We start from the raw sequence: 51,986 nt of genomic DNA on the forward strand, positions 1-51,986 counted from the left end.
TAAACCCAGAATGCAACAAAACCAGTTACTATTTCAACTAGAAGCGGAATAAAAAAACTAACTGGCAAGAGGCGAATTTGAGCCAACCAAACTTCTTTTGTCATTAGCTCTAAAGGAAGTAATATGAATAACCAGCTAATAAAGCGAGAGAGCAAAAATGCTGCAACCCATCTAACTTCCTGCACAGGTTTTCGGTTTCCACAAAAGAGTAATACTCCTCCAATTACAGCCAAAGTGTTCAAAATAGATGAGTAGGATGAATTGCTCTGAGTTTGTACTCTTAGATAGAGTATACATACAGTATTAAAAATGCTTGCTAAAATCAGAACAATACCTACCTGTCTGAAAATTACACGATTATTTTTCATTAGATATCTCTAGAAAAGAGGGAATAGGTCATTTCAGTTATCAGTTATCAGTTATCAGTTATCAGTTATCAGTTGTGATAATGAATAATAATTTATTTCATCTAATTTCGGAAAAATGGTCGTAAATTTCAGGAATATCTAATTTTTTGTAGTATTTCCTGCTCGAATATAAAATTCCAAACCTTTGTCGGTTTTGAGGAATGCCTTTTTGAACGCTCTTTTAACATCAACAATACAAATTTCCTTTGTTTCTAATTTTTCAAAACGAATTTTGATGTATTTGTTGATGAAATTAGAACCTATATACTGAGAAATTAGATTAATTAATGTTTGTTGAAATTTGTCTAAAGTTTTCTTGGATAGTAAAGAAATATCTTTTTCTAAACCGAAGATATTACCATTATCTTCAACTCCTATTAATAATGTTCCTCCTTGGGAGTTGAGAAAAGCAACTATTGTTTTTAAAGCAGCAAATTTTAACTTTTCATCCTTACAATTTCCTTTAACACTCCATTGTAAAGTGCTTTTAAATTCTAAAGTATCGCTTTCCCCTTGTTTAATCAATTCATCTACAGGTTTGAACTCGCCTATTTTACGAATAGTGGTTAAAAATCTTCTTAATTTTCGTTCCTCAATTTTTTGATTAAGTTCTTCTTCTGTATCTGCTGCTTCTATAACTGTTTGGTTAATAACTGCAATATATTCTCCCCAATATTGCTCTTCTAAGTATTCTTTATTTTCTTCAATCCATTGGTCATTTTTAACATTACCCCAACGGTTAAAATAAGTCATTGCCTCTTTAATAGACTCATCTAAAATTTCAAAAACATTGCCTTTCATATTCTTGGAAATATAATCCCAAGCTCCTTTTTTAAAAGCTGTACGACAGTCAGTAACGGTATCATTTGCTGTTAAGATAATCACAATAGAAGATTGAGCTTGGTCTAGGACAGCAAAACCACTATCATGTGTTTCCATCCGCATATCAGCAATAATAACATCAAAAGGATTTAAAGGATTTTGTAGTTTTTCTGTTGCTTCTTTAGCATTAATTGCTGTTTCAATATTTTGATAACCAAACTCTTCTTTTAACCACTCTATTAATTCTTCGAGATAATTCGTATTATCCTCAACTAATAGTAAATGAACATTCTTTATTTCCATAGTTAATCTTGTGATATTTTGATTTAATTTTGACTAGCGATCGCTATAAGGAATATACATTTGAAATCTTACACCATTTTCTCCTGTTTCTTGAATATGACCATCCATTTCAGTTAGGGTTCTACGAATAATATATAATCCTAAACCACTGCCTTGACCTTTTTTGGAAGTAGTAGTTAAGGGTTGAAATATCCATTCTTTTCTATCTTCACGAATACCTTTTCCATTGTCAGAAAATTCGATTAATAAATACTTTTTTTCTCCTGGCATTGTGAAACCTCTAATACCTTCAGGATTAGTAACATCTTGAGATTTCATTTTGATAATTAAATGTTGTTGGTATGAATTATGTTTCAGAGAATTTTCGACCATTTCATTTAAAGCACTTTTTATCTTTTCCTCATCTCCATAAAATTCTGAATCTCTGTTAGTAATTTCTAATTGAATTTCTGCATTTTCAATTTTATTATTATCTTCCCACTTTTCAAAGATTGTTTGAACTGGAAAGTGTTTATATTTAATATTTATCCCTTCGTTTATTGCCTTCAAATCGTTCAGAGCATCTTGAGTTAATTCTAATTGAGTTAAAAGTTTTTCAAACTGGGAATAACTTTTAGATTCACTGTCAACTTTACGCATTGCCCGACGAGTTTTTGACTCAATAAGTGCTAATTCATTATTTACAAAGTCAGAAATATCATGGGCAGTTTGAGAAATAACAGATAAAATTTCTCGGTAGTTATCTTCGGGAATTTGGTCTACTTTATCTTGTTGTATTTCTCGGCGATCGGCAATTTTTCAACTAAGTTTTCCAGCTTTTCAATAATGTTATTTAAAATCGAATTTTCGTCTTGATAGTTTCTTAAAATGCGATAGGCAATACTTTTGAGAATGCCAATTTCGTTATCAATTTTATGATACATTGCTCTGTTGAGCATTTGAGTATCTTTTAACTTAGTTTCGGAGTTATTTCTCTTAAAGTATTCTTCTGAGTCTAAGTTAAGATTTAATATTTTTAAAGCATCAGCATAATGAGGCGAGTCTTGAGCAATTTCGTCTAGCTTTTCTATAGCTTTTTTGTGATAAGGATTATTAGCTAAAATACTTCTAGCAGTGTAGAGTAAAGTTTTGTCTTGTTCATCAGAATTATCAATGGCTTCGTCAAAATATTGATGACCTATTTTTGGTTGTTTAATGGAGTAATATAATCTTCCTAGTATTAGTCGAATTACATTTGCACGGTATTGTAATAAATCATTTAAATTAATTTTTTCTAGTTGTTCAATTGCTTGTTGATATTGACCTAATTCTTCTAGTGCTGTTGCATATTTGTATCGTACATAGTTATCATCTTTTAGCTTTAATGATTTCTCAAAAAACTGACAAGATTCGTCAAACTTGCCTAGTACCATTAAAGCAATAGCATAGCTAGTAAGAGTTTTCACATTATCAGCTTCCAATTTTAGAGCTTTTTCAAAATAAGGTAAGGATTCTTCTGTTTTCTCTAATTTCACTAAAGCACTAGCGTAGTAATTAATAGTTATAATATCATCAGGTTCTAGCTCTAGAGATTTTTCAAAATAAGGTAAAGAATCTTCTACTCTTTCTAACTTCATTAAAGCACTAGCGTAACTACCAACATTTATAACATCATTAGGTTTCAGTTTTAGAGCTTTTTCAAACCAGGGTAGAGAATCTTCCACTCTTTCTAATTTTATTAAAGCATTAGCATAGCTGCCAATAGTTATAACATCATTAGGTTCTAGTTGTAGAGATTTTTCAAAATGAGATAAAGAATCTTCTGTTTTTTCTAATCTGATTAAAGCATTAGCGTAATTATTAACAGTTTTAGTATTATCAGGTTCTAGTTGTAGAGCTTTTTCAAATAAAGGTAAAGAATCTTCAACTTTACCTGATTTTACTAACGCATTTGCATACTTGCTAAGAAAATCAACATTATTAGGCTTAAGTTTTAGAGCTTGTTCAAAAAAAAGTAATGACTCTTCGATTTTTCCCAATTTAAACTTGATTAGAGCATTAATATAGCTAATAGTAAAATTAACATCATTAGGTCTAACTTTTATATCTTTTTCAATCAGAGATAGGAATTCTTCTGTTTTCCCTACCTCTATAAAAGCATTTGCATAGTTAGTTATGAAATCAAGATTGTTAGGCTTAAGTTGTAAAGCTTGTTCTACATACAGCAAAGATTCTTCTATTTTTTCTACTTTTATCAAGGCATCCGCATACCTGCTTATAAAATTGACATTATTAGGCTTAAGCTGTAAAGCTTTTTTAAATAAGGTAAAGACTCTTCGATTTTTCTGACTTTATTAACGCATTTGCATAGTTAAAAATAGCATCAATATTATCAGGATCTAGTTTTAGAGCTTGTTCAAACCAAAGTAAGGATTCTTGGGTTTTTCCTGATTTTATCAAATAATTGGCATAGCCAATAATCCCTTGTAGAGATATTCTGAAAAAAGGAAAAGATTCTACAGTTTTACCTGATTTCATTAAGGCATTAGCATAACTACTAATAGTTATAACATTATCAGGTTCGAGTTTTAGAGATTTTTCAAATAAGGGTAAAGATGCTTCTACTCTTTCTAATTTCATTAAAGCACTAGCGTAGTAATTAATAGTTAAAACATTATCAGGTTCCAGTTGTAGAGATTTTTCAAATAAAGGTAAAGATGCTTCTACTTTTTCTAATTTCATTAAAGCATTAGCATAATTATTAACAGTTATAACATTATTAGGTTTTAGTCGTAGAGCTTGTTCAAACAAAGGTAAAGAATCTTCAATTTTACCTGATTTTGTCAACGTATTTGCATAATTAATAATGAAGTCAATATTATTAGATTTAAGTTGTAAAGCTTGTTTTAAATAAGATAAAGACTCTTCAATTTTGCCTGATTTTACTAACGCATTTGCATACCTATTAATCAAATCAGTATTATTAGGTTTCAGTCGTAGAGCTTTTTCAAATAAAGGTAAAGAATCTTCAACTTTACCTGATTTTACTAACGCATTTGCATACTTGCTAAGAAAATCAACATTATTAGGCTTAAGCTTTAGAGCTTGTTCAAAAAAAAGTAATGACTCTTCGATTTTTCCCAATTTAAACTTGATTAGAGCATTAATATAGCTAATAGTAAAATTAACATCATTAGGTCTAACTTTTATATCTTTTTCAATCAGAGATAGGAATTCTTCTGTTTTCCCTACCTCTATAAAAGCATTTGCATAGTTAGTTATGAAATCAAGATTGTTAGGCTTAAGTTGTAAAGCTTGTTCTACATACAGCAAAGATTCTTCTATTTTTTCTACTTTTATCAAGGCATCCGCATACCTGCTTATAAAATTGACATTATTAGGCTTAAGCTGTAAAGCTTTTTTAAATAAGGTAAAGACTCTTCGATTTTTTCTAACTTTATTAACGCATTTGCATAGTTAAAAATAGCATCAATATTATCAGGATCTAGTTTTAGAGCTTGTTCAAACCAAAGTAATGATTCTTGGGTTTTTCCTGATTTTATCAAATAATTGGCATAGCCAATAATCCCTTGTAGAGATATTATGAAAAAAGGAAAAGATTCTACAGTTTTACCTGATTTCATTAAAGCATTAGCATAATTACTAATAGTTATAACATTATCAGGTTCGAGTTTTAGAGATTTTTCCAATAAAGGTAAAGATTCTTTTACTCTTTCTAACTTAATTAAAGCACTAGCGTAGTAATTAATAGTTAGAACATTATCAGCTTCCAGTTGTATAACTTTATCAAAAAAGGGAAAGACTCTTCCAATCTATCTAATTTAATTAAAGCATTAGCATAGCTAGTAATAGCTTTAACATTATTAGGCTCAATTTCTAGAGTTTTTTCAAATAAAGGTAAGGATTTTTCTATCTTACCTGACTTTATTAAAGCATTAGCATATTTATTGATAGCTTTAACATTATTCGGTTTTAATTGCGTTGCTTTTTCAAACCAAGGTAAAGAATCTTCGACTTTACCCAACTTCACTAAAGCATTACCATAGCAAATAATAGCTACAACATTATCAGATTCAAATGCTAGAACATTTTTAGCAAAAGGTAATGCTTCTTCCGCCCTATTTAATTTCGTTAAAGCATTAGCATAACCACAAATATTGTTAATAAAATTAGATTTAAGCCCTACAATTTTTTCCCAACTACCCAAAGAAACATCAACTTTACCCACTGCCAGAAAACCAATACCACAACCAACAAAACTCATCACAATATCAAACTCAAACTCCAAAATTTCTTCCCATAAATCCAATGCTTCTTCAAACTTATCCTCCTCCATTAAAGCATCAGCATCCCTACTCATTAGCTCCAAACTATTCAGAATATTTCCTTCAGTAATTAAACTGTTAATTTTATCCCTAGACATAATCAAATATCTCCTTAAAAAACAATATCAGACTTTTTCCAAACCATTTTTAAATGCCACCCGATCGCTGCTAACTAATAACCACCTCAAGACAACTCCCTTCCCTTAATCTTTGACAAAACTCAGAAAGAGAAAATAATTATTTGATTTTAACTGTTTAACTTCCGACGTTTAATACCACCTTTGCGTTGAACTTCAAAACCATATCTATAAATATCAGGCATATTAATTCGCCGATCTAAGCGACGAATTTCCACAATGCCTAATTCTTCTAAGTATTTTAAAATTTCTTGAGGTTTCCTAGAAGGAGGTTCTTGATGCCATTTTGTATTTTCTAGTATCTTCAGAAAATTTTCTTCCTCAGTTAGAAGATTGAGATTTTTAAGACCTATTTTAAGAGCTTCTAACCAGGGATATTCTTCCAGCGTAAGTTCTTCTATTCGATCTTTAGAAGTACCCATTAAAGCTACTTGTAAATCAGAAGGTTCTAATAAGCGATTTTCTGGTAAATCCTTTTCCTCAAATTTTTTCAATCTACGTTCTGCTGCTAAAGAGAATAACTTTAAAAAAGAACGAGGAACAATTCTCCTTTTAGCATCTTGAAGGTGATTAGGAATCCATTTATAAGTGTAACTTTCTTGAGCATTATCTCCCATCCATTCCCCAACTATTTTTTCCATTAATAATTCAAAACAAGACTCATCTAATGCTGGCAATATACCCAATATTTCATCCTTTTTTGAAATTAAACCAGGAACTATTTGTAAATAATCATTCATTTCTTCTCCAGAGTTAGCCAAACGCTTCACAAATACCTGATATAACCATGAAGTTTCCCACTCTAAACTAACTTGATATCCTCTGAATTTAGAAGCATCTGGAAATCCTAAAAAATCTTGTCGAAATAAATCTGTGCGTAGAAATATTTTGGGTCTAATTCGTTCCCAACGACGCCATCTATCTAGCCAAAATGCTAATAGTTCAGCGATAGGAGCGGCAAGTTCTAAATAAGAAAGAACAATTCGATCTAGCTCATCATAAGTGATAAATAACCAGCGAACGCTTGCCAATAATTCCTCATCTAATTTATCCAAAGCATAGTTGATACTTTCAAAGTTCTCCTGAACATCTGGAAACCAGTCGGAAAGGAATAATAAATTGTTATTTAAACTATTACGAGCTTCCTCTGGTATTTCCTCAACCCAACTATGACTTGATAATTCTTTTTCTTCCTGAAATATTACTCTTAATATCAATCCGATCCAAAAAATCCGCCAATCAATTCTATCCCTATATTTCATGTACTTTTCTGCGATATATGGTGCAGGAAATTTTCTTTCTCCAGTCTTACTACGACCAGATCCAGCAATCCATATTGTTGTTTCTAAAGGGGGTAAACCTCTAACATTTAAATTTTTTACTAAAGCTTGGCGACCAGAATAATTTGCTAATAAACGAAAAAATTCTGTTTTACCAGCACCTCTGTCACCTAATATTAAAAGTGTGTCAACTTCCAAAGCCATTCGGTAGCTAGGTAAGGGTAAAAAATTTTTGAGGAATATATTTTCATCATTACTTTCATGTTCCGCTACACCTCTTCCTGCTGCAACATTAGCCATAATTTCTAATAGCTTTTTTTATTAAAATTAGTCATTTTTATACCTAATTTTCTTTATTCAATTTACGCTGAAAAATACTGCAAAGTCTTTCTGCAAGTTGTTGATAAGGTTTACCTGTTAAAACATCAATAAGATATGACAAACGACTATCTTCCTCCGGAGTAGAATCTCGCTTAAATAAACTTATTTCTCTACGCAACTCACTTTGCCAATCTATAATTATTGGATAAAAACTAGCTTCTCGATCATCCGATTTAGGAACATCTTCCCTATAGTAATGCTCTTTAAAAACAATGTAAGCTTTCTCTCGAAAAGCTCCAAGTTCCTGTTCTGACCATTTTACATCTAATCCCGGAGCTAAAGCATGGATGAGTAATACTGGCAGCGGTTTAGAAGCTAAAGGTTTTGCTAGACGACGAATAACATGAGTTAAACCGTTCCAACTTTGACGAGATTGAGTGCCAAAAATGACTGCTGCATGGGATAAGTCAGCGATCGCCAACCCACCAATATCGTGAAATCCTGTTCTAGTATCCAGCAAAATAAAGTCTAGTTTTCTTGCTGCTGCATTCAGTTCTTTAAACATATCATGCCATGTTTTTAACAGTGGGTTATTGAAATCGAGTAAATTCTGGCAATCAAGTCTTGCCAACTTTTCCAGATAGTTATTATCTACATTTCCTGCAGTCAGTATAGGCAAACTTTTTTCTACATCTCCTAACAATATTGGATCGTTAACTAATTGCAAATGAGTGCTGAGTTTCCAATTTTTACCTTGGATATTTTTCTCTAACAAATAATCGATCGCCCCTGGAAAACTCTCCTCTGTATCTGGAAAAAAAATAGTTGATATACCAGGAGATTCTAAATCTAAATCAACTATAGCTACTCGATAACCGTGACGAGCTAATGTCAGAGCAGTTGCTACTAATGTTGTGGTGCGACCAACTCCACCTTTGAAGGAAAAAAATGAAACTATTGCTGGTTTATAACCTTTATCTACTACTTCCTGAGACCAAGGAAGCTCAACTTCTTTTTGATTTGTCCATGCTTGTTTAGCAACATGACGCTCTAACACATACCAACAAGGTTGACTTTCATCATCCCATTCTGCGATAACTCTTTCTTCCCGGATGACATCTATCAATTTTTTATAACCATCTTTTTCCCCTTGTGGTAACCAAATATCTTTACCGTAGTAGGGACCGAGTTTGCGATCGAGAGATTTTTCCAGATCGTCTAGGATATCCTTTTCCAGATTGCTATTTTCCAGAGGTTCCAAGAAAAGCCGAATTTTTCCCTTAACATCCCGAATGATAGTTATTGATTCTAGTTCGTCTTTTATGGAAGATTCCTCAAAACATTCTTGTACTTTGTCAAATGTTTCACCGAAAGTTATATCAATCATTTAAAGTTCCTTGCTATAGCATTTCCCAACCTCGTGAGGTACAGTTATGGAGATCCCCCCTAACCCCCCTTGAGAAGGGGGGAACTGGAAGTCCCCCTTTTTAAGGGGGATTTAGGGGGATCATAAATGCACTTCATAACTGTGGGAATTGCTTATAGATATCCTACCATCCAAAATTAGTCTGGGAATAATTTCGTTATAGATTTCCGCTGCTCGTTCAACTGCTTCTGTTGCCTGCTTTTCATTCCACAAACCAGACCTAAAATAACGTCGCTGTGGATGATAGTCAGTTAAAACAGTTCCGTTTGTCCGGGAAATTGACAGTTGAGAATCAAGAATAGGATAAATTATCCGCAACCTTTCAATACTTTGACCTTCAAGTTCTGTTAAATTGTGACCGAATTTTTGACAATCTTTATTGTCAATACATTGCTCTACTAGAACTTTGAAAGTACATTCTACCACATAACCCGCCAAATAAACTGCATTATCCCAACGATGTCGAGCGAGCAAAACTTCCGCATCATGTAAATGTCTTCCCGCAGCTTGGATAAATCAGGACTTACGCAGACACTCTACATATAGTGAGGGCGAATACCATTCGCCCCTACAGATGGTGTTTTAAATGTCAATTTGCGTAAGTCCTGTAAATGATTCTTCCATGTTTTAATCAGTTAAATTTCTGCCTTTAATCTCTGACAAAACATTCTCATCCGGCACCTCTCCATCTGTATAATAACCCGCCGCTTTCTTCGCCGCAATTTCCACCTGCGCATCTTCCGGCACCAAATCATCAGGAATAGGTACTCGCTCCACTATCTCAATACCAGAATTAACAATAGCGTTATACTTCATATCGCTCATCGACACCAAACGGTCAATCTTACTCACACCCAACCAATGCAAAACATCTGGCATCAATTCCTGAAACCGCATATCTTGTACCCCCGCTACACATTCAGTCCGAGCAAAATAAGCATCTGCGCGATCGCCTCCTTCCTGTCTTTTCCGAGCATTGTAAACCAAAAACTTAGTCACCTCTCCCAACGCTCTTCCCTCTTTACGAAAATAAACTATCACACCCACTCCACCCTCCTGCGCTGTCTGAATACAAACTTCAATACCATGCACCAAATAGGGGCGACAAGTACAAATATCAGAACCGAAAACATCCGAACCATTACACTCATCGTGAACCCTGACTGCCAATTTTTTTGTGGGGTCAGCAACATCAGCAACATTTCCCACTATATATACTGTCGTACCACCAATAGGAGGCAAAAACAAATGTAAATCTGGGCGCGTTACCAACTCCGGAAACATTCCACCCATTTGTTGAAACAACACCCGACGCAAGTCACTTTCTTCCACATTCAGTCGTTTAGAAATTCCTGGCAAATGCCAAACTGGGTCGATCGCTGCTTTCGTTACCAATAAATTACCATTATCTTTAACAATATTGCCATCAACTTTCAATACACCCTTAGCAACAGCATCCTGTAATTCTGGCATATTAATATTTGCCTTCGTGATTGCAATAGTAGGTAGGATGTTATATCCCTGTTCATAGTAAGACGCAAATACCTCTTCCACCACCGCCCCCCAAGGATCGAGACAGACAATTTTATCGGGGTCATACCAGCTCGGATGAGGGCCAATATGTGCTACCGGAGAAGTATTTGTTAAATCAGCACGGTGATTTGATTGTAGTTTACCAGAAGCGATCGCCAAAGCACGATAAACAGCATAAGAACCGGAATGAGTACCAATGACATTACGATGGTTAGGATTACTCAAAGACCCGATCGCAGGTCCCCGCTCTATGGGGTCTTGAGCGCCCCACTGCACGGGAATTGGTTTTTTGTCGGCAGGACCAGGATGAGAGGTTAATACAATATGCTTATGCTTTGCCATTTTTCTTAACTTTGAGATAATAATTATATTATTTGTTTTGATGAAAATAAGCATAGCATAATTCAACAAAATATAACTTCAAGCAGGTTTAACCTTCTGAAAAGAATGTGAAAATGTATTACATAATTATCGCCAATATAGTATAATATCCTATAACTCAAATGAACATTTATATAGTCATATAATGTGACTTTTTAGATTAGTATTCAAATGAATATTAGTTCTAAGTATTCAGCCGTCAGTTATCAACAAATGATAACTGATAACTGATAATTGAAAAAACTGTCAGCGTAAGCATTTCCTGCGGAATGCTGCGCAAACAGCTATTAGCTGTCAGCTAGCCTCCTCCGGAGGAACTGCGGACTTCAGCAACAAAATTTTCTCCTTAAGGACAGTGTTTAAATTAACAACTGACTTTAAGGGCAAGGGAATTCATTAATTGATAATTGATAATGGATAATTGATAATTACCTCGGGTTTTAACCGTTACGGAATTGAATATAAGGAAATATTATTTCTTCTCTTGGTTGATTGGATATGGCGAGGTTCCCTCGCCATCCCTCAACCGCTTATTTCCCCGATCAAGGGGAGGCTTCAAGGCGCGAATTATTTAATTATTAATTATTAATTATTCGGTAACTTTTGTAGTAAGATAATTAAATATTGCTTTGATCCTAAACTAAAAGCAATAGCTGATAGCTGAAGTCCGCAGTTCCGACCATAGGAGGCTGGCTGACTGCTGAATGCTTACCTGTCAGCTATCAACTAATGATAACTGATAACTGTTAACTGATAACTGATAACTGAAAAAGATGAATTATATTAATCGTCGTCAATTTATTCAGTATAGTAGCCTCGCTATTAGTACCAGCATATTAACAAGTTGTGCTACTCCTGATAACTCCAATTCTACTGCTAAAAATAACAAAAATCTTGACAAAGTAACCTATGGAACTAATTGGTATGCTCAAGGCGAACATGGAGGCTTTTATCAAGCAATTGCTACAGGTATTTATGAAGATTATGGATTAGATGTTACTATTAAAATGGGCAATGCTCAAGTGAATGGAACTCAGCTATTAGTAGGGGGAGTAATTGACTTTTATATGGGGGTTAGTATAGAGGCAATTAATTCTGTAGAAGCTGGAATTCCTACCATTACAGTTGCAGCTATTTTCCAAAAAGACCCTCAAGTATTAATTGCTCATCCAGGAGTCGGAAATGACTCTTTAGAACAACTAAAAGGCAAGCCGATTTTAGTATCCCCTTTATCCGAAAAAGGTTACTGGTCGTTTCTTAGAGCTAAGTTTGGTTATACAGACGACCAAAGACGTCCTTACAATTTTAGTGTAGCTCCATTTTTACTAGATAAAAACTCAATTCAACAAGGTTATCTAACCTCCGAACCTTTTACAATTGAGCAAAAAGGAGGCTTTAAACCTGTAGTTATGTTATTAGCAGATGCCGGTTATAAACCTTACGCTACTACTATAGCAACAACAACAAAAATGGTAGAAGAAAATCCTGATTTAGTGCAGAGATTTGTCGATGCTTCAATTAAAGGTTGGTATAGTTATTTAGAAAATCCTGAACCAGCTAATCAATTAATCAAAAAAGATAATCCAGAAATGACAGATGAGTTATTAGCTTATAGCTTAGAAAAAATGAAAGAATATGGCATTATTACTTCTGGAGATGCTGCCACAAAAGGTATTGGTGCGATGACCGATGAACGATGGAAATCATTCTTTGATGCTGTTGTAGAGGCTGGAATAGTCAAGCCAGATACTAACTATAAAGAAGGTTATACTTTACAATTTGTTAATCAGGAAGCAGGAAATATAATTAATAATTAATAATTAATAATTAATAATTAATAATGTAAGCATTCAGCTATTAGCTGTCAGCTGTTAGCTCTCATGAAGGGGTAATAGACTGTTTCAGCCAGCTTTTGCTTTTATAGCAAGTATAAATTATGCCTCAAAAAGTAATAGCTGATAGCTGACTGCTGTTTGCGCAGCATTCCGAAGGAAATGCTTACTTAATAATTACCTTTTCTTTATAAGAAGAGGTAATTCTGAATTCTAAATTCTAAATTTTTGAAGATTCCTGTATAATAAAAATTAGCCAACAAAATTACGCAAGAAGAAAATTATGTCTATTAATCTAAGCAAAGGTGAAAGAGTAAATCTTTCCAAAGAATCTCCTAATTTGAAACAAGCAGGTATTGGCTTGGGATGGGATGTAAATACTACAGATACAGGAGCAGACTTTGACTTAGATGCCTCTATATTTATGTTAGGAGCTAATGGAAAAATTCCGGCAGAAAAATACTTTGTTTTCTACAATAATCTCATATCACCAGATAGTTCAGTCAAACATTCAGGAGATAGTAGAACAGGAGAAGGTTCTGGAGATGATGAAGTAATAGAAATTGATTTAACAAAAGTAGACCAAGCTATTCAAGAAATAGTATTTGTAGTGACTATCCATGAAGCAGATGCCAGAAGACAAAACTTTGGACAAGTTAGAAATTCTTTTATTAGAATCTACGATATTACCACCGAAGAAGAAGTAGCTAAATATGAATTAGAAGAAGATTTTTCACGAGAAACAGCTTTGGAATTTGGCAGACTTTATCGCAAAGATAATGATTGGAGATTCCAAGCTGTCGGACAAGGTTATAACTCTGGTTTACAAGGATTTGTTGATAAATATGCCTCTTAAATCGTAAGCATTCAGCTGTCAGCCTTCAGCCATCAGCTATTGCTTTTAGAGACTGTTTGTAAAGTTAGGAATTTGGCAATCAATGAATAATATTTTTTGGTTTAATTAAACTTAATCAATTATAGCACTACAAGAATTGGGCGCGGACATTTTTTTAATCCTAAAACCCTTTTACAGTTTGCTATTCCCTATTCCCTATTCCCTAGTGCGTAGCGCCATAAAAATTATGCCCATATCTCTAGAAAAAATTGAAAGAGATGCTCCCAGATTAATCGATCTTGCTAAAAAAGCAGATATTTCAATCCTTAAGGCAAATCTAACAAATCATCAGGCTAAAGTTGCACTTTGCCTAGATATTTCTGGCTCGATGTCCTTCCTTTATTCATCTGGTAAAATTCAAACTTTAGCAGAAAAAATATTAGCTCTAGGATGTCGGTTCGATGATAACGGTTCTATAGACATTTTTCTGTTTGGACAAAATCCTCATCGGGTAGGAGAAATGACTTTAGGTAACTTCCAAGATTTTATTCCTAACATAGAACAACAACATCGTCTAGAAGCAGGAACTTATTATGGCAAAGTCATGAAAATGATTAGAAAGTTCTATTTTCCAGAGGGAAATGGCGATAGTAGAGATTCTCCTTTTGCTGCAGATGAACCAATTTATGTAATGTTTGTCACTGATGGGGCAACTTCTGATGAAGAGGAAACACAAAACCAGTTAAAATGGTCGTCTTTTGAGCCAATTTTTTGGCAGTTTATGGGTATTGGTAAGCCACGGAAAGATGTTTCTGGAGAAGGACTTTCAGGTTTTGTGGGTAAAGCATTAGCTACTGATTTTAGCTTTCTGGAAAAACTTGATGAAATGAAGGGTTATACTGACAATGCAACTTTCTTTAATGTAGAAGACCCAGAAAGTATTTCCGATGACGAGCTTTACGATATATTAATGGCAGAATATCCTACTTGGGTAAAGTTTGCTTATTCTAAAAAGTTACTTCAATAGAAAATTTTGATTTTTAGTTAAATATAACTTCAAAATCAAAAGGTGAAGATTATGTAGAACAATACTTTTTTGAAATAGAGCAACAGTTTTCCCAAGTCTATGAAAACCACCACACTATACCTAAGTGGTTGTGGCAAAAGATTCAACCAGTCTTGGAGCAGAAGAAGGAAGTATTTCACTGATTTGTTGTTCAGCTCTCAATTACTAACTAACAGCAAATTCAGTTAAACTACGTTTATAGGGGGCATGAAATCCTAAGACAATATCTTTTTTTAGGAACTCCAGCAGTTATTAACTGATTGGCAATTCCGATTTCTGTTCCATCTCTTTGAATCCATATTTTATTATCTCTTAAATCAACATGAATAATCACACCATAGATTCTTTTTTGTTCTTTCCAGCCAATATTTAAGACTTGGTAATGATGGCGTTTGGTGTCAAAAATAAGTTGAATTTCTGTGTTATTTTTTCCATCATTAACTGAATGTTCGGTGATAATTTTTTGGATAAGTTGAGAATAATTTATTCTTTCCATAATACGACTTCCTGTTTGATAGAATTAAAAATTAAGAGTTTAAATTGAAATAGCACTCAGCAGTCAGCGGTCAGCGGTCAGCTCTAAAGGCATATTATGGGTGACTCAAACCCCCATTACAGGCACACCACGCGCTTTTTCAAATAAGCTTGGGGGACTTCAACCCGCCGATTTGAGCTGATAGCTGATAGCTGATAGCTGATAGCTTATTTAATACATAATTCCCTTACCTTTTTCATTAAACTCTTTAAAAGTTTGCTCTGATAACTCCTGGGTAGTCATTGCTTTTAACACAGAAAATGGTAATGTCAGATGATTAGCACCTGCCAATAAAGTGGCCACAGCTTCATCAGGAGATTTTATACTTGCTGCTAAAATTTCTGTACCGCTACCCTGCACTACCTCAGCCATTTCCCGTACCAACTTTAAACCATCTCCCAATAATCTTGTTGCCCGGTTAACATAAGCGATCGCATATTTAGCACCCCCTTCTGCAGCTACTACTGCTTGAGCGGGATGATATATTCCAGTGACAGAACAACTAATTTCTCGATACAGATGAGATAGTGCTTGAAAACCAGTGGCAGTTGCCGGAATATTCAGAACTATTTTATGACCAATTAATTTCGATGCAGCTTTCGCTTCTGCCATCATGTCATCAAAATTAGTAGCAGTAAGTTGATAATATAGTTCTCCAGAAACAATTTCTGAAAGTTCTTTTAATGTAGCTTCTGGAGACAAATCGCTTTTTACTAACAAAGTAGGGTTAGTTGTCACACCAGATATCCAACCAAATTTACTGGCAACTCTAGCTTCTGTTACTATTGCTGAATCAAGATAAAGAACCATTTTTTCTCCTATTAAAATTAATCTGGAAAGTCTGAAGCTAATGGCTAATAGCTGACGACTGTTTGCGCAGCATTCCGGAGGAACTGCTTATATCATGTCCGGTTGAATACTTACACTTTGGAGGTCCGAAGGCAGGAGGCAACCCACCCCTAACCCCTCCCTGGAGGGGGAGGCAGAAGGGAAGAAAAGGCGCTCATGAGAAAAAGTTTTTTATCACTGATTATCCGGACATGATATTACTTCTAAATGCCTAATTCCCAATTCTAAATTCCCAATTCTAAATTCTAAATTCTAAATTCTAAATTCTTAACTAATTCCCTCAAAAGGTCCTAAAAAAGTAGGGCGAGGGCGAGTAATATGAACTTCCCATAATGCTTTTAATACTGCCAAAATTTCACGGGTTGAATAACGCCTCATGGAATCATTTCTAAACTTTCCCCAATCTGGCGTACCTAAACCTGTAGCATCTACTCCCAGTTGACGACAGGTATAAACTGCACGAGGTAAATGATAACGTTGAGTTACTAAAACTGCTTGGGTAATGCCAAATATTTCTTTAGCACGATAACAACTTTCATAAGTGCTAAAACCAGCATAATCTAAAGTAATATCATCAACAGATACACCACGGGAAATTGCATATTCTTCCATTGCCTTGACTTCATTATAATCAGGGGTGCCATTGTCACCAGTCATCAAAATTTTTTTTACACTACCAATGTTGTATAAATTAACGGCTCCTTGTACTCGATCCGCTAACATTGGTGTGGGAGTACCATCTTCCCATATTCCGGCCCCAAAAACTATAGCAATTGGTTGCTCTGGCACTTCTTCCGGGTTTTTGTATCGATATTTGCTTGTCGCTATTCTGACATAAATGTTTAAAGCTAGAGGAATTAGTAGCATTGTTAATATTAAAGCTAGAAAAATTAAGCGTTGATTGAGTAAAAATAATTTAGGTAACATAGGCAATAATTAATTAAAAAATAAATAGTATAGCAATTCCCAAAAAGAGTGAGGTACAAAATTTTTTGGTTCTAGGGAACAGGGAACAGGGAACAGGGAATAGGGAATAGAAGACAAATAAAGATAGGTGTACCTCATTAGGTTGAGAAACGCTATGTTTATTGAGAGATATTTCGAGTCACCTTGAAAGGGAGGTTCTATAAAACATCCCTTTATTCGTTTTCGCACCCATATATATGTAATATCATGTCCGGTTAAACAGTGATAAATAAATAACTACGGAGTCCTCAGGAGTCAACCCACCCCTCGCCCCTCCCCTCCCAACCCACCCTAACCCATCCCAGGAGGGGAGGGGAAGAAAGAAGAACAACTGGAGTTGAAGGAGAAAGTTTTTTTATAACTACAGGACTTACGCAGAGACACTAAATCCAGTGAGGGCGCAATTCGGAGCTTTGCGTTAGCAAATGCCATTCGCCCCTACAGATGGTGGTTTAACAGTCAATTTGCGTAAGTCCTGAACTAATTATCCGGACATGATATAAGTGTCAAAAACATCAACTTATATTAATTTTGACTTTTAACTTTTAACTTTTAACTTTTGACTTTTGACTTTTGACTTTTGATTTACTTTTGATGTGCCAAACCAATTGCTTCAGAAATAGAATTTAATCCTCTTTCATCTAACTTTTGCAATAATCCTTGGAGAATTTGTTTAACCATTCCCGGTCCTTGATAGACCCATCCTGTGTAAATTTGAATTAGACTTGCCCCCGCAGTAATTTTATCCCAAGCATCTTCTACAGTAAATATACCACCTACACCAATAATTGGTAATTTTCCTTGAGTTTCTTGCCAGATAAATTTAATTATTTCCGTCGATCTTTGAGTTAATGGCGCGCCACTAATTCCACCTGCTTCTTCACTGACAAGTCTACCAGTTTTAGCAATAATTTTAGTTTTTAATCCATCACGAGAAATAGTTGTATTAGTGGCAATAATTCCAGAAATTTGATATTGTTGAATTAGGTCTAGTATGGAAGCGATCGCTTCCTTTTCTAAATCTGGTGCAATCTTAACTAAAATTGGCTTAATGCCTTGATTTTCTCCTTGTAAATCTGCTAAAATGTTACTTAAATTTTCAGCATTTTGGAGGGAACGTAGCCCCGGAGTATTAGGAGAAGAAACATTGACGACAAAATAATCACCCCAATTTTTTAACAATCTAAAACTACCTAAATAATCGGTTGCTGCGGCCTCTAAAGATGTTATCTTGGATTTACCAATATTTATACCATAAGGAAAAAATTACGATTAAAATAATAATTATTCTCCCGTATGCTGAGAGTATCTGGAATATTTTTTCCTTGAGATTGTAATCTCATAGCTAAAGCAGCAGCACCTTGATTATTAAATCCCATTCTATTCAAAGCAGCTCGATCTATTGGCAAACGAAATAATCTTGGTTGAGGATTTCCCGGTTGTTCATGAAGAGTAACTGTACCAAGTTCAGCAAACCCAAAACCTAATTGAGGCAAGGCATTAATGGCCACACCATCTTTATCAAATCCTGCAGCTAAACCCACAGGATTTTTAAAGTTTAATCCCCATAAAGTTTGTTCTAGGCGAGTATCCTCAAAACATAAAGATTGTTGCATCATTGTCTGCAACCCATTTATTAGTTTACTAGAGGAATTAGTATCCATAAAACTGAGAATATTTAGGACTTGATGATGTACCCATTCTGGATCGGATTTTAATACAGAAAATAGAGTCGGAAATATGACAGAACGATAAATATTTAACACTTTATTCTCAATGGTAGTTGACAATTAAAAACTAAAAATGGGCGTTGGTAAATTAGGGTATGATATTAATCTTAATTACTTAAGAGTCAACCCACCCTAACCCCTCCCCCGACCGTGGAGGGGAGGGAAGAAAGAAAAAGAAATCAGGAATAGAAGGAGAAAGTTTTTTGTTTGCTGGCGCACAACGCACGTTAACGCGGAGTGCAGAACGGAGTTCTATCCCGCTCCGATCCGGACATGATATTATACATCTTTTCACCAACGCCATGAAAACTCAAATTTTGATCGAGTATAATATTAATATGATAGGACTCTTTGCGATCGAAGCATACTAATTAGTTCTTGATCGTCAATATATCATTTAGAGCGAGTGAACTTGAATATTACTGATAAATGAAAGAAACAGTAGAAAGAGTAGAGATATGCAAGGTTTCAACAAGATAATTTAATACAACCTCTCTTTTCGATCGCCAAAAACAAGATATTTTATTAATAATTGTTTATCTAAAGTTAATATAGCGTTTTTATCTGGGATGTGGAGACCAAGTGCGATGAAAAAGGTATGGAGGGAATAGTAAAGGAGGGAAAACAGCATTAAATAGTAGCAAACACAAGGATATAAGGTAATTTATCGGCGTACTTTTTTTTGATAAAAAACCTCAATCTATATTTACATCTCAAATAAAAACACTATATATATTAGTAAAAAATATTGAGAATATTATGGCCAGTTAAATACTGATAAATAAACAGTAATAGGGAGTGGCGAATATGGGTTATGAGGTCATAAATCAAGGAATAGAGCATAGAAATAGAAAGTTTTAGGTCGCTAATAAACTAATTAAACTGACATACTAGAATCTATTTCTTATCTTCTCAAAATAACTATTAAATAATGAGGATAATCCATCGATGTTCAAAAAAAATGAATCAGGAAAAAATCATAATAATCTGATTGCTTTAGAAAGCATAATTAGAGCAATTAGAGAAGAAGAAGATTTAGATATCCTCATTAAAAAAGTCATCAATTATCTCCAGTCAGAATTTGATTGTTGTTTGATTTGGGTATGTTTTTACGATCGATTAGCAAATAAAATAGTAGGCAAAGGAGGAATTACTCCCAATGGTGAAATTTCTGCTCTCAAACAAAAATTTACAATAAATCATGGAGATATATTAGAACAAGTATTACTGGAAAAAAAAGCAATTAAAGTTGCTGACTTAAGGGCAGAAAAGCAAGTTGGGGAATGGGTGAAAATAGCACAAACTTATCAGATTAAAGGTACAATTTTCTTTCCTATACATGACAAAGAAAAATGTTTTGGTATTGCCTTAATGGGTTCACAAGAGTGGGGAAGCTCTTTAGAGTCAGCAGAAAAAGCACTACTATCTTTAATTTGGGGCGAACTAGGGCAAACATTACAAAAAATAGAAAAAGAATGGCAACAGCAACAAGCAAAACGACCTGATGAACCAATACTCTCACTGCTATCTCAATTAGGAAAATTAACAACCCTAGACCGACGCCTCGAAACAGTTGCAGAAATAACTCATAAATTTTTACAGCCATCCCGCACAAATATTTACTGGTATTATCCCAATGGACGCTATTTTTGGCGTCGTGCGAGTAATCATCAAGTAATAGTAGAATGGAGCGACTTTAAACGTCCTGCTTCTGGCATTACATTGCAAGACTTAGGTGAATTCTATAATGTGCTATTAACTGGACAAATTATTTGCATCGGAGAATATCACACTTCTGTAGACAGCGATATTACTCGCAGACTTACCAGACAAATTAGAGCTACTTCCGTATTAGCAGCACCAATTATCTTAGAAGACGAACTATTAGGATTTATTGCCGTAGAAGAACAACACAACCGTCCATGGCAAGATGATGAAAAAAACTATTTGCAAGGAGTAGGTCAACTGCTAGCTTTAACTTCTCCCCTCTCAGAAATGGAGGATAAAATTCGTCAAGCTAAATTAGACCAAACCTTAACAGCAGGGATAACTCGTGCTATTTACGGTGATGATGATTGGCAAAAAACCCTAAAAACAACAGCAGAAAAAATATCTCAGCGCTTAGGTACTAAATATTTTATGTTGGCTATCTGCAACAGAGGACAGTTTGAAGTTGTTTATCAAAATCGTTCTACCCTAAGTCGAACAGTCAAAACTTCTCTACCCCCCCCCTCAGCAAGAAAGATATGACCTTGTTAGGCCGAAATACTGAAGTAGTAGGCATTGAAAATTGGTCAGAAAGTAATATATTGGGTGCTTGGCAGGAAAATTTTGAGAAACTAGGAGTACGTTCTCTTCTGTTGTGCAACACAATAGGAACTGGGCAACAGGAACAAGAAGAATTTATTACAAAAAAATCAAGGCGATCGGTACAACCAACCTGAAGGACTCGTAATTATTGGCGATGAAATCCCTCGCACCTGGAGTCGCAATGAACGAGAATTAGTACAAATTGTTAGTCAGCAGTTAGGTTTTCTCCTGCATCAAAAACATATTAATCAGATAATCAACAAGCAGCAGCAATATACGCAATATCTTCAGTCTGGTTTAACTACTTTACAACCAACGACAATACCCACAAATTCAACAAAAATATCGATCGATTCTTCCAACTCCTTATTATTACAAGAAGTGAAAAATTTGGAACCAGTGGGAGAACAGAGTGTATTAGGAAATTTATCACTGGACCATCTCGAACGAAATTTTCTCGAATTTATTGCTCAAGCAATTGTGGGAATAGCAGAGATAAACCTGCAAACTGTTCCCCTAGTTGGTTTAATTACCTGGTATCCAGTATCACAAACAGGTAGAGTTATGAGCTACAGTTATCTTGAGTCTCATATTACTAGCACTGACAAAATTTCGATACCAGTTCGCACTGATTCTTGGATTAAACAAATAATTTCCACAAATGGTTGGTTGCATCTGAGCGTGAGTGATGTACCAGCAAAAACTCTACGGTGGCTCAATATTCTTCATAGCGGTCAGGTCATTGCAACTGCTTTGCGTACTGCTGTTGAACATCAGCCAACTGGTATATTATTACTTGCAGACCCTCACAAAGTTTTATGGCAAAAAACAGAAGTGCCACAACCACAAAATTCTCCTACTGAAACTCTGAAAAATTTATTGACTCATTTGGTTTCTCAGTTTGCATGGTCGCGTCGCTATTTGATAGTCAAGACTACTTTGGAATCTCAGCGAGAGGAACTAGAGTGGTTGAATTGGTATAAACAAAGGCGTTTAGAAGAACTTTACCGTACTGTTGGTTCTGGTTTTAAACAGTTAAGTGAATTGAATTATACTCCATCAGAAAATCCAGCCCAACAGAAAAATGTGTTGACAAATCTACGTTATCAGCAATTACTACGGCAAATTGGGAATGTTTTATCATCTACTACTTCATTATTGAAGCAAGAAAAATGGCGTTTACAAGCAAATTTTGATGTTGTATCTGTAGCTAATTTGTTGAGGCGATCGCTCATTCGTATTGATTCCCAAGTTAAGAAAAGACAACTGCAATTAGAAGTTCATCGGGAAGGAAATTTGAATATTTATGGAGATAGTATTAAATTAGAATTAGTTGTTTACGAGCTTTTGATTAGTGCCTGTCGTCGTTCTCAAACAAGAGGAAAAATCGAGATTAAATGCCAAACTTTAGATGAAGAATGGTTAGAAATTTTTATCCTTGATACAGGTAAGATTAGCTCAAAATTAATAACAGAATTTAACTCCACTTCTATCCCAGATGTATTAGAACCTTCTCCATTAGTTTCGCCTCCAGGCAAGCATTTAATTATCTGTAGGCGAGTAATTCAACAAATGGGAGGAGAACTGGAGTTAAATTTACAAGAAAGTGGTTTAGTTGAAAGTAGGTTACTTTTACCCTTAGCTCACCTTTGATTTCTACAAAATTTGATATTTATATCATGTCCGGTTGAATAGTTATCAATAATCAAGGAGGAGTCAGGAGTCAGGAGTCAGGAGTCAGGAGGGAAAAAGAGGGAAGAAGAGGAGAAAGTTTTTTCATTAGACATCTCCAAAAATCAAAAATAAAATCAATTATCGTACAGAAATTATCAATTACTCCCCTCCTGGGAGGGGTTAGGGGTGGGTTCCCTATTCCCTATTCCCTATTCCCTATTCCCTATTCCCTATTCCCTCTTTTCTGGAGATGTCTATTACTAATTATCCGGACATGATATTACTTATAATCCTGAAAAGTGTTACAATGTAAAATTTAAACTAATTGACAGAAAAAGATAAATTCAAGCTCTTTGGCCTATTAGAGAATATTTGTCAAATAAATATTAAACTACATAGGGTGTGAAGTGTGTTATTTAAACCACACCTCCTACAGCACGCGGTGCCTGAGACATAAAGCCAACCATTATTCCAGAAATGGTAAGTGTCCCGTCACACACCCTACTTAATCAGCATATTAGTAAAAATTAAAAATCTTAGCTATGACTGACAAATACCAAGCAAACAATGTAGCTCAACTTATTTATACTACAGCTATTAGTGTAATTGAAGACTGTAGCAGTAAAATTTTTCTAATATTTTAGATGCTCATATTATTCAGTTTCAAGGTAATTCAATTATCCTGAATCCCACAGAGAACCAACAACTAAAAATAGCAATTGAACAGTTATATAGTAATTACAAAACAAAGCAAATATCACCATTACATATGGCCAATATAGATTTTCTTCTTGGTCGAGAGGAGTATGCTAATAATCAAATAGATCGAGCATTAGATAAATTTAAAAATAGCCTATTAATCTGGGAAGATAGTACAAAAATTTTACCAGGAGAAGTAGTTACTCAACAAATCAATGAAAGGTTAGAAAAAATAGGAGTTGTTCTCTTTCATATCGGATTATGTTATGAGCATCAAGGCAATTTAAACATTCCAGTAGAACAAAAAAATAATTCTTGGCAACAAGCAAAAAATAATTTTCAGCAAAGCTTAGATTTATTTGCTCAAATAGACCGACAAGAATTAGTAGCTAAATTCATCATTCAGCAAGGTGAAGTGCTAAAAAAATTAGAAGCATGGAGGGATCTATACAAGCTTGCTCAACACGCTTTAGAACTACATTTAACTTACGGTACAGAAGAGCAAATTGCTCAAGATTACGGATTTTTGGCTGAAGCAGCAATGCACGAGTCAAAATGGGACCACGCTAGTCAATTAGCAGAATTAGCAGTTGCCATTCAACATCAATCCGTGGACGATCCTCTAGAAATTGCACAATATCAGAATTCTTATTTCTCAATTTTAACTGAATCTCAAAGTAATTTAGAAGAGTGGCAAGCTACTGTTAATCAACTAGAAAAAGCGCGACGACAAACAAACCCCCATCATGATTTGCACTCTTATATTTCTATACTAAAAGCATTAAAAAAACTTTATTTTGACCAAGACCAATATGGAAAGTCTGCCAGAATTAAGGAAGAAAAATTACGCATCGAGCATCAATATGGATTAAAAGCTTTTATAGGAATAAATCCATTACAAGTACAACAAAATCCCAATAATAATCCGATAATTCCTAGAGAAATTAAAGTTTCCAGTCGTCTAGAAGACGTGAATAACTTAGTGGCAAGAATCAAAAGTCAGAAGCATAAACTAATAGTTATACATGGTGACTCTGGTGTGGGTAAAAGTTCTTTAATTAATTCTGGGTTAATACCTACTCTACTCGCAGAAAATTCAGAAGATAATCAAGCAATTTTACCCATACTACTACGAGTTTATACAGATTGGATGAGAAACTCTAACTCTGCAACTTGGAATCTAGAATATGTACTAGAAAAATTGCGTACAAACAATCAAAACAATAATGTAAAAGTATTAATTTTAGACCAGTTTGAAGAATTATTTACTGTCTGTCCTAAACCAGCTCAAAGACTACCACTTTATCAATTTTTATATGACTGTTTAAGATTGAATTGTGTCAAAGTAGTTTTATCTATCCAAACAAATTACTTACATTACTTATTAGAATGCGACCGCCTGACAAACTTAGAAGCAGTCATTAACTATGAAATTTTATCTAAGGAAATTCTTTACTACATAAGTAATTTTGAGCCAAATCAGGGTCAAGAAATTATTAAAAATCTAATTGAACCTGCTCAATTAAATTGGGAGCCAGATTTAATTTCTCAAGTAGTAAAAGATTTAAGTGCAGCAGATAATACAGTACACCCCATTGAATTGCAAGTAGTAGGTAGTCAGCTTCAAGAAGAAGCAATTACAACTGTTGAAGCATATCATAAATTAGGAGATAATCCAGTCCAAAAACTCACAATAAATTTTATAGATGGAGTCATAAAAGATTGTGGTTTTCTTAATGGACGAACAGCAATATCTGTCTTATACTTATTAACAGATGAACGTGGTACTCGCCCTCTAAAAAATTGTGTAGAATTAGCATCAGATTTATTAATGGAAACCAATAAATTAGATGTAGTTTTAGATGTATTAGTTGCTCGAGGATTAGTTTTACTGTTGCCAGATTTACCAGAAGATAGGTATCAATTAGCCCATAATTATTTAGTTCCTTTAGTTCGAGAACAGAAACAGGAAGGAGAAAAATCAATTTCTGAATTTGAATTTGAGAGAGATATGATGTATTGACATCTCTAGAAAAGAGGGAGTAGGGAGTAGGGGAGTAGGGGAGTAGGGAGTAGGGAGTAGGGAGTAGGGAGCAGGGGAGTAGGGAGTAGGGGAGTAGGGGAGTAGGGGAGTAGAGAGTAGGGAGTAGGGGAGTAGGGGAATAGGGGAGTAGAGGAGTAGGGAGTAGGGGAGTAGGAGATTGAATATTGAAATAATTATAGAATTATCAACATATATTATCAAAATAATTGGGTCGCGCAACCCCGCCTTTTAAGGCGAAATATTTTTGGAGAGAAGCTCAAATCCCCGTTACAAAAATAACTTCTGACTTCTGACTTCTGACTTCTGACTTCGTTAAATAACCGGATTCTATATGATAACTGAAATGACAAGATATAATTATTTATCTTAACTTCATTTTTAACTCAGTTTCATTTAAGGTATATACACCATTATTAAAATTGAAAATATTATAATTTTACCAAAAAATAAGGGTTATTTCAGTTATCAGTTATCAGTTATCACTTATCAGTACCTCCGATTAAAGTTGGAGGCTTGCAAATACTGAATTGAAGATTTTTTCATCCCCTTAAAAGGGGAGGCTTTAGACCTCATTTTTTGGTAAAAATACAGATAATTATCAATAAAATATTCAAACTCCAATATCAATAAACGAACCTGTTAAAAATATTATAGCAGTCACTATTACTGTATTTGACATATAAAAAGCTTAAAACTCAGACAATGCAAGATTTTTCCTTCTTATATCATGTCCGGTAACATCCTTTGTATATAGAATCAAGTCACAATTAAAAGAAACCTCTCTGTCTTCCTTCCACCAAAGTATAAGTATTCAAGCGGACGATATTACTTCTTACCGAATAATTAATAATTAAATAATTCGCGCCTTGAAGCATCCCCTTTTAAGGGGAAAAAAAGAAATAATATTTCCTTATATTCAATCAAGGACGGTTTTAACCAGAGGTAATTATCAATTATCAATTATCAATTAATTAATTCTTCCTTCTTACCGAAAAATTCATGTATAAAGCCTCTCCATTAATGGGGAAAAAAGAAAAAAAATCCTTTGATCGAATCCTCTTAACTTATAAGAATAGGTAATTCTAAATTCTAAATTCTAAATTCTAAATTCTTGAATTCTTCCTTATTGAATTATGAAAAAAATAGCTAAAATAATCCTTAATACTACTTTATTTGCTAGCTTGGGTTTGAGTTCTATAGTCGTACAAGCAGGTAGTTGGGATAACTTTAAAATTCGCTATTTTCATCTCACACAATATCTAAATAATCAAGATAGAGAACTCCAAGATATTCAAGCACAAAATCTCGACCCTCAGAAATATAGTCGAATTAATTTAGCTGAACTTTTGAACGGCGGACCCCCAAAAGATGGTATTCCTTCTATTGATAATCCAAAATTTGATACAGCTACAACAACACCTTTTTCTACTAATGAAACAGTAATTGGTATAGAAATAAACGGTGAGGCAGTTGCTTATCCTTTTGGCATTATGAATTGGCATGAAATTGTTAATGATACAGTCGGAGGAATGAATATTACTGTTTCTTATTGCCCTCTTTGTGACACGATAATCGCATTTGAACGTGGCAATACAACTTATGGAGTTTCTGGCAAACTTTATCAAAGTTGTTTAGTTATGTACGACCGTTCTAATGATACTCTTTATTCTCAACCTTGGGGTATTGGTATTCTTGGTCGGAATGTTAATAGTAATTTGAATAGAATTTCTGCGATTAAAACTACTCTGGGAAATTGGTTAGCAGCCCATCCTGATAGTAAGATTTTATCTACAAAAACAGGTTATAAACGTGACTATTTTAACTATCCTTACGGCAGCTACTATACTGATAAAATGTTGATTTTTCCAGTCAGAAATCAAGACCAAATTAACCAACATCCCAAAGCTATTATTAGTTATGTTTGGGAAGCAGACCGAGAAACACCTGAAAATTATTTCTCAGGTAATAGCGTTCAGTTTTTACACTCAGAAATTAAGCAAGTAAAAGAAAAAATTGTAGAATTTAATGGGCGAAAAATACGCGCTAAATGGGACAGTCAAATGCAAACCGTTATTGTTGAAGAATTCGATGGTACAACTATCCCTAGTTCCACAGCTTTCGCTTTTGTTTATCCAGCATTTTTTCCACAACAATAGCCATGTAGGGCCGAATGGCATTTGTCCTCACTTTGCTGTGAAATGGGCATCTTGCCCGTTCCCGTTCCCGTTCCTGGGAGGAGTTCTGAAAAGTCCCTTATGCTACATCCAAGCCCCCTAAATCCCCCAATTTTGGGGGACTTCTTATGCTACATCCAAGCCCCCTAAATCCCCCAATTTTGGGGGACTTAAAGATAGCAAATTGACTCTTGTTCCCCCCAAAGTTGGGGGGCGGCGGGGGGCAAAATTCAGTATCAAAAAACTTTTCAGATATCCTCTGAGAGAATGCTAAACCCTAAGCCGCAAAAAGTCACATAAACTCCAATGATACAGACTATAACACATTTCTCCCCCAATTTCTTGCTGATGTAAAAATTCTACCCAAGTTTCCAGCACCTCTTCTATATCATATTCATCAACATCTATGAATTGAGGGTTGCCAGAACATAGCGATCGCTCTATCGCCTCTACAGAAACTGCTTCCTCTTGCTCGACTAACACTTTCAGCACTCCTAACTCAATTTCTGACAAACCCTCACCCCCCATTTTTTGCCACAAACCCTGGTAATATTCCTCTAAACCTGCCGTAGGGACGTTCCATGGAACCTTCCAAGGGCGAATGCCATTCGCCCCTACAGTCGTCTCCCTCCCTTCCAAAGTCCAGTCCCCCCCTTCCCAAGGGGGGTTAGGGGGGATCTCACCCAAAACCCGACTCAAATACATAAAATTATTCCCACTCTCAACCACCAACTCTCGACAAAATTCCGCTTCACTCTGATAATTTTCAGCAACCCAAGATTTAATATTTGCTCCGACTCCCGGAATTGCCAAATAATGCTCAACATAAGCTCGTGCATCTTCCTGGTTTTGTTCTGGATATTCCTCTAAATTCAGTGTTTCCGCAGGAGTTTCAATTAATAAACCAGACTTTGCTCTCAGAAATGGTCTGCGTGCGAGGAGGAAATAGACTTGTTTCGGCAAATATCTGGGTAGGTAGAATATATTGGAGTCTCGTGGTTGACTTTGTGGGTCGAGGTTGTCGCATCCATCCACAACTACGATCAATTTTTCCTCTGCTGTCAAGTTGTCGCTAATTTTCTGGAGTAATAGGGATAGATACCAACTACCTTCGGTAACATTGTCGGGAAGGGTGGGGTTTTGCTTGTCTATTTTTTGGATGAGTTGGGTGCATAAGGTGATGAGAAATTCGTCAGCGCGGTTTTTGCCCTCAACTTCCGCAGTGTAATAAACAGTTTGCGGGTTTTGGATGGTGTAGTTGGCGAAGATGGCACTTTTACCGCTACCGGGGGAACCGATGAGAGTGAAGTAACCGTGGTTGTGGTTTTGGAGGAAGTTGTTGATACTGGTGGAGATGAGGGGGCGATCGACATAATTTTCGGTTTTTTGTCGAATGGGTAGTCTTGTATATGTAGTGATAACTTAATTAAATTATTAATTTCTGATACAATTATCCCAAATATTACCTGATAATTTGTTTAAAAATAAAATTTTAATTATGGAGGCGATCGCCTCCATAATAGATCCAATTATATAGTCATCAAGATTTGAGCCTATTGATTGTGAGGTTGTTGAACCGGATTTGATTTTATTCAGTTTATTCAACAAATCCCTTTTTATATATGACTTTCAACTAGCTTGTCACCCCGTAAGCTAATGGTTATGTTTAATTGGGTTGAGGACAACTACCTAAACCCCAATCTACATATAAATCACGGGGGTCTGTATCCCGTAACCAAGTAACAAATCTTTTATAGTCTGCAACAGTGTGAATTCCTACACAACCAGCAGTACCGGGGAAAGGAGGATGATTCCAGTCAATATGAATTTCAATCGCACTTCTTCTTGTGTAATTGGGTCCTTTGTAATCTATGGGAACAGTAACAGGACCTATACCTTTATTAAAAATAGCACCATAATACTTATCTTTGCCACCAGCCCATATAATATTGTTAATGTACCATTTACCTTCAGGAAGTGGTGTCATAGACATTGGAATGCTATCTATTCCTTTACGGAAATGTTGTTTATTACGTTGTCCTGAACAAACATTCAAACTATCTTTTACTTTTCCATTCTTGATATATTCCAAAATCAAGATATACACACCATAACAATCTTTGCGATTTGTTTTGGTTAATCGAAGATATGTTCCTTGTGTGGGTGGAGGAGGTTGAATTATATGTTTTTCTGTACCCCATAATTTAGCCCATGTCTTCGGTCCTACCTTGCCATCAGCTTCTCCTGAACCAAAAACATCAGCTTGAAAACTTCTGACTGCATCATCAGTACCACTACCAAAAATACCGTCAATTTCTCGTTTGTAATAACCTAAATCTTTGAGACGCTCTTGCATTTCTTGGATATCATGTCCGGGAGCATCTTCATCACTCATTCCTTTAATGAGCAAATCTCGTTCTAAGGTTGGTGGATTTTCAACACTAGAAAATAATGTTTGGGTATGCCCAACAAACTCAATTCGCTCTCCATCTGGAATTTTTTCCCCAACAGATGCGATGTGAAAATTTTTAGCTTTGGGATATTGGTTTAAAAGATTGGTTAAATCTTCTTTTAGATTACCTTTAAGAGTGACAATTTCTACTACTTTATCTTTATTGTAGGCAACAACTATTAAGTCTTCTCCTTCTGGATATCCTTTAAGCCAAGTCACCGAATGTTCAACTGATGGTTCAAAATCAAGAGGTGTTCCAAAACCATCTTTTTTACGAAATAAGAGTTCTTCTTCTTTACGACGCTTGGCTAGCCCTTCTAATACTTGTTTTACTCCATTTATTGTGGCTTTATTCCAATGTTTAAACTCCGATGCCGCCCCTTCATAATCTTTTTGATTGAGTTTACGACGTAAGGTACTGTTCTTAAATGCTCCTATTCCTACATTATAAGTAAAAGAAACTAAAGCATCGAACTGATTTTGATTAATCTCAACACTAATTAGTTGAGTAATAGCATCAGCTTTTTCTTGACATTCATCAAGGAGAAAGCCCTCTGCTTGTTGATCTGTAATTCTGTCACCTTTTTTAACTTTTTTTCCATCAGGATATACTGTTGTGCCATATCCGATAGTCCAAACTTTAGCAGGACATAGGTATGCACTAAGCTTACATCCTTCCCATTTTTTGATTAAGTCTATACAGTTTTGTGAAATTTTCATGGTAATTTCTCCAAAATTAAACATCCAATAGACCTCTCCGGAAATTTGGATTTTACAGGTTTTTACAGAGGTTTTGGTAAATTATCGGAGATGTCTAATCTGTTCATTCTGTTTGTATCCTTATATACCATTATTTTATGATCAAAAAATTTATTTACATACATTTTGATAAGTAAATTTACTTAACTACACTTATCTTAATTTCCTTGTCTAAATATCAAAATATTAAAACCCTACATACTTTGATATATCTAAATTTGAGGATGATTACTTACCATAAATACTAACAGCTTTAGGTAATGGCATTGCTGTTTCGTTTGAAACGGAAGCGACCTCGGAAATACCAGATACAGTAAGCATTAAACTTATTTTTCTGGGGTCTATCCTCCATTCCCATCCGCACCCAATGTTGTTGATAATAATCTTGCAAACCATCAGGCAACTCCCTCAAACTCAAATCTGAATAAAAACCCTTAGCAATATCCGGTAACACATAACGCAGATACATGAAATTATTTTCACTCTTGTCTGCTACCTGCTCAATAAAATCTTCCTTTTTAATATCCCGCTCTTGCACCCACATTTGCAACTTCTCCCCATAGTCTGGGTCTGCACTCAACATAAAACCGATATATTCTTTCACATCATCTCGACTCAAACCCCGATATTCACTCGCTCTCAAATCTAGTTCTGTCATCCCCACTCCTGGAGAAACATTTAAACGTTTGTTCTCTCGTTCATAAGGTCGCCTAGTCAAGAAAAAATAAACCCCATCGGGCAAAGTCGTCGGAAAATCGAGAATATTACCACCTCCACTTTGCTCCACCTCATCCAAAGCATCAACCACAATAACCAACTTTTGCCCCCCAAGATTTTCACTCACCTTTTGCAGCAAAGCAGACAAATTTACCTTATCCGTATTTCCCAACTCGTAGCGTCTAATTAATTGTTTGCGGATACTCTCCAGAAAAAGTTCAGGTCTATTACGACCATCAGCACGAATATTAAAATGACAGGGACACTTATGGTCATAAACATATTTAGCAGCAATAGCACTTTTGCCCATCCCCGCATCCCCAACCAAAGTAAAATAACCATTAGGGTTGCCTTGAATAAAATTCTCAAATTCCTCAAACACAAATTCCCGACCACAAAAAGCCTTAATTTTTTCCATAATTAAAGACTTAAATTCAGCCGGATATTCATCAAAATTCCAATCTGGATAAGGCCGAAATTCTGGAGATTTAGTCCGCTTTGCTACACTAATAAAAACTTGACCAAACTCTTCTAATTCTGACCGAACATTAATCTCGGATTCTTTTATTTCATCCCCTAAAGCATAAGATTGAATAAATTCATCAACCTTATTCCAGAAACTTATAGGAGAATTAGCAGTATAGGCACTCCAAAAAGCATTTTTTATTTCTTTCTCTCGAAAAAGCTTCAAAATAGACTCATCCTTACCCACGCCATATTCCACCAAAGCATAAACATAAACCCCATCAACATCTTTCGGAGGTTGTGTAGGGTCAAGCTTTAATTTTTTTAAAGTATTAACAACAAGTTCATTTCGTTGAGCTGCATCGATCGCTTGAGGAACAGCAGATTTAGCAGTATTAATAATCGTTTTAACAATATTATCTAACATAAATTAGACCTCAAATTAGGAATAGTAAATCAAGCGCAGAGGGTTTTTTTTACGATTTTTCAATTAGACCTAGAGCAAAGTTTAAGAGTTCCACCCGTTTTTCTTCCGAAAGGAAATTAATCAGAGCAGTAACTTTATCGGTTGTAGTTAGAGGTTGTCTGAGAAGCCTCATTTGCTACATCCAAGCCCCCTAAATCCCCCAAAATTGGGGGACTTTTAGAAGCAAATTGATTCTTGTTCCCCCCAAAATTGGGGGGCTAGGGGGGAAAAATTCAGCATCAAAAAACTTTTCAGATATCCTCTTAACCATTGCTTAGTTTGAGCTTGCCAAACAACAATAAATTGATTATTACTTAGACTACATAAAGCTAAAGTTTCTCCCTGTTCATTAGAAAATTCAACTTCATATTTTCCATCATTATAACATTCAACAATTGTCCCTCGATCGCCTATAAATTGTTGCTCCGAAGGTAAATTAACTAATAATTCAACAACATCAAATAATTCAGGTTTAATCATTATCTTTTTCTATTCCTAATCCATCTGGTCTTTCTCTCTTAATTATCTCACGATGATAACTGGTTAATTTAGGGTCATTCTGGTTCCACCAAACAAAAATATGAGTGTCTAGAACAATCATAAAACCTCTTTATAACTATTCTCCATATCCCAGTCTTCTACAGAAATAGCTGGTTCTTGGGGATCGGCATAGTAAAAATAGGGCTGGTTATTTGCCAATGGATTAGAAGGATATTCCTTTTTATTTTCACTAATATTAACAACTCCAACCAGCTTATTTTGAATAGCCTCATTTAATATTTCTGAAGCGAGTTCTTCTACAGATACTTGTTTTTTAGCCGCTGCTTTTATCAAAAACTCTTGAGCCTCTGGAGTAATATTAACATTCGTTTTAATCATAATCTTTTCCTCACATATAGAGTAATTAATCTAGACGATTAACTAAGTTAAAATAATTACTTCTAACTCTTTCTAAACTGCGTTTTTCTTCATCAGTTAAAGAAGGTAAATTGTCTTGCCATTCTCGAAAAAATTGACTATCAGTTGTTAGTTGAAGTCCAAAGTTTTCTTGTAATTCTTCTAGAGTAATATCCTGCATTAATGAATCATGGATAATGAATAATTGATAATTGATAATACATATTGACCGTATTTTACTCGTAATACTTACAGCAGTTTTCAGCTCAATGAACCACGTTAAAAAAATGATAACCCAGTAGGGACGTTGCATACAACGTCCCTATAAGGGCGAATGCCATTCGCCCCTACATGAAATTAGGTTGAATAGTTATCATTAGGAATAAAGTAGATTTCATTGAGCATGACATATAGTTGTCGCGGGCAAGATGCCCGCACTACCCAGGTTTTATCATTCTGCTAACTCCCGACTCCTGAGTTCTGAATTCTAAATTCTGAATTCTAAATTCTAAATTCTTAACTATAAAACCCCCTTAGAACTAGGAATTTCCCCAACTCGCCTGGGGTCAATTTCCGTAGCCATCCGTAGAGAACGAGCAAAAGCTTTAAACCCTGCTTCAATAATATGATGAGAATTAATCCCCGCCAACTGTCGAATATGCAAAGTCATCAAACTATTATTAGCCACAGCCACAAAAAATTCCCGCACCAACTGAGTATCATAACTACCAACCCGTTGAGTAGGCATTTCCAAACCATAACTCAAATGAGGACGACCAGAAAAATCCAAGGCCACCTGAACCAACGCCTCATCCAAAGGAGCCAGAAAATGACCAAAACGCACAATACCCTTGCGATCGCCCAACGCCTGCTTTAAAGCCTGGCCTAAAGTAATACCTACATCCTCATTAGTATGATGGTCATCAATTTCAATATCCCCTACCGCATGAATTTCCAAATCAATTAGTCCATGAGAAGAAATTTGATGCAACATATGGTCCAGAAAAGGAATCCCAGTATTAGCCTTACAATTGCCCACACCATCAAGATTGAGACTAACAGTTACATCAGTTTCTCCAGTAGTTCGTTTTACTGAAGCCACTCTAGCAGGTAAATCCAGTTTTGCTGTAGTAGATTGAGAAAGGCGATCGCTTATCTGCATAATAAAAATATAAATATAAATTTTGAATTTTAATTTTTCAATATTAGGGGCAGGTTCCGCACTATATGTTAATTGCTCAACATTAAATTTAGATGAACCCGCCCCATCCCCCTATGTCAGTCCAGTAGGTTGGGTTGACGCAGGAAACCCAACAACAACCTAGCAAACCCAACCTTAACTTAAGTCAATCGGGAAACTCTACTGCTATAAATAGCAGTTGCCATCATAATTAGGACATTCTCAAATATAGTCCGTATCACAAATGTGGGGGCGAATGGCTATTTACCCCTACTGACTTCACCTATACTTTCTTCACTTCTGACTTTTGACTTCAACACCTACTTTCTTCACTTTTGACTTTTGAATTTTGACTTTTGACTTAAATTGATACTTTCTTCACTTTTGACTTTTGAATTTTGACTTTTGACTTAAATTGATACTTTCTTCACTTTTGACTTTTGACTTAAAACTTACATTTATACTTTCTTCACTTCAGAATTCAGAATTCTAAATTCTAAATTCTAAATTCTAAATTCTAATTACATTCCCATAATTTCATAACCAGCATCCACATAGATAACCTGACCAGTAATGCCACTCGCCAGATCGCTACATAGAAAAGCAGCAGTATTACCCACTTCAATTTGAGTCACAGTCCGATGCAATGGAGCTATTTGTTCCACATGATGAATCATATCCTTAATACCACCCACTGCCGAAGAAGCCAAAGTTTTAATTGGACCAGCAGAAATAGCATTAACCCGAATATTTTTCTGGCCAAGTTCCGCAGCTAAATAACGAACATTCATCTCCAAAGCAGACTTAGCAATGCCCATCACATTATAATTAGGAACAACCCGCACGCCCCCCAAATAAGTCAGAGTTACAATACTCCCTCCTTCAGTCATCAGTTCCTTCGCCTGAGAACTCAAATCAATCAGAGAATAAGAACTAATTTCCAAAGCACGAGTAAACCCTTCACGACTAGTATTACTGAAATCCCCAGATAATTCTTCCTTACCAGCAAAGGCCAAACAATGAATCAAAATATCCAACTTACCCCATTTTTCCCCTACTTGGGTAAAAGTAGCCTTAACCTGCTCGTCATCCTGAACATTACAAGGTAAATATAAAGAAGGACTCAAAGGTTCTACCAATTCCCAAACCTTCTTTTCAAATCTACCCTTATCATCTGGCAGAAAAGTAACCCCCAAATTTGCCCCAGCTTTGTGAAGTTGTTGAGCAATACCCCACGCAATAGAACGATTATTTGCAATACCTGTTACCAGAGCATTTTTTCCTGTTAAATCTAACATAATACCTTGATTTATTGAGAAACTATAGTAAAATCTTCAATCAAATAATAAAGTCTAAAATTTAATTTCATACATAGACGCTATAATACATAGAATCTTTGACATCAGGCAAATTTATAGATAATATTAGCACCTATGGCCATAATTAGAAATTAAATTTCTCAGTTTCACTGCCCTAATCTATACAAATATAAAAGTAAAGTAAGTATTTTAGAAATATATATAGCAATATGTAGAAACTTAATAGTATATTTCAGGAACTGAGCTATTAAGGTTTAAGAGACGTTTAGTTAGTTATTAGAGAGTAAGGAAATTGGTCGTGACGTATGATAGACCGCTAGCAGCAGTTTTCCGTAATATATCTGGTGGGTCATATCCACCAGTGGTAGAAACTTTTGAACGGGGCAAGACAATATTTTTTCCAGGAGACCCTGCAGAGCGCGTCTACGTTCTAATTAAAGGCGCAGTGAAGCTATCGAGGGTGTATGAAGCAGGAGATGAAATTACAGTGGCCTTACTCCGGGAAAATAGTGTATTTGGAGTGTTGTCTCTAATTACAGGCCATAAGTCTGACCGTTTCTACCATGCAGTGGCTTTTACGCCAGTAGAATTAATATCTGTGCCAATTGACCAGGTGGAGAAAGCTCTCAGAGAAGATCCAGATTTGTCAGTTGTTTTATTGCGTGGACTTTCATCTCGAATCTTACAGACAGAGATGATGATTGAAACTTTGGCACACCGGGATATGGGGTCTAGACTGGTTAGCTTTTTGTTAATTCTTTGTCGAGATTTTGGAGTTCCTAGTAAAGACGGGATTACTATAGACTTGAAATTGTCTCATCAAGCAATTGCAGAAGCAATTGGCTCAACAAGGGTGACAGTTACTCGTTTGCTCGGGGACCTGCGGCAAGATGGAATGATATCTATTCACAAGAAGAAAATTACAGTACATAACCCAGTGGCTTTAAGTCAACAATTTACTTAATTTAGAGATGCCAATATCTGTAAAAATCAAGATGAAATAACTGCTAAGGGTAAATCCAAAAATTTTATAATGGCAATCTGAGAAAATAATACTATTCTCTCTGAAAATTTTAATAGAGATTGCCTTTTGACATGTTCTCCCAATCCCGCGCTGTCTCGTAGAACAGCGTCGGGAGGATGTCAAATTTAATAGCTAGTCAAATAAATCATTACTGTCTATAATTTTTAATATTAGGCATATAGTCTGAGATAATAGACTAAAGGCCACCTCACAATTAAACTACTACCAGCAGCCATTAATGACCGCCGGTATTATCCTAGTATTAGCAATTCTGGTTTTAGGTGGTGTCATCGCTACTATTAGCGATCGCCTAGGTACAAAAGTAGGTAAGGCAAGACTACGACTTTTTAACCTTAGGCCACGCGATACTGCCGCATTGGTCACTATGCTTACTGGCAGTATCCTTTCAGCATTAACCTTAGTTATCCTATTTGCAACTAGCAAACCATTAAGAAAAGGTGTTTTCAGAATAGATGAAATCCAAACCAAACTTAATGAAACTCGTAAGGAAGTGACAAAAGCTGAATTTGAAACAACTCGAATCAAAAATGAATTACAAAAAGCAAGAGCTGATTTAGAATTAGCTCTAACTCAGTTGAATCAAGTTAATCAGTCTTTGGAAAAAGCTTTAGTCCAAAAAGCAGAAATAGAATTCCAACTAAAAATAACTAAAGAGCAATTAAATCAAGTTCAAGCAGTAAAAACCCGTACTCAAGAAGAACTAAGGCAAGTTCAAAAAGCAAAAGCTAGAACTGAAGCCGAACTTAATTTAACTCAAAACCAACTCAATAGTATAGTACAACAAAAAGACACCCTGAGACAAGAAATTGAACAATTGCAAATAGAGCGTCAAAAAATATTAAAAGATTAATAATATAGTCTTGTTTATACAGGCAAGGTAGATCGTGTTTTACCGAATAATTAAGGTAAAAATCCTCTCTCTCGCCGTGGAGAAACAATGAATTAATTTTCCTTTTATTCAATCCTCTTCCTTTTAGGGAGAGGTAATTATTAATTATCCATTATCAATTATCAATGATTGAACTTGGCTTTTATCTACTCCCTAAAATCACATTTTTTTGACCGAATAAATAATATCATGTGCCCCTTCCAGGGGAGCTACGCTATCGGTAGAACAGTTATAATTAGGGCTTGCTGATTAAATCTAAAAGTATTTACAGATAAAGGTAAGTGCCTTTTTGGGGTCGAATTGCAGTGCCTGGTAATCAGCTCTTCACGCTCAAAAAGGAGCATATTTTAGGCGCATAGTTGGGCAGAAAAATCACTATATCCAAAACGCCCGCTCCTACCTCCTCGCTCCCGACCCTTTTCTCCTGTCTCCCCCTCCCCTCCACGGTCGGGGTTAGGGGTGGGTTGGGAGGGGAGGGGCGAGGGGTGGGTTGTCTCCTACCCTCACCCATAAGAATTTTTCAGTAAACCCTAGTTAGGCTCTTAGTTTTGCTTGAGCAATAATAGTAAGTATTGTAGAGGTTCAAGCCCAACTACAAACAAAAATTTTATTATTTATAAGTAATTATCCGAACATGATATAATTCAACTTTAAAGGCTTTTATTTAAAGAAAAATCAAACAAATACTGTTCGCCAATCCTATAATTTTCAGGAAAGGTAACAATTAATTGTTAATTCTTAATTGTTTAACTTATGCAACTGAGAAAAGCTACAACAAAAAGTAAAAACTCAAAAAACAAAATTAATCCTAGTCAGCAAAAAAATATTCAAACATGATTTTAGGATTTGACCCAGGTAGCCAAAAGTGTGGAATTGCACTTATGGATAGAGAAAAACAACTACACTACCACCAAGTTGTAGAATCTCTAGAAGTTGTCACAACAATCAAAAATTTACATCAAAAATTTGACATTGATTTAATTGTGATTGGCGACCAAACCCACTCAAAAACTTGGAAACAAAGCCTCACAGAAATAATTTCAAAAACAGTACCAATCATCAAAATAGATGAACGTTATTCTAGCTTAGAAGCTCGCGATCGCTATTGGCAAATGTATCCTCCTCAAGGTATTTTTCGTCTAATTCCTTTAGGAATGAGAATTCCACCTCAACCAGTAGATGATATTGTCGCTATAATTTTGATAGAAAGATACTTAAAAATCACTCTCTCTATAAGTAAAAATTCAGCCGTCAGTCATCAGCTATTGTTTCTAGTTTTAGATAACAATTTTATTAATTAATGCCAAATTAGAGCTTACTACAAAAACTGAGTCTTATTGCTGAAGTCCGCAGTTCCTCCGCAGGAGGCTAGCTGAAAGCTAATAGCTGTTAGCTCCGCATTCCGCAGGAAATGCTTATCTCTATAATTTATAGTTAATTTGATTATATTCATACAATTAACCTATTTCTAAAGTTAAGACAGCTATAATAAAATAATAAGTAAAAATTTAATAGCTTAAAATAAAGTCAGAAAATATAGATCCATGAAAGAACAAGAACTGATCCAGCGATACGAACAAGGAGAAAGAGACTTTAGTGGCCTGAATTTAGCTGGAGCTGACTTGAGAGGAGCAATTCTAATAGGCGTTAATCTCTCCAAAGCTAATTTAACAGGAGCAAATCTAAGTAGAGCATTCCTCACAAAAACTCAACTCAATCAGGCATTATTACACAGAGCTAACCTGAGCTTTGCCAAAATGGGTGAAACTAAAATGGCCGAAGCTAACCTGATCAAAGCTAATCTCAGTGGAGCTTTTTTAATAAAATCAAAACTTCCTAGAGCTAATCTGACAGGAGCTAATCTGACAGGAGCTAATCTGGCAAGAACTAATTTATGGAGTGCCAACCTATGTAGTGCTACTTTAGAATCTACTAATCTACGAGAATCTAATCTCACGGGTGTTAACCTTAATTGGGCTAATATGTTCGACGCAAAATTAATGGCAGCTAAACTATTTGCAGCTCAACTGACAGGAGTTAACTTTAGAAAAGCTTACTTGAACGGAATAGATTTGAGTGGAGCAGATTTGAATGGAGTTAACTTTAGTGAAGCTAAGTTAAATGGGGCAAACTTAGAAGGAGCAAATTTAATAGCAGCCAACTTCAGCAATGCTCTAATGCGTAGTATTAAATTAAATAGTGCAGATTTAACAAAAGCAAATTTAACACAAGCTTGTTTAGTTAGAGCAAATTTGAATTGGAGTAAACTTTATGACGCTAATTTGAGTGAAGCTAATTTGGATAGAGCAACATTTATCGGAGCAAATCTAGAAAAAGTAAAGTTTGTAAATACAACATTACCAGAATCAACAAGATTATATTTTAGTTTTGCCACTGCCAGATAATTCAGCTTTTAATTAAACTCAATAGCATTCCGTAAGGAAAAGCGACTCTGATAAGAGCGGGTCTCCTCGCCATATCCATAAGACCAAAAGAAGAAAAAATTTTCATTATTAGTCAATCCTCTTCTTTTCAAAAAGAGGTAATTGTTAATTATTAATTATTAATTGTTGAAATACAGTTGATGACTAAAAAGATGAACAGTTGATTTGAGTTAATTGAACAATGTTCCTACTTATTTTCCCAGACTTGATATGATGATCGGAACAATTATTCTCTCATAATTGTTCAAATGAATATAATATTTATATATTTTTGATTTTTAATTAAATAAAAAATCGACAAAAATCGTAATCTGCTGAAAAATCTAAAAATAATGATATAGTTATTGTATAAGGGTTACTATGGCTTCACGCTTGACTTTTAATTCAACGCAAATATACCCACTAGGTCAACCTAAGCCAAAAGTTTTAAGTATGACAATAGATTCTACGGATTTTAGAGCCACTTAAGCGTACTACCTAAGTAGGGCTTGCTGATTAATTCTCAAAGTATTGATAAATAAAGACTAAAGCCTTTTTGGACTTCAAAAAAGTGCCAGCTTTTCGGTGCAAAGAGCTGCATAAAGCTAGTCTTTTGGACTGACTATGGTAGAAAAATCACTCTTATACCATTTTGATAAATGTTTGTTACAAATGGTAGAAGTAAGAAAGAAGGAAGAAGGAAGAAGGAAGAGGGGAAAAATATTGAGAAAAAGGTAAAAACGATAGGTATAAATATCTAAAATAAACTGGAGCAGCTATTTTTAAGCATATTCGATAAAACTCTACCCTTTTGTAGCATTCTTTTTCAAAGTGGTATTACAATTCTTACCGAATAATTAATAATTAAATAATTCTGCTTTAAAGCCTCCCCTTTTAAGGGGAAATAAAGAAATAATATTTCCTTATATTCAATTCCGTAGCGGTTTTAACCAGAGGTAATTATCAATTATCCATTATCAATTAATGAATCCTACCTCCTCGCTCATTCCCATTTCTCCTGACTTCCCCTCCACCGGAGGGGTTAGGGGTGGGTTTCCTACCCCTACTAAAAGACTTTTTCAGCAAACCCTAAGTATTAGTTAGGTAGACAAAAAGTATATATAAAAATGAATCAAAACCGCATCCAAACCTATATAAATCTAATTCAAGAACTATTAAATAGCCCCACAGAGAGAGCAGATAAAATCCTAGCAACTAACCAAGAATTACTAGATAAAGGATTACTCCAAACAATAATAATGATGGCACAGACATCAGCAGAAAAAGGAAACCAAGAAGCTCAAGAACTCTTACTCACATTTGCAGTAGAACTCTCAGAAAAATTAGAAATTTCAATTACAGAAAATACCTCAATTACAGCAACCCCATTAGAATATTTGATATTCTTAACCCAGGTATTACAAGCAACCCACGAAAGCAAAAACGATCCTCAAATTATCTACCCTATTTTGCAAGAAAACCTCAACAAACTAGACCAAGGTTTATTAGAAACCTTCCAAACTTGGGCGACCTCAACCTTAGTAGAAATTAAACCAGAAGAAGCTCATAGTATTGCTGCAGATATAGTTAACTTCAGTAACCAGATCCAAGAATTTCCCCTTGGAAACAAAGCAAATAATTTAGAAATAGCAATTACTGGATATAGAACAGCATTAACTGTATACAATAATGCTTCTAAAACTCATCATTGGGTAAGTATTATCAACAATCTTGGCACTGCTTATCTCAATAGAATTTATGGAGATAAATCTGTAAATATTGAGCAAGCAATAGAAATTTATCAACCAGCATTAAAAGTAATAGATAGAAAAGATAGTCCCCTAGATTGGGCAATAATTCAAAGTAATTTAGGCAATGCTTATAGTCATAGAATTGAAGGGGATAAAGCCAAAAATATTGAACAATCAATAGTTGCTTATCAAAGAGCATTGGAAATTATTACCCAAGAAAATTTCCCCCAACAATGGGCAGCTATTCAAAATAATTTAGCTAATACCTACTTAACGCGAATTACAGGAAAAGTCGGCGAGAATATTGAATTAGCAATAGATGCTTACCAAAAAGCATTGCAAGTTATTAATCAAGAAGAAAAGCCTCTAGACTGGGCAGTAACTCAAAGCAATCTTGGTAATGCTTATCTAAATAGAATGACAGAAAATGTAGAGGAAAATATTGAGCAAGTAATTGCAACTTATCAGCAAGCATTAAAAATTATTAATAGGGAAAATTCCCCCAACAATGGGCAAATATTCAAAAAAATCTGGGTAATGCTTACTTAAATAGATTCACAGGGAAAAAAAGCCAAAATATTGAATTAGCTATTACAGCTTATCAACAAGCATTAACAGAAATTACTCCCATCGATCGTCTATTAGATTGGGTAATAATTTCCATAAATCTTGCCACTGCTTACCTCCACAGAGACACAGCAGAAATAGTCGAAAATATTGAACTATCAATTGCAGTTTATCAACAAGTGCTGCAAGTTATTAATCCAGAAAAATTTGCTTTATGGTGGGGAGTTATTCAAAAAAATCTTGGTGATGCTTATAGTTATAAAGTCAGAGAAAATATAGAAAATATTACTGATTTTTATCAAAATCTTGAATTAGCAATTACAGCATATCAACAAGCATTAAATATTTTTACTATAGAAAATTTTCCAATTGAATGTCTACAAATTAATCGTAAATTAGGCGATTTAGGATTTCAAAAGGAAAATTGGCAACTTGCTATTGAAAGTTATCAAGTAGCAATTAAGTTGCTAGAAATAACTCAAAGTTTGGCAAATACCGAAATATCTTACCAAGAGATGTTAGCTGAATCCATTTATATGTATGGCAACATAGTAGAATGTTATGTCAAGATTGAGGAATATGAACAAGCATTAGAATATGTAGAAGCTTCTCGTTCTCGTCGTTTAGTAGAGTTAATGATGATCAACGACATTTATAAAAATGAGGAAAAGCCAGCAGAAGTAGAAGAATATTATGATTTACAACAACAAATTAATCAGCTCAGTTTTGATACTGCTAGAATTAATAAACCAATTACAGTGGGAAGTCAGTTTAGTATCAAAGAGATTAAATCAGAGAATCAAGAAAAGATTTTTTTCTTGAAAGAAAAACAGCAAAAAATTTGGCAAAAAATTTGGAATAGCGACCGCGTACTAGCGGAACAATTACAAGTTACATATCTGGGTTTTTCAGATATTCAGCAGTTAGTAAAGGATGGACAAACTGCCATTATAGATTTTTATTCAACCAGAAATAATACCTATATATTCCTTCTGACTCAGCAGCAACTTACTGTTCATATTTGTCAAGGAGAAGGAGTTGATAAGTTACAAACTTGGATACATGATAATTGGTTGAAACTCCATGCAGAAAATAGTAGTGAATGGCAAAATAAAATGGAGGATTTTCTTTCAGAATTATCAGAAAAATTAGAATTAAATCAACCGATAGAACAACTGAATGAGATAAAAGAATTAATTATTATTCCCCATTTATATCTACATCAAATACCTTACGCTGCTTTACCAGTTACTAGAGAAAAAGAAACAAAGTATTTGTGTGATTATTTCCGTTTAAGAATTTTACCTAGTTGTCAAATTCTCAATTATTGCTCAGAGCTATGTCCCGTAAAGCACGCTTCGCGATCGCCCATTAATAATCCCCGTAAAATAGGAATTGTGGAAACTCCTATAACAAATAAGTTTTATACAAGATATGAATGTGAAACTATAGCAAATATGTACTTAATTTCTCCCCAAAAACGTCTGCAATATAGTCAGGCAAAAATTAATAATTACCACAATTTTATTCAACAACTACAAGTGCTGCATTCCAGTCACACTTCTCAAGTAAATATTGTCAATCCCTTAGCATCAAAACTAAAATTATTTGATGGAGATATAGTTCTTAGTAAAGTTTTTACCTGGCGTTTACCAGAATTATTTGATGTATTTCTTTCCAGTTGCGAAATTAATCTCAATCAAACCAAAATTTCTGACGATATTCTCACATTTGCTACTGCTTTTATTAGTGCAGGTGCCCGTCATGTAATTAGTTCATTATGGTTAGTAGAAGATTTAGCCACAGCATTATTTTGCATTTTCTACTATCAACATCGCCAAAAATATAGCCGTTCAGAAGCATTTAAAAAAGCACAAAATCAACTTCGTTATTTAACAGGAACTCAGCTTAGTAATTATAGAAAGCAGCTAGAAGGATATCTAGAACAATACATGAAACACGAAAATTCAGAAAAAATACAACAAAAAAAAGAACTCTTATCATGGTTTTGTCAACAGAGTCTTCCATTTACTCATCCTTACTACTGGGCAGGTTTTATTTCCCAAGGTATTTCAACAATTAATAATTAATAATTAATAATTAATAATTACCTCAGGTTTTAACCGTTACGGAATTGAATTAAGCAGAAATCTTATTTCTTTTTTTTTCTCCTTGCTCATGAGAGGCTTTCAACCTTTGGTGATTAATTATCAATTATCAATTATCCATTATCCATTGGTAAAAATATCTCTACTTATATCATTATCAGCAGTTGTCAATTTATCTTTTCTGTACCAGGCTTAATACTCCACCTTACTTTATACCAATTTGAAAAAAGAATGCTATGCTTAAGTGATACTTCAACTATTATTCAACTATTATTCAACTATTAAGTAATTAACACAAGCTGAATAAACTTTTTGGTAATTAGCATGCTAGTTATTCTTAATTATTCTTATTTTTACCGAAAAATTGTGGTCTCAAGCCTCCTGTACTTTTAAGGGGATAAAAAAAATAGAATCTTCCATATTTCAAGCCTCCTTATTGCAGGAGTACTGATAACTGATAACTGATAACTGATAACTGAAATGACTACTCCCCCGCTCAAGAAAATAATTATCTTGTTATCCGTTGATAAAGAATAGCCTTACCTTGTCTTTTTCCAGAATCTTTCCACCCTCTTTGTTCCAGATCGCCTAATCTATTAAGAGTAGTTATATACGCAGGAGAACAACCTAAAACCTTCCCTAATTCCCGTGCCGTTTTTAATTCTTGAACATCATCATTCAACAAGCTTTTTGTCATTTCTTTTTGTTCGATAACTGTTGTCATTGATGATTGTTCATATTCATATTTATCCCTGGATACAAGGTTTTCTTTTTCTATACTGTGTAACTCCTTTTTTTTCTTAGGAGTTACTAAATCTTCAGCATCATCTATTTCTTTAACTTCTTTAATCAATTTTTTTCTATATATTTATCTATATAACTATCCAGTTTATTCCCAATATACTTTCCTATTGCCACATTAATTTTAGTTTCCAAACTAAGCGACAAAATACCTCGTTCGCCATCTATTTCTTCTCCTAAATAAAGATTAATAAACAAATTTAAAACTTCAAAAGCTGTAGAATCATTCTCCTTACATTTTACTTGGAAGCGTTGCCATTTATCATGAGCTAATTTAAAATCGATCCTAACTTTATCTTCTCTATCATTGCTATACATATTAACTAAATACCTAGATAAGGGACGGAATTTAGGCATACATTACCCTTGAACGCCTAAAGCCATTTATCTACCACTTATGGTATTGTCTATAATTATAGACAAAAAGTCAAATAATTTTTGCAATTCTATTGATTAATAAAAAATTAATTAACCTCGAACGAGTAATTGATAATTATCATCAATAATTCACTTAATCTGAAAGTTTCAAATTATAAATATCAATACAGGATACTAATCAATATTTAGTAATTTTCTGTTGATTTTTCAGCAAAAATTCTTGAGTAATTTTATCATTAAATTTACTCAAGAAACAAATTGAAAAAGGAAGAAGCGGTGCGACCCCGCATCGGCGACAGACCCAAGGGAATGCGCACTCCTGTGAAGAAGAAGGAAGAAAAAATGGCATTGCATAATTGCGGGATGATTTTGTCACCAGAGCAGAAAGCATAATCCCCGTGTCCCCCTCTCCTCGTGTCCCCGTGTCCCCGTGTCCCCGTGGAGCGCCGAAATCATCCCAGTATTCAGCAACACCGAAAAAATGGATGGGGATAGTCAACGACCGGCCACTCCGTGTCTTATAACCCCAACCAATTGTCAACACCGTGTAGACGGTGGGATATTAAGCCCAAAATAAAAAGATTACTAACTAACAGTAAATTCAGTTAAATTACGTTTATACCAATTCCCAAAAGTGTTGCTATACTTGGGCAGTACTTCAGTTGTCAACTGATCGGTACAAGCAAAATTACTTTGCATGCTAATTTCAGCTAATTTAATGTTAATTATTCTTATGTTTACTTCTCCCCACTCCCCCACTCCCATTTCCTCCAGGGAGGGGTTAGGGTGGGTCCCCTACTCAACAAAATGTAGAAAAGTTTTTGAGAAATGGTATTATAGGGGGCATAATTGAAAAAAGCTAAAATTGAAACGTTATCTAATTTAAAAGACACTGCCAGTTTCTTCAATTAATAAACTAGATTTATCCAAATTAAAATTATTAGTCTCAGTCATAGTTAACTTCAAAAGACCATTTTTAACAATAAACTGAGGTTGTACCAATAAAAACCTCCCTTATCCCGATAAAAAGTAATATTGACAGGAACTTTTAATTTCCTTAAAATAACTTCAGACTTTCCTGACAACTGGCGTTGTGTAGTATCTCCAATTATCTCATAGGAAATTGTAGCAGCAGTATTATTTGCAAGTTTGATATTGACCAAACCATTTACAGGTTGAATAACTCCAATAGGCAATTGTCTTGCTCCAGGTAAAGGAGCTGTAGAATCATTAACAAATAATTGTTTTGAAGGTTGAATAGGTTGAATTTGAACAGTATTTGATGGCGATACAGTCGAAGACGGTTTTTCTGGAGAAGGTTGTTTTGAGGGTTGAATAGGCTGATTTTGAACAGTATTTGATGGTGATACAGTCGAAGGCGGTTTTTCTGGAGAAAGTTGTTTTGAGGGTTGAGAAGGCTGAGTTGGAACAGTATTTGATGGCGATACAGTCGAAGACGGTTTTTCTGGAGAAAGTTGTTTTGAGGGTTGAGTAGGTTGAGTTGGAACAGTATTTGATGGTGATACAGTCAAAGACGGTTTTTCTGGAGACGATTGAGAATCAAAACGAGGCAACTGTGCTAGGCTAAGACTAGGTAAAGTTATACTTGATAGCAATATAATTATCAGTCCACAAATTTGCTTCTTTAGTCTAGTATTTATGCTGAATAACTGGAAATAAAACTGCATAATTATTTGCCTAAATAATCTAAATATTTTGTTATTAGTTAAATACCTATTATTATATCAGGAAAATCTTAGAGTAAATGGTTTATGAAAAGTTACGATTGGATTGTAGTTGGGGGCGGAATAACAGGAGCAGCTCTCAGTTATGAGTTGGCAAAAAAAGGTTTTACCGTACTCCTGTTAGAAAAATACCCTACTTTAAAAAGTGCAACCCGTTATAGTTATGCTATTTTACCCTACTGGTCTGGTACTACAGATTTGACCAATCAACTTTTTCAGGAAGGAAAAGAACGTCATCATTGCCTATCTGAAGAATTAGAAACAGATACCCAATTTAGAGAGTTAGATTTATTGCTAACTATCGCCCTAGAAGATGACCCAGAAAAAATAGCTGCTACCTTCAACCACTGCAATACTGTACCTCGCCTAATAAGTGTCCAAGAAGCTTGTGAAATGGAACCCTTACTAAATAAAGAAGCGATCGCAGGAGTTTTAACTGTTCGTAGCGGTCATGTTTCTCCAGAAGAAATGACTTTAGCCTACTGTCAAGCATTTACCAGGTTAGGAGGTCAAACTGAAACAGCTCAAGTAACGGGGTTAGTCAAAACAGGCGATAATGCTCCGCATCGCTACCGCGAACGTATAACCGGAGTCTACACAACTACTCAAACTTATCACGCTGCCAATGTAGTTATTTGTGCAGGCGGAATTTCTCGTCATTTCCTAAAATCAGCAGGTATCCATACCCGTATTTATTTCACCCATGCTGAGATGCTAGAAACTCCTCCTACAGATTTACAACTACATACTACTGTAATGTCAGCAATACAAGAACGTTTTCAATGTGAAGCTGCTACAAGTACAACTGAGTTTGAAAAAATGTGGGATGAACCTGGTCACGAGTTTGTGCCATTTAGCTTAGATACTGGTGCAATTCAATTTAAAAACGGTAGCATTAGAATAGGTCAAATTTCCCGCGTACTCACGGACCCCCACGCAAAAGTCGATCCTGCTCAAAGTGAAATTGCTATGCGATCGGAGATCGGAAAAATTTTACCAGCATTAGAAAATTTACCCGCAACCTGGTATCACTGCCTAATAGCATATAGCGCTGACAGCTTACCCCTCATTGGAGCTATTCCTAATCAAGAAGGGATACATATTTTTTCTGGGTTCAGTAGTCCCTTTGCATTTGTACCTCCCCTAGCTAAAAGATTCGCTAATTATGTAGCTGGAGAAAATGATGAGATTATCAAGCAATTATCTCCTCATCGCTTTGTCTAACTAATTAGTCTTCTTCATATTTATATCCTTACCGAATAATTAAGGTTTAAAGCCTCTACTTTAAAGGAGAAAAAAGAAAAAAATTTTCCTGAAGCGTCAATCCTCTTCTTTTCAAGGAGAGGTAATTATTAATTATTAATTAGGGCTTGCTGATTAAATCTAAAAGCATTGAGATATAAAGGCAAGTGCCTTTTTGGGGCCTTTAAAAGTGCCTGGTTTTCAGCTCTTCATGCTCATTCATGGATCGTATTTTAGGCAAGACTTGGGCAGAAAAATCACTCTTACAATTCTTACTCCTACCTCCTCGCTCATTCCCCATTCTTCCTGTCTCCTGTCTCCTACCCCTACTAAAAGACCTTTGAGCGCAAACCCTAATTATTAATTGTTGAACTACATTCCGTAATTTCTTATGTTACATTGTATTATGTAGTATAGCTCGACAAGCAATAGTAACTTAAAATCAAATATGCCATACGAAAAACTAAAACTCTCAACCCCAAAACCAGTATTGTCTTGGGCAAATCATCCCCTAGAAAATAAAGAACACCAAATGGCAAAAAATGTAGCATCCTTGCCATTTGTCTTCAAGCACGTTGCCCTAATGCCAGATGTGCATTTAGGCAAAGGAGCATTAGTAGGTTCTGTAATTGCCACAAAAGAAGCAATTATTCCTGCTGCTGTAGGCGTAGATATTGGTTGCGGAATGTGCGCAATAAAAATGCCTTTTGTTGCCAACCAACTAGAAGGCAAACTCAAAAAAATCCGACAAGATATTGAAGCAGCTATTCCTGTAGGATTTTCTGAAAACAAAGAAATCGAAAAATCTGTCACCAACTGGCAGCGCTGGAAAAACTTCAAAGAGTTACATCCAGGAGTAAAAATCTGGAGAGTAAAGCTCTCAAACAAATGGGGTCTCTTGGTGGAGGCAACCACTTTATCGAACTTTGTCTGGATACAGAAAACAATGTTTGGTTAATGTTGCATTCAGGTTCCCGTCACATTGGAAATAAATTAGCTCAATGTCATATTAACACTGCTAAAGAATTAGCAAAATTAGCAGATATGAAATTACCAGATTTAGATTTAGCCTACTTTGTAACTGGAACACCAGAATTTGCAGCTTACTGGCGCGATCTACAATGGGCACATAAAATTATGCTCGATTTAATCGAGATGTAATGATGGCTCGTTTTAAGCGAATTGTTGAAAAGCATTTAGCAGGAGGTAAACCAACAAAACCGCTATTAGATGTGAACTGTCATCACAATTATGCAGAAAAAGAAGTACATTTTGGCGAGGAAGTTTATGTAACTCGTAAAGGTGCTGTGCGAGCACAAGAAGAAGATTATGGAATTATACCCGGTTCAATGGGAGCAAAATCCTTCATTGTCAAAGGAAAAGGAAACCATGAAAGTTATTGTAGCTGTAGTCATGGTGCTGGCCGAATTATGTCTCGCACTCAAGCTAAAAACGTTTTTCTGTTGATGATTTAGTGAAGCAAACAGAGGGAGTAGAGTGTCGAAAAGATGGAGGTGTTATTGATGAAATTCCTGGTGCTTATAAATCTATTGAGGAAGTAATAAATCAACAAAGTGATTTAGTAGAAGTTGTGGCAACTCTTAAACAAGTTGTCTGTTTGACATACTCTCCGGCCTAAAGGCGCGGAGATTCTCCTGAAACCAGGATTCTTGGTTCAACGAGTCCACTTAAATTAAACACCTTGCGACATCTAACCCAGAGATGGTTCTCTCCCCAAGCGTTTGCTCTATTTCAAGAGCCTGTTCCCGTATGCCCTACGGTACAGTTCAAACCTTAAAAAACTTTGGTTCTCTGATACTTGTTGCTTAGAGCTTTTCCATGTACAAGCATTCCTGTACAAAACCCCATAACTCTAGTTTTCAAGGTGCAAACGCTACAAGTTAGGTAGCTATAGGTTTTTAGAGCGGTTGAATACCTTTCCGCTTTTTTAAGCATAACATAAAGTCCCCCTAAAAGGGGGAGGCTTTAAACCCAATTTTTCGGTAAAAGGCTAATTAATTTTTTGTGGTTTTATTGGCAGGACTTACGCAAAATCCTCGTGTTATATGCTAACTGTTGTGTAAGGTAGTTGCAGGACATCCTACAGGTATGATTGCTGTGTAAGTCCTAATTGACTAAAAACAAAGTTAGTTGCTTACTAAAAAATTGTTGGAGCTGATATTGGCGATTTTCCTCCAGGAGGCTAGGCGATCGCACTAGAAATGGATCCGAAAGATTGTGGAATTCTCTAGTAGGAATATATCGAAAGTTTGACTACTCCCCGCAGCTATTGCCGAGGGGATTCTAAGTTGATACTACGCAACAGGATAAATCCTTGTTGCTTCGTTTCTCATGATTCTGACCAAAGATATGTTCTTTGGGGACGATGTCATTGTGCCCCTACACAGTCGGCTTAAGTCTAAACTTAGCTTTCTGCTTACTTTTGTTTAAACGTTTGTACATCCAGATAATAGCACCGGACAACTAAAGAAGTCTTGTCTAAACGACTCGCTTGTTTTCATCCCCCGGTTAAAACACGCTTGCTCTCAACGTCGCTTTTCGGTAAGTAGCCTACAGAGATTTCTGGTCTACTTATCAATAGGTCTTTCCTTGGTTAGCTAGAGCGTCGAGAAGCCTCACACCATAATTGAAAATTTGGTGTGAGATGAATCGACGGTAAATTAATGGGAATCGATGTCCCATTAATTTACGAATTTTATGTTATGATAGACTAAAGCTGGTTTGAGTTAACAACCGCCAGCGATGAATCATGAAAATAAAATAAGATTAGGGGTTATATCCCAGAAATCCTAGTAATCCGTTGGGAATGTAAAATCTGATTGCGACGCTAGGTCAGCAGCTTTTTTATTGGCAAAAAGGGCGGCGGAGCATCCCGTCCTTAGAGCTTCGTGGAGTCCGACGGGATACCGGGACTGCGAAACGAGAAGCCCACACTATAGCTTCAGGTTAGTGTGGGAGTATGTCACAAAGACTCTATTGTGGTCAAAAAAACTAGAGCAACCTAATATGGGTGATAACGAGCAAGGTTTGAAACCTAGGGTTGCTCATTTTAAGGTTACCTCGATGTTACTGACCTATGGAAGCCCACCAATATCGGCGATAATAACTACAT

Annotated in this window: 44 protein-coding genes and 4 pseudogenes (2 of these 48 running past the window's edge); 18 read left to right on the top strand and 30 right to left on the bottom strand. The window is 35.2% G+C overall.

What is annotated here, in order from left to right:
• The 11 genes from SAGCYANO_RS28615 to SAGCYANO_RS28665 all read right to left on the bottom strand — a co-directional run.
• A protein-coding gene (locus tag SAGCYANO_RS28615; RefSeq protein WP_202223167.1) for a hypothetical protein crosses the window boundary here: on the bottom strand, positions 1-368 show its 5' portion. Its footprint begins 301 nt before the window's first position; the window shows 368 of its 669 coding nt (coding positions 1-368); its start codon is at positions 366-368; its stop codon lies beyond the left edge, outside the window.
• A 138-nt stretch (positions 369-506) separates the two neighbouring features.
• Positions 507-1,532 (bottom strand): RNA-binding domain-containing protein, encoded by a 1,026-nt coding sequence (locus tag SAGCYANO_RS28620; protein WP_237396805.1) that lies wholly within the window; start codon positions 1,530-1,532, stop codon positions 507-509.
• Between the two features lie 33 nt (positions 1,533-1,565).
• Entirely contained in the window at positions 1,566-2,171 is a 606-nt protein-coding gene (locus SAGCYANO_RS28625) for a HAMP domain-containing sensor histidine kinase (RefSeq protein ID WP_202223168.1), read from the bottom strand.
• A gap of 119 nt (positions 2,172-2,290) precedes the next feature.
• A complete protein-coding gene (locus SAGCYANO_RS28630; RefSeq protein WP_202223169.1) occupies positions 2,291-3,769 on the bottom strand; it encodes a tetratricopeptide repeat protein in 1,479 nt (492 codons plus the stop codon).
• 58 nt (positions 3,770-3,827) lie between these two features.
• Positions 3,828-4,874 carry a tetratricopeptide repeat protein gene (locus SAGCYANO_RS28635; protein WP_202223170.1) on the bottom strand — a complete coding sequence of 349 codons (1,047 nt, stop codon included), beginning with the start codon at positions 4,872-4,874 and terminating at the stop codon, positions 3,828-3,830.
• Positions 4,875-4,891: 17 nt separating this feature from the next.
• Positions 4,892-5,221 (bottom strand): tetratricopeptide repeat protein, encoded by a 330-nt coding sequence (locus SAGCYANO_RS28640; RefSeq protein ID WP_202223171.1) that lies wholly within the window; start codon positions 5,219-5,221, stop codon positions 4,892-4,894.
• A 62-nt stretch (positions 5,222-5,283) separates the two neighbouring features.
• On the bottom strand, positions 5,284-5,955 hold the full coding sequence (locus SAGCYANO_RS28645) for a tetratricopeptide repeat protein (RefSeq protein WP_202223172.1): 672 nt from the start codon (positions 5,953-5,955) through the stop codon (positions 5,284-5,286).
• 149 nt (positions 5,956-6,104) lie between these two features.
• Entirely contained in the window at positions 6,105-7,574 is a 1,470-nt protein-coding gene (locus tag SAGCYANO_RS28650; protein WP_202223173.1) for a P-loop ATPase, Sll1717 family, read from the bottom strand.
• A gap of 43 nt (positions 7,575-7,617) precedes the next feature.
• The gene (locus SAGCYANO_RS28655; protein ID WP_202223174.1) at positions 7,618-8,982 is read right to left on the bottom strand and encodes a KGGVGR-motif variant AAA ATPase; all 1,365 of its coding nucleotides are present in this window, start codon (positions 8,980-8,982) and stop codon (positions 7,618-7,620) included.
• 120 nt (positions 8,983-9,102) lie between these two features.
• Entirely contained in the window at positions 9,103-9,534 is a 432-nt protein-coding gene (locus SAGCYANO_RS28660; protein WP_202223226.1) for a HEPN domain-containing protein, read from the bottom strand.
• A gap of 114 nt (positions 9,535-9,648) precedes the next feature.
• Positions 9,649-10,896: a GTP cyclohydrolase II gene (locus SAGCYANO_RS28665; protein ID WP_202223175.1), complete on the bottom strand. Its 1,248-nt coding sequence runs from the start codon at positions 10,894-10,896 to the stop codon at positions 9,649-9,651.
• An 812-nt stretch (positions 10,897-11,708) separates the two neighbouring features.
• On the opposite strand from SAGCYANO_RS28665, the gene SAGCYANO_RS28670 reads away from it, so the two are divergent.
• The 3 genes from SAGCYANO_RS28670 (at position 11,709) to SAGCYANO_RS28680 (ending at position 14,629) form a co-directional block, all read left to right on the top strand.
• On the top strand, positions 11,709-12,752 hold the full coding sequence (locus SAGCYANO_RS28670) for an ABC transporter substrate-binding protein (protein ID WP_202223176.1): 1,044 nt from the start codon (positions 11,709-11,711) through the stop codon (positions 12,750-12,752).
• A gap of 298 nt (positions 12,753-13,050) precedes the next feature.
• Entirely contained in the window at positions 13,051-13,623 is a 573-nt protein-coding gene (locus SAGCYANO_RS28675) for a TerD family protein (protein ID WP_202223177.1), read from the top strand.
• A gap of 226 nt (positions 13,624-13,849) precedes the next feature.
• The gene (locus tag SAGCYANO_RS28680) at positions 13,850-14,629 is read left to right on the top strand and encodes a VWA domain-containing protein (RefSeq protein WP_202223178.1); all 780 of its coding nucleotides are present in this window, start codon (positions 13,850-13,852) and stop codon (positions 14,627-14,629) included.
• Between the two features lie 204 nt (positions 14,630-14,833).
• Here the strand turns inward: SAGCYANO_RS28680 and SAGCYANO_RS50755 are convergent, their stop codons facing one another.
• The 5 genes and pseudogenes from SAGCYANO_RS50755 to SAGCYANO_RS28700 all read right to left on the bottom strand — a co-directional run bounded on the left by SAGCYANO_RS50755 (position 14,834) and on the right by SAGCYANO_RS28700 (position 18,784).
• Positions 14,834-14,917 carry an element excision factor XisI family protein gene (locus SAGCYANO_RS50755; RefSeq protein WP_375340013.1) on the bottom strand — a complete coding sequence of 28 codons (84 nt, stop codon included), beginning with the start codon at positions 14,915-14,917 and terminating at the stop codon, positions 14,834-14,836.
• A gap of 28 nt (positions 14,918-14,945) precedes the next feature.
• Positions 14,946-15,164, bottom strand: a pseudogene (locus SAGCYANO_RS28685) (element excision factor XisI family protein); the annotation flags it as partial.
• A 210-nt stretch (positions 15,165-15,374) separates the two neighbouring features.
• Positions 15,375-16,013 (bottom strand): transaldolase family protein, encoded by a 639-nt coding sequence (locus tag SAGCYANO_RS28690; protein ID WP_202223179.1) that lies wholly within the window; start codon positions 16,011-16,013, stop codon positions 15,375-15,377.
• A 306-nt stretch (positions 16,014-16,319) separates the two neighbouring features.
• Positions 16,320-16,979, bottom strand: coding sequence for a vancomycin high temperature exclusion protein (locus SAGCYANO_RS28695; protein WP_202223180.1), 660 nt, complete (start codon positions 16,977-16,979; stop codon positions 16,320-16,322).
• Between the two features lie 624 nt (positions 16,980-17,603).
• Positions 17,604-18,784: pseudogene (locus SAGCYANO_RS28700) on the bottom strand (quinone-dependent dihydroorotate dehydrogenase).
• A 912-nt stretch (positions 18,785-19,696) separates the two neighbouring features.
• Here SAGCYANO_RS28700 and SAGCYANO_RS28705 point away from each other — a divergent pair.
• The 5 genes from SAGCYANO_RS28705 to SAGCYANO_RS28725 all read left to right on the top strand — a co-directional run bounded on the left by SAGCYANO_RS28705 (position 19,697) and on the right by SAGCYANO_RS28725 (position 27,631).
• Entirely contained in the window at positions 19,697-20,998 is a 1,302-nt protein-coding gene (locus SAGCYANO_RS28705; RefSeq protein ID WP_202223181.1) for a GAF domain-containing protein, read from the top strand.
• Positions 20,995-21,192 (top strand): hypothetical protein, encoded by a 198-nt coding sequence (locus tag SAGCYANO_RS28710; protein ID WP_202223182.1) that lies wholly within the window; start codon positions 20,995-20,997, stop codon positions 21,190-21,192. The genes SAGCYANO_RS28705 and SAGCYANO_RS28710 overlap by 4 nt, the downstream gene beginning before the upstream one ends.
• Before the next feature lie 247 nt (positions 21,193-21,439).
• A complete protein-coding gene (locus SAGCYANO_RS28715) occupies positions 21,440-22,711 on the top strand; it encodes an ATP-binding protein (RefSeq protein ID WP_237396808.1) in 1,272 nt (423 codons plus the stop codon).
• Between the two features lie 790 nt (positions 22,712-23,501).
• The gene (locus SAGCYANO_RS28720; RefSeq protein ID WP_202223184.1) at positions 23,502-25,454 is read left to right on the top strand and encodes a lipopolysaccharide assembly protein LapB; all 1,953 of its coding nucleotides are present in this window, start codon (positions 23,502-23,504) and stop codon (positions 25,452-25,454) included.
• Between the two features lie 1,154 nt (positions 25,455-26,608).
• Complete coding sequence (locus SAGCYANO_RS28725; protein WP_202223185.1) at positions 26,609-27,631, top strand: DUF3179 domain-containing protein; 1,023 nt, start codon at positions 26,609-26,611, stop codon at positions 27,629-27,631.
• A 288-nt stretch (positions 27,632-27,919) separates the two neighbouring features.
• On the opposite strand, the gene SAGCYANO_RS28730 is transcribed toward SAGCYANO_RS28725, so the two are convergent.
• Positions 27,920-28,696 (bottom strand): hypothetical protein, encoded by a 777-nt coding sequence (locus SAGCYANO_RS28730; protein WP_237396809.1) that lies wholly within the window; start codon positions 28,694-28,696, stop codon positions 27,920-27,922.
• Between the two features lie 15 nt (positions 28,697-28,711).
• Positions 28,712-28,948 (bottom strand): annotated as a pseudogene (locus tag SAGCYANO_RS50760) (hypothetical protein); the annotation flags it as partial.
• Between SAGCYANO_RS50760 and SAGCYANO_RS45870 the strand changes: the two are divergent.
• Positions 28,895-29,050, top strand: a complete 156-nt coding sequence (locus SAGCYANO_RS45870) for a hypothetical protein (RefSeq protein WP_237396810.1) — start codon at positions 28,895-28,897, stop codon at positions 29,048-29,050. The pseudogene SAGCYANO_RS50760 and the gene SAGCYANO_RS45870 overlap by 54 nt on opposite strands.
• Positions 29,051-29,315: 265 nt before the next feature.
• Here the strand turns inward: SAGCYANO_RS45870 and SAGCYANO_RS28740 are convergent, their stop codons facing one another.
• From SAGCYANO_RS28740 to fabI, 8 genes are all read right to left on the bottom strand, one after another.
• Positions 29,316-30,821, bottom strand: a complete 1,506-nt coding sequence (locus tag SAGCYANO_RS28740) for a glycoside hydrolase family protein (protein WP_202223187.1) — start codon at positions 30,819-30,821, stop codon at positions 29,316-29,318.
• A gap of 292 nt (positions 30,822-31,113) precedes the next feature.
• Positions 31,114-32,469 carry an NACHT domain protein gene (locus tag SAGCYANO_RS28745; RefSeq protein WP_202223188.1) on the bottom strand — a complete coding sequence of 452 codons (1,356 nt, stop codon included), beginning with the start codon at positions 32,467-32,469 and terminating at the stop codon, positions 31,114-31,116.
• Between the two features lie 216 nt (positions 32,470-32,685).
• Complete coding sequence (locus SAGCYANO_RS28750; RefSeq protein WP_202223189.1) at positions 32,686-32,988, bottom strand: DUF4926 domain-containing protein; 303 nt, start codon at positions 32,986-32,988, stop codon at positions 32,686-32,688.
• Positions 32,981-33,109 carry a hypothetical protein gene (locus SAGCYANO_RS48170; protein WP_255502740.1) on the bottom strand — a complete coding sequence of 43 codons (129 nt, stop codon included), beginning with the start codon at positions 33,107-33,109 and terminating at the stop codon, positions 32,981-32,983. Before SAGCYANO_RS48170 ends, SAGCYANO_RS28750 begins: the two co-directional genes overlap by 8 nt.
• Positions 33,106-33,387: a hypothetical protein gene (locus SAGCYANO_RS28755; protein ID WP_202223190.1), complete on the bottom strand. Its 282-nt coding sequence runs from the start codon at positions 33,385-33,387 to the stop codon at positions 33,106-33,108. Before SAGCYANO_RS28755 ends, SAGCYANO_RS48170 begins: the two co-directional genes overlap by 4 nt.
• A 25-nt stretch (positions 33,388-33,412) precedes the next feature.
• Entirely contained in the window at positions 33,413-33,718 is a 306-nt protein-coding gene (locus tag SAGCYANO_RS28760; RefSeq protein WP_202223191.1) for a hypothetical protein, read from the bottom strand.
• A 207-nt stretch (positions 33,719-33,925) separates the two neighbouring features.
• Positions 33,926-34,567 carry an imidazoleglycerol-phosphate dehydratase HisB gene (hisB, locus tag SAGCYANO_RS28765; RefSeq protein ID WP_202223192.1) on the bottom strand — a complete coding sequence of 214 codons (642 nt, stop codon included), beginning with the start codon at positions 34,565-34,567 and terminating at the stop codon, positions 33,926-33,928.
• Positions 34,568-35,106: 539 nt separating this feature from the next.
• Complete coding sequence (gene fabI / locus SAGCYANO_RS28770; protein WP_202223193.1) at positions 35,107-35,883, bottom strand: enoyl-ACP reductase FabI; 777 nt, start codon at positions 35,881-35,883, stop codon at positions 35,107-35,109.
• A 313-nt stretch (positions 35,884-36,196) separates the two neighbouring features.
• Here fabI and ntcA point away from each other — a divergent pair, with 313 nt between their 5' ends.
• From ntcA to SAGCYANO_RS28800, 6 genes are all read left to right on the top strand, one after another.
• Positions 36,197-36,868: a global nitrogen regulator NtcA gene (ntcA, locus tag SAGCYANO_RS28775; RefSeq protein ID WP_202223194.1), complete on the top strand. Its 672-nt coding sequence runs from the start codon at positions 36,197-36,199 to the stop codon at positions 36,866-36,868.
• 298 nt (positions 36,869-37,166) lie between these two features.
• The gene (locus SAGCYANO_RS28780) at positions 37,167-37,799 is read left to right on the top strand and encodes a DUF3084 domain-containing protein (protein WP_202223195.1); all 633 of its coding nucleotides are present in this window, start codon (positions 37,167-37,169) and stop codon (positions 37,797-37,799) included.
• 872 nt (positions 37,800-38,671) lie between these two features.
• Positions 38,672-39,139, top strand: coding sequence for a pre-16S rRNA-processing nuclease YqgF (locus tag SAGCYANO_RS28785; RefSeq protein WP_202223196.1), 468 nt, complete (start codon positions 38,672-38,674; stop codon positions 39,137-39,139).
• Positions 39,140-39,382: 243 nt separating this feature from the next.
• A complete protein-coding gene (locus SAGCYANO_RS28790) occupies positions 39,383-40,243 on the top strand; it encodes a pentapeptide repeat-containing protein (RefSeq protein ID WP_202223197.1) in 861 nt (286 codons plus the stop codon).
• Positions 40,244-41,388: 1,145 nt separating this feature from the next.
• Complete coding sequence (locus SAGCYANO_RS28795) at positions 41,389-42,561, top strand: tetratricopeptide repeat protein (protein ID WP_202223198.1); 1,173 nt, start codon at positions 41,389-41,391, stop codon at positions 42,559-42,561.
• A 197-nt stretch (positions 42,562-42,758) separates the two neighbouring features.
• A complete protein-coding gene (locus SAGCYANO_RS28800; protein WP_202223199.1) occupies positions 42,759-44,669 on the top strand; it encodes a CHAT domain-containing protein in 1,911 nt (636 codons plus the stop codon).
• A 526-nt stretch (positions 44,670-45,195) separates the two neighbouring features.
• Here SAGCYANO_RS28800 and SAGCYANO_RS28805 read toward each other — a convergent pair.
• Both SAGCYANO_RS28805 and SAGCYANO_RS28810 read right to left on the bottom strand, forming a co-directional pair.
• A complete protein-coding gene (locus tag SAGCYANO_RS28805; protein ID WP_202223200.1) occupies positions 45,196-45,540 on the bottom strand; it encodes a hypothetical protein in 345 nt (114 codons plus the stop codon).
• Entirely contained in the window at positions 45,537-45,845 is a 309-nt protein-coding gene (locus tag SAGCYANO_RS28810) for a hypothetical protein (protein ID WP_237396811.1), read from the bottom strand. The genes SAGCYANO_RS28805 and SAGCYANO_RS28810 overlap by 4 nt, the downstream gene beginning before the upstream one ends.
• A 279-nt stretch (positions 45,846-46,124) precedes the next feature.
• Here SAGCYANO_RS28810 and SAGCYANO_RS48175 point away from each other — a divergent pair, with 279 nt between their 5' ends.
• Positions 46,125-46,259: a hypothetical protein gene (locus SAGCYANO_RS48175; protein ID WP_255502742.1), complete on the top strand. Its 135-nt coding sequence runs from the start codon at positions 46,125-46,127 to the stop codon at positions 46,257-46,259.
• A 569-nt stretch (positions 46,260-46,828) separates the two neighbouring features.
• On the opposite strand, the gene SAGCYANO_RS28815 is transcribed toward SAGCYANO_RS48175, so the two are convergent.
• Entirely contained in the window at positions 46,829-47,482 is a 654-nt protein-coding gene (locus SAGCYANO_RS28815; RefSeq protein ID WP_202223202.1) for a hypothetical protein, read from the bottom strand.
• 156 nt (positions 47,483-47,638) lie between these two features.
• On the opposite strand from SAGCYANO_RS28815, the gene SAGCYANO_RS28820 reads away from it, so the two are divergent.
• A complete protein-coding gene (locus SAGCYANO_RS28820; RefSeq protein WP_202223203.1) occupies positions 47,639-48,835 on the top strand; it encodes an FAD-binding oxidoreductase in 1,197 nt (398 codons plus the stop codon).
• Positions 48,836-49,301: 466 nt separating this feature from the next.
• Positions 49,302-50,492: pseudogene (locus SAGCYANO_RS28825) on the top strand (RtcB family protein).
• A 1,456-nt stretch (positions 50,493-51,948) separates the two neighbouring features.
• Here SAGCYANO_RS28825 and SAGCYANO_RS28830 read toward each other — a convergent pair.
• Positions 51,949-51,986: the 3' portion of a hypothetical protein gene (locus SAGCYANO_RS28830; RefSeq protein ID WP_202223204.1), read on the bottom strand. 274 nt of this gene lie beyond the right edge of the window; 38 of the gene's 312 nt are visible here — the last part of the coding sequence; its start codon lies beyond the right edge, outside the window; the stop codon is at positions 51,949-51,951.

Source organism: Okeania sp. KiyG1, assembly GCF_014132355.1.
Lineage (GTDB): Bacteria > Cyanobacteriota > Cyanobacteriia > Cyanobacteriales > Microcoleaceae > Okeania.

Excerpts from the sequence above, each read along its gene's own strand:
- SAGCYANO_RS28695 (WP_202223180.1), bottom strand. The coding sequence starts at position 16,979 with ATGTTACCTAAATTATTTTTACTCAATCAACGCTTAATTTTTCTAGCT.
- SAGCYANO_RS28705 (WP_202223181.1), top strand. The coding sequence starts at position 19,697 with ATGTTCAAAAAAAATGAATCAGGAAAAAATCATAATAATCTGATTGCT.
- SAGCYANO_RS28820 (WP_202223203.1), top strand. The coding sequence starts at position 47,639 with ATGAAAAGTTACGATTGGATTGTAGTTGGGGGCGGAATAACAGGAGCA.
- SAGCYANO_RS28755 (WP_202223190.1), bottom strand. The coding sequence starts at position 33,387 with ATGATTAAAACGAATGTTAATATTACTCCAGAGGCTCAAGAGTTTTTG.
- SAGCYANO_RS28780 (WP_202223195.1), top strand. The coding sequence starts at position 37,167 with ATGACCGCCGGTATTATCCTAGTATTAGCAATTCTGGTTTTAGGTGGT.
- SAGCYANO_RS28645 (WP_202223172.1), bottom strand. The coding sequence starts at position 5,955 with ATGTCTAGGGATAAAATTAACAGTTTAATTACTGAAGGAAATATTCTG.
- SAGCYANO_RS28665 (WP_202223175.1), bottom strand. The coding sequence starts at position 10,896 with ATGGCAAAGCATAAGCATATTGTATTAACCTCTCATCCTGGTCCTGCC.
- SAGCYANO_RS28750 (WP_202223189.1), bottom strand. The coding sequence starts at position 32,988 with ATGATTAAACCTGAATTATTTGATGTTGTTGAATTATTAGTTAATTTA.
- SAGCYANO_RS28795 (WP_202223198.1), top strand. The coding sequence starts at position 41,389 with ATGAATCAAAACCGCATCCAAACCTATATAAATCTAATTCAAGAACTA.
- hisB (WP_202223192.1), bottom strand. The coding sequence starts at position 34,567 with ATGCAGATAAGCGATCGCCTTTCTCAATCTACTACAGCAAAACTGGAT.
- SAGCYANO_RS28675 (WP_202223177.1), top strand. The coding sequence starts at position 13,051 with ATGTCTATTAATCTAAGCAAAGGTGAAAGAGTAAATCTTTCCAAAGAA.
- SAGCYANO_RS28620 (WP_237396805.1), bottom strand. The coding sequence starts at position 1,532 with ATGGAAATAAAGAATGTTCATTTACTATTAGTTGAGGATAATACGAAT.
- SAGCYANO_RS28760 (WP_202223191.1), bottom strand. The coding sequence starts at position 33,718 with ATGCAACGTCCCTACTGGGTTATCATTTTTTTAACGTGGTTCATTGAG.
- SAGCYANO_RS28790 (WP_202223197.1), top strand. The coding sequence starts at position 39,383 with ATGAAAGAACAAGAACTGATCCAGCGATACGAACAAGGAGAAAGAGAC.
- SAGCYANO_RS28785 (WP_202223196.1), top strand. The coding sequence starts at position 38,672 with ATGATTTTAGGATTTGACCCAGGTAGCCAAAAGTGTGGAATTGCACTT.
- SAGCYANO_RS28810 (WP_237396811.1), bottom strand. The coding sequence starts at position 45,845 with ATGCCTAAATTCCGTCCCTTATCTAGGTATTTAGTTAATATGTATAGC.
- SAGCYANO_RS28745 (WP_202223188.1), bottom strand. The coding sequence starts at position 32,469 with ATGTTAGATAATATTGTTAAAACGATTATTAATACTGCTAAATCTGCT.
- SAGCYANO_RS28720 (WP_202223184.1), top strand. The coding sequence starts at position 23,502 with ATGGCCAATATAGATTTTCTTCTTGGTCGAGAGGAGTATGCTAATAAT.
- SAGCYANO_RS28680 (WP_202223178.1), top strand. The coding sequence starts at position 13,850 with ATGCCCATATCTCTAGAAAAAATTGAAAGAGATGCTCCCAGATTAATC.
- SAGCYANO_RS28690 (WP_202223179.1), bottom strand. The coding sequence starts at position 16,013 with ATGGTTCTTTATCTTGATTCAGCAATAGTAACAGAAGCTAGAGTTGCC.
- SAGCYANO_RS28740 (WP_202223187.1), bottom strand. The coding sequence starts at position 30,821 with ATGAAAATTTCACAAAACTGTATAGACTTAATCAAAAAATGGGAAGGA.
- SAGCYANO_RS48170 (WP_255502740.1), bottom strand. The coding sequence starts at position 33,109 with ATGATTGTTCTAGACACTCATATTTTTGTTTGGTGGAACCAGAATGAC.
- SAGCYANO_RS28650 (WP_202223173.1), bottom strand. The coding sequence starts at position 7,574 with ATGGCTAATGTTGCAGCAGGAAGAGGTGTAGCGGAACATGAAAGTAAT.
- SAGCYANO_RS28710 (WP_202223182.1), top strand. The coding sequence starts at position 20,995 with ATGACCTTGTTAGGCCGAAATACTGAAGTAGTAGGCATTGAAAATTGG.
- SAGCYANO_RS28725 (WP_202223185.1), top strand. The coding sequence starts at position 26,609 with ATGAAAAAAATAGCTAAAATAATCCTTAATACTACTTTATTTGCTAGC.
- SAGCYANO_RS28655 (WP_202223174.1), bottom strand. The coding sequence starts at position 8,982 with ATGATTGATATAACTTTCGGTGAAACATTTGACAAAGTACAAGAATGT.
- fabI (WP_202223193.1), bottom strand. The coding sequence starts at position 35,883 with ATGTTAGATTTAACAGGAAAAAATGCTCTGGTAACAGGTATTGCAAAT.
- SAGCYANO_RS28625 (WP_202223168.1), bottom strand. The coding sequence starts at position 2,171 with ATGCGTAAAGTTGACAGTGAATCTAAAAGTTATTCCCAGTTTGAAAAA.
- SAGCYANO_RS28670 (WP_202223176.1), top strand. The coding sequence starts at position 11,709 with ATGAATTATATTAATCGTCGTCAATTTATTCAGTATAGTAGCCTCGCT.